This is a genomic window from Diplocloster modestus (assembly GCF_019042245.1).
Taxonomy (GTDB): domain Bacteria; phylum Bacillota; class Clostridia; order Lachnospirales; family Lachnospiraceae; genus Diplocloster; species Diplocloster modestus.
Genome location: NZ_JAHQCX010000011.1, coordinates 115343 through 173013 on the forward strand (window position 1 = coordinate 115343; position 57671 = coordinate 173013).

57 protein-coding genes and 2 pseudogenes (2 of these 59 running past the window's edge) are annotated in these 57671 nt (G+C 48.8%); 38 read left to right on the forward strand and 21 right to left on the reverse strand.

What is annotated here, in order from left to right; all coding sequences use genetic code 11:
• The 6 genes in view from KTH90_RS15885 to KTH90_RS15910 are tightly spaced (at most 33 nt apart) and all read left to right on the forward strand, a layout consistent with a single transcriptional unit that may run on beyond the window.
• Positions 1-736 carry the 3' portion of a phenylacetate--CoA ligase family protein gene (locus KTH90_RS15885; protein ID WP_158352124.1) on the forward strand. Its footprint begins 575 nt before the window's first position, so 736 of the gene's 1311 nt are visible here — the last part of the coding sequence; its start codon lies off the left edge, out of view; its stop codon occupies positions 734-736.
• 3 nt (positions 737-739) lie between these two features.
• Entirely contained in the window at positions 740-2482 is a 1743-nt protein-coding gene (gene iorA, locus KTH90_RS15890; protein ID WP_158352123.1) for an indolepyruvate ferredoxin oxidoreductase subunit alpha, read from the forward strand.
• A complete protein-coding gene (locus KTH90_RS15895) occupies positions 2482-3051 on the forward strand; it encodes an indolepyruvate oxidoreductase subunit beta (RefSeq protein ID WP_158352121.1) in 570 nt (189 codons plus the stop codon). The genes iorA and KTH90_RS15895 overlap by 1 nt, the downstream gene beginning before the upstream one ends.
• Positions 3052-3062: 11 nt before the next feature.
• Positions 3063-3470: an ACT domain-containing protein gene (locus KTH90_RS15900; protein WP_158352119.1), complete on the forward strand. Its 408-nt coding sequence runs from the start codon at positions 3063-3065 to the stop codon at positions 3468-3470.
• Positions 3471-3503: 33 nt separating this feature from the next.
• Entirely contained in the window at positions 3504-4805 is a 1302-nt protein-coding gene (locus KTH90_RS15905; protein WP_158352117.1) for a phenylacetate--CoA ligase family protein, read from the forward strand.
• A gap of 20 nt (positions 4806-4825) precedes the next feature.
• Complete coding sequence (locus KTH90_RS15910) at positions 4826-5266, forward strand: ACT domain-containing protein (RefSeq protein ID WP_158352115.1); 441 nt, start codon at positions 4826-4828, stop codon at positions 5264-5266.
• A gap of 455 nt (positions 5267-5721) precedes the next feature.
• Here the strand turns inward: KTH90_RS15910 and KTH90_RS15915 are convergent, their stop codons facing one another.
• Complete coding sequence (locus KTH90_RS15915; protein ID WP_158352113.1) at positions 5722-6171, reverse strand: MarR family winged helix-turn-helix transcriptional regulator; 450 nt, start codon at positions 6169-6171, stop codon at positions 5722-5724.
• 306 nt (positions 6172-6477) lie between these two features.
• Here KTH90_RS15915 and KTH90_RS15920 point away from each other — a divergent pair, with 306 nt between their 5' ends.
• Genes KTH90_RS15920 through KTH90_RS15935 form a run of 4 tightly spaced genes read left to right on the forward strand, consistent with a single transcriptional unit; the run spans position 6478 to position 11585 of the window.
• Positions 6478-6945, forward strand: coding sequence for a MarR family winged helix-turn-helix transcriptional regulator (locus KTH90_RS15920; protein ID WP_158352111.1), 468 nt, complete (start codon positions 6478-6480; stop codon positions 6943-6945).
• The gene (locus KTH90_RS15925) at positions 6942-9098 is read left to right on the forward strand and encodes an ABC transporter ATP-binding protein (protein WP_158352110.1); all 2157 of its coding nucleotides are present in this window, start codon (positions 6942-6944) and stop codon (positions 9096-9098) included. Before KTH90_RS15920 ends, KTH90_RS15925 begins: the two co-directional genes overlap by 4 nt.
• Positions 9095-10939, forward strand: a complete 1845-nt coding sequence (locus tag KTH90_RS15930; RefSeq protein ID WP_238727042.1) for an ABC transporter ATP-binding protein — start codon at positions 9095-9097, stop codon at positions 10937-10939. The genes KTH90_RS15925 and KTH90_RS15930 overlap by 4 nt, the downstream gene beginning before the upstream one ends.
• A gap of 40 nt (positions 10940-10979) precedes the next feature.
• Positions 10980-11585, forward strand: coding sequence for a cytidylate kinase-like family protein (locus KTH90_RS15935; protein WP_238727043.1), 606 nt, complete (start codon positions 10980-10982; stop codon positions 11583-11585).
• Between the two features lie 22 nt (positions 11586-11607).
• On the opposite strand, the gene KTH90_RS15940 is transcribed toward KTH90_RS15935, so the two are convergent.
• On the reverse strand, positions 11608-11904 hold the full coding sequence (locus KTH90_RS15940; protein WP_238727044.1) for a hypothetical protein: 297 nt from the start codon (positions 11902-11904) through the stop codon (positions 11608-11610).
• Positions 11905-11994: 90 nt separating this feature from the next.
• Positions 11995-12297, reverse strand: a pseudogene (locus KTH90_RS15945) (GntR family transcriptional regulator); the annotation flags it as partial.
• 99 nt (positions 12298-12396) lie between these two features.
• Here KTH90_RS15945 and KTH90_RS15950 point away from each other — a divergent pair.
• From KTH90_RS15950 to KTH90_RS15965, 4 genes are read left to right on the forward strand one after another with little or no spacing between them, the layout of a single operon-like run.
• Entirely contained in the window at positions 12397-12765 is a 369-nt protein-coding gene (locus KTH90_RS15950; protein WP_158352106.1) for a GntR family transcriptional regulator, read from the forward strand.
• Positions 12762-13613, forward strand: a complete 852-nt coding sequence (locus KTH90_RS15955; RefSeq protein WP_158352104.1) for an ATP-binding cassette domain-containing protein — start codon at positions 12762-12764, stop codon at positions 13611-13613. The genes KTH90_RS15950 and KTH90_RS15955 overlap by 4 nt, the downstream gene beginning before the upstream one ends.
• 12 nt (positions 13614-13625) lie before the next feature.
• Complete coding sequence (locus KTH90_RS15960) at positions 13626-14354, forward strand: hypothetical protein (RefSeq protein WP_158352102.1); 729 nt, start codon at positions 13626-13628, stop codon at positions 14352-14354.
• Position 14355: 1 nt separating this feature from the next.
• Entirely contained in the window at positions 14356-14841 is a 486-nt protein-coding gene (locus KTH90_RS15965; protein WP_158352100.1) for a GNAT family N-acetyltransferase, read from the forward strand.
• Positions 14842-14926: 85 nt separating this feature from the next.
• Here the strand turns inward: KTH90_RS15965 and KTH90_RS15970 are convergent, their stop codons facing one another.
• Positions 14927-15175 carry a DUF234 domain-containing protein gene (locus tag KTH90_RS15970; RefSeq protein ID WP_158352099.1) on the reverse strand — a complete coding sequence of 83 codons (249 nt, stop codon included), beginning with the start codon at positions 15173-15175 and terminating at the stop codon, positions 14927-14929.
• Positions 15176-15194: 19 nt separating this feature from the next.
• The gene (locus KTH90_RS15975) at positions 15195-15350 is read right to left on the reverse strand and encodes a hypothetical protein (RefSeq protein WP_238727045.1); all 156 of its coding nucleotides are present in this window, start codon (positions 15348-15350) and stop codon (positions 15195-15197) included.
• Positions 15351-15636: 286 nt separating this feature from the next.
• Between KTH90_RS15975 and KTH90_RS15980 the strand changes: the two genes are divergently transcribed.
• On the forward strand, positions 15637-15840 hold the full coding sequence (locus KTH90_RS15980) for a cold-shock protein (RefSeq protein ID WP_158342780.1): 204 nt from the start codon (positions 15637-15639) through the stop codon (positions 15838-15840).
• A gap of 102 nt (positions 15841-15942) precedes the next feature.
• Here KTH90_RS15980 and KTH90_RS15985 read toward each other — a convergent pair whose 3' ends face one another.
• The gene (locus KTH90_RS15985) at positions 15943-17223 is read right to left on the reverse strand and encodes a Gfo/Idh/MocA family protein (RefSeq protein ID WP_158352097.1); all 1281 of its coding nucleotides are present in this window, start codon (positions 17221-17223) and stop codon (positions 15943-15945) included.
• Between the two features lie 650 nt (positions 17224-17873).
• Between KTH90_RS15985 and KTH90_RS15990 the strand changes: the two genes are divergently transcribed.
• Positions 17874-19589, forward strand: coding sequence for a DUF502 domain-containing protein (locus KTH90_RS15990; RefSeq protein ID WP_158352095.1), 1716 nt, complete (start codon positions 17874-17876; stop codon positions 19587-19589).
• Positions 19590-19594: 5 nt separating this feature from the next.
• On the opposite strand, the gene KTH90_RS15995 is transcribed toward KTH90_RS15990, so the two are convergent.
• Both KTH90_RS15995 and KTH90_RS16000 read right to left on the reverse strand, forming a co-directional pair.
• Entirely contained in the window at positions 19595-20149 is a 555-nt protein-coding gene (locus KTH90_RS15995) for a chromate transporter (protein ID WP_158352093.1), read from the reverse strand.
• On the reverse strand, positions 20146-20721 hold the full coding sequence (locus KTH90_RS16000; RefSeq protein WP_158352092.1) for a chromate transporter: 576 nt from the start codon (positions 20719-20721) through the stop codon (positions 20146-20148). Before KTH90_RS16000 ends, KTH90_RS15995 begins: the two co-directional genes overlap by 4 nt.
• A 368-nt stretch (positions 20722-21089) precedes the next feature.
• On the opposite strand from KTH90_RS16000, the gene KTH90_RS16005 reads away from it, so the two are divergent.
• From KTH90_RS16005 to KTH90_RS16015, 3 genes are all read left to right on the forward strand, one after another.
• The gene (locus KTH90_RS16005) at positions 21090-21986 is read left to right on the forward strand and encodes a LysR family transcriptional regulator (RefSeq protein WP_238727046.1); all 897 of its coding nucleotides are present in this window, start codon (positions 21090-21092) and stop codon (positions 21984-21986) included.
• 180 nt (positions 21987-22166) lie between these two features.
• Positions 22167-23975: a diguanylate cyclase domain-containing protein gene (locus KTH90_RS16010; protein ID WP_158352088.1), complete on the forward strand. Its 1809-nt coding sequence runs from the start codon at positions 22167-22169 to the stop codon at positions 23973-23975.
• 220 nt (positions 23976-24195) lie between these two features.
• A complete protein-coding gene (locus KTH90_RS16015) occupies positions 24196-25530 on the forward strand; it encodes an MATE family efflux transporter (RefSeq protein ID WP_158352086.1) in 1335 nt (444 codons plus the stop codon).
• Position 25531: 1 nt separating this feature from the next.
• Here KTH90_RS16015 and KTH90_RS16020 read toward each other — a convergent pair whose 3' ends face one another.
• Together KTH90_RS16020 and KTH90_RS16025 are read right to left on the reverse strand one after the other, a co-directional pair.
• The gene (locus KTH90_RS16020; protein WP_158352084.1) at positions 25532-26770 is read right to left on the reverse strand and encodes an MFS transporter; all 1239 of its coding nucleotides are present in this window, start codon (positions 26768-26770) and stop codon (positions 25532-25534) included.
• Between the two features lie 124 nt (positions 26771-26894).
• Entirely contained in the window at positions 26895-27533 is a 639-nt protein-coding gene (locus KTH90_RS16025; protein WP_158352082.1) for a TetR/AcrR family transcriptional regulator, read from the reverse strand.
• Between the two features lie 460 nt (positions 27534-27993).
• On the opposite strand from KTH90_RS16025, the gene KTH90_RS16030 reads away from it, so the two are divergent.
• The gene (locus KTH90_RS16030; protein WP_158352080.1) at positions 27994-29124 is read left to right on the forward strand and encodes an aldo/keto reductase; all 1131 of its coding nucleotides are present in this window, start codon (positions 27994-27996) and stop codon (positions 29122-29124) included.
• A 187-nt stretch (positions 29125-29311) separates the two neighbouring features.
• Here KTH90_RS16030 and sdaAA read toward each other — a convergent pair whose 3' ends face one another.
• Positions 29312-30187, reverse strand: coding sequence for an L-serine ammonia-lyase, iron-sulfur-dependent, subunit alpha (sdaAA, locus tag KTH90_RS16035; RefSeq protein ID WP_158352078.1), 876 nt, complete (start codon positions 30185-30187; stop codon positions 29312-29314).
• Entirely contained in the window at positions 30187-30858 is a 672-nt protein-coding gene (gene sdaAB, locus KTH90_RS16040; protein ID WP_158352076.1) for an L-serine ammonia-lyase, iron-sulfur-dependent subunit beta, read from the reverse strand. The genes sdaAA and sdaAB overlap by 1 nt, the downstream gene beginning before the upstream one ends.
• A 195-nt stretch (positions 30859-31053) precedes the next feature.
• On the opposite strand from sdaAB, the gene KTH90_RS16045 reads away from it, so the two are divergent.
• From KTH90_RS16045 to KTH90_RS16055, 3 genes are read left to right on the forward strand one after another with little or no spacing between them, the layout of a single operon-like run.
• A complete protein-coding gene (locus KTH90_RS16045) occupies positions 31054-31311 on the forward strand; it encodes a TfoX/Sxy family protein (protein ID WP_158352313.1) in 258 nt (85 codons plus the stop codon).
• A gap of 10 nt (positions 31312-31321) precedes the next feature.
• The gene (locus KTH90_RS16050; protein ID WP_158352074.1) at positions 31322-32701 is read left to right on the forward strand and encodes an MATE family efflux transporter; all 1380 of its coding nucleotides are present in this window, start codon (positions 31322-31324) and stop codon (positions 32699-32701) included.
• Positions 32702-32718: 17 nt separating this feature from the next.
• On the forward strand, positions 32719-33396 hold the full coding sequence (locus KTH90_RS16055) for a response regulator transcription factor (protein WP_158352073.1): 678 nt from the start codon (positions 32719-32721) through the stop codon (positions 33394-33396).
• 51 nt (positions 33397-33447) lie between these two features.
• Here the strand turns inward: KTH90_RS16055 and KTH90_RS25485 are convergent, their stop codons facing one another.
• On the reverse strand, positions 33448-33609 hold the full coding sequence (locus KTH90_RS25485) for a DUF5780 domain-containing protein (RefSeq protein ID WP_408626293.1): 162 nt from the start codon (positions 33607-33609) through the stop codon (positions 33448-33450).
• Between the two features lie 223 nt (positions 33610-33832).
• On the opposite strand from KTH90_RS25485, the gene KTH90_RS16060 reads away from it, so the two are divergent.
• From KTH90_RS16060 to KTH90_RS16070, 3 genes are all read left to right on the forward strand, one after another.
• Positions 33833-35311, forward strand: coding sequence for a DUF6056 family protein (locus tag KTH90_RS16060; RefSeq protein WP_158352071.1), 1479 nt, complete (start codon positions 33833-33835; stop codon positions 35309-35311).
• 98 nt (positions 35312-35409) lie between these two features.
• Positions 35410-35631 (forward strand): hypothetical protein, encoded by a 222-nt coding sequence (locus tag KTH90_RS16065; RefSeq protein WP_158352069.1) that lies wholly within the window; start codon positions 35410-35412, stop codon positions 35629-35631.
• Positions 35612-35923 carry a heavy metal-binding domain-containing protein gene (locus KTH90_RS16070; protein ID WP_158352067.1) on the forward strand — a complete coding sequence of 104 codons (312 nt, stop codon included), beginning with the start codon at positions 35612-35614 and terminating at the stop codon, positions 35921-35923. Before KTH90_RS16065 ends, KTH90_RS16070 begins: the two co-directional genes overlap by 20 nt.
• 172 nt (positions 35924-36095) lie before the next feature.
• Here KTH90_RS16070 and KTH90_RS16075 read toward each other — a convergent pair whose 3' ends face one another.
• Together KTH90_RS16075 and KTH90_RS16080 are read right to left on the reverse strand one after the other, a co-directional pair.
• Positions 36096-36893, reverse strand: a complete 798-nt coding sequence (locus KTH90_RS16075; RefSeq protein WP_158352065.1) for a helix-turn-helix domain-containing protein — start codon at positions 36891-36893, stop codon at positions 36096-36098.
• 160 nt (positions 36894-37053) lie between these two features.
• Entirely contained in the window at positions 37054-37401 is a 348-nt protein-coding gene (locus tag KTH90_RS16080; RefSeq protein WP_158352063.1) for a GNAT family N-acetyltransferase, read from the reverse strand.
• Between the two features lie 77 nt (positions 37402-37478).
• On the opposite strand from KTH90_RS16080, the gene KTH90_RS16085 reads away from it, so the two are divergent.
• Positions 37479-37814, forward strand: a complete 336-nt coding sequence (locus KTH90_RS16085) for an MmcQ/YjbR family DNA-binding protein (RefSeq protein ID WP_158352061.1) — start codon at positions 37479-37481, stop codon at positions 37812-37814.
• 113 nt (positions 37815-37927) lie between these two features.
• On the opposite strand, the gene KTH90_RS16090 is transcribed toward KTH90_RS16085, so the two are convergent.
• On the reverse strand, positions 37928-38512 hold the full coding sequence (locus KTH90_RS16090) for a manganese efflux pump MntP (protein WP_158352059.1): 585 nt from the start codon (positions 38510-38512) through the stop codon (positions 37928-37930).
• A gap of 276 nt (positions 38513-38788) precedes the next feature.
• Here KTH90_RS16090 and KTH90_RS16095 point away from each other — a divergent pair, with 276 nt between their 5' ends.
• Positions 38789-40240, forward strand: coding sequence for an alpha-amylase (locus KTH90_RS16095; RefSeq protein ID WP_158352057.1), 1452 nt, complete (start codon positions 38789-38791; stop codon positions 40238-40240).
• Complete coding sequence (locus tag KTH90_RS16100) at positions 40173-41318, forward strand: DUF3089 domain-containing protein (RefSeq protein WP_158352055.1); 1146 nt, start codon at positions 40173-40175, stop codon at positions 41316-41318. The genes KTH90_RS16095 and KTH90_RS16100 overlap by 68 nt, the downstream gene beginning before the upstream one ends.
• Before the next feature lie 172 nt (positions 41319-41490).
• Here KTH90_RS16100 and KTH90_RS16105 read toward each other — a convergent pair whose 3' ends face one another.
• On the reverse strand, positions 41491-42300 hold the full coding sequence (locus tag KTH90_RS16105; protein ID WP_158352053.1) for a DUF368 domain-containing protein: 810 nt from the start codon (positions 42298-42300) through the stop codon (positions 41491-41493).
• 1047 nt (positions 42301-43347) lie between these two features.
• On the opposite strand from KTH90_RS16105, the gene KTH90_RS16110 reads away from it, so the two are divergent.
• Positions 43348-44391, forward strand: coding sequence for a sensor histidine kinase (locus KTH90_RS16110; protein WP_158352051.1), 1044 nt, complete (start codon positions 43348-43350; stop codon positions 44389-44391).
• Positions 44388-45101 (forward strand): response regulator, encoded by a 714-nt coding sequence (locus tag KTH90_RS16115; RefSeq protein ID WP_158352049.1) that lies wholly within the window; start codon positions 44388-44390, stop codon positions 45099-45101. Before KTH90_RS16110 ends, KTH90_RS16115 begins: the two co-directional genes overlap by 4 nt.
• Here the strand turns inward: KTH90_RS16115 and KTH90_RS16120 are convergent.
• A complete protein-coding gene (locus KTH90_RS16120; protein WP_238727053.1) occupies positions 45049-47700 on the reverse strand; it encodes a cation-translocating P-type ATPase in 2652 nt (883 codons plus the stop codon). The genes KTH90_RS16115 and KTH90_RS16120 overlap by 53 nt on opposite strands.
• Before the next feature lie 400 nt (positions 47701-48100).
• Between KTH90_RS16120 and pyk the strand changes: the two are divergent.
• The 5 genes and pseudogenes from pyk to KTH90_RS16145 all read left to right on the forward strand — a co-directional run.
• A pseudogene (gene pyk / locus KTH90_RS16125) lies at positions 48101-49507 on the forward strand (pyruvate kinase); the annotation flags it as partial.
• 188 nt (positions 49508-49695) lie between these two features.
• On the forward strand, positions 49696-50193 hold the full coding sequence (locus KTH90_RS16130; RefSeq protein ID WP_158352043.1) for a GNAT family N-acetyltransferase: 498 nt from the start codon (positions 49696-49698) through the stop codon (positions 50191-50193).
• A 343-nt stretch (positions 50194-50536) separates the two neighbouring features.
• Positions 50537-50884: a PadR family transcriptional regulator gene (locus tag KTH90_RS16135; RefSeq protein WP_158352041.1), complete on the forward strand. Its 348-nt coding sequence runs from the start codon at positions 50537-50539 to the stop codon at positions 50882-50884.
• Positions 50850-51449 carry a DUF1700 domain-containing protein gene (locus tag KTH90_RS16140; protein WP_238727048.1) on the forward strand — a complete coding sequence of 200 codons (600 nt, stop codon included), beginning with the start codon at positions 50850-50852 and terminating at the stop codon, positions 51447-51449. The genes KTH90_RS16135 and KTH90_RS16140 overlap by 35 nt, the downstream gene beginning before the upstream one ends.
• Complete coding sequence (locus KTH90_RS16145; RefSeq protein WP_238727049.1) at positions 51433-52488, forward strand: DUF4097 family beta strand repeat-containing protein; 1056 nt, start codon at positions 51433-51435, stop codon at positions 52486-52488. The genes KTH90_RS16140 and KTH90_RS16145 overlap by 17 nt, the downstream gene beginning before the upstream one ends.
• A gap of 20 nt (positions 52489-52508) precedes the next feature.
• On the opposite strand, the gene KTH90_RS16150 is transcribed toward KTH90_RS16145, so the two are convergent.
• The 3 genes from KTH90_RS16150 to KTH90_RS16160 all read right to left on the reverse strand — a co-directional run bounded on the left by KTH90_RS16150 (position 52509) and on the right by KTH90_RS16160 (position 55099).
• Positions 52509-53093, reverse strand: coding sequence for an ATP-binding cassette domain-containing protein (locus tag KTH90_RS16150; protein WP_238727050.1), 585 nt, complete (start codon positions 53091-53093; stop codon positions 52509-52511).
• 112 nt (positions 53094-53205) lie between these two features.
• Entirely contained in the window at positions 53206-54024 is an 819-nt protein-coding gene (locus KTH90_RS16155) for an ABC transporter permease (protein WP_158352034.1), read from the reverse strand.
• Entirely contained in the window at positions 53999-55099 is a 1101-nt protein-coding gene (locus KTH90_RS16160; protein ID WP_158352032.1) for an ABC transporter substrate-binding protein, read from the reverse strand. The genes KTH90_RS16155 and KTH90_RS16160 overlap by 26 nt, the downstream gene beginning before the upstream one ends.
• A gap of 498 nt (positions 55100-55597) precedes the next feature.
• Here KTH90_RS16160 and KTH90_RS16165 point away from each other — a divergent pair, with 498 nt between their 5' ends.
• Positions 55598-56353: an exodeoxyribonuclease III gene (locus KTH90_RS16165; protein ID WP_158352312.1), complete on the forward strand. Its 756-nt coding sequence runs from the start codon at positions 55598-55600 to the stop codon at positions 56351-56353.
• 43 nt (positions 56354-56396) lie between these two features.
• Positions 56397-57671 carry the 5' portion of a phospholipase D-like domain-containing protein gene (locus KTH90_RS16170; RefSeq protein ID WP_158352030.1) on the forward strand. The gene runs 180 nt beyond the window's last position, so only the first 1275 of its 1455 coding nucleotides appear in the window; its start codon is at positions 56397-56399; its stop codon lies off the right edge, out of view.

The following is a 57671-nucleotide window of genomic DNA, read 5'->3' on the forward strand; positions in this document are numbered from 1 at the left end:
ATTAAACGGGATCGATCCGATTGAGGATCTGAACTTAAAGATCGGCCTGTTTGGCGGAGAAGGTATGACAGAGGCCATGCGCGCCGAGATGAAGAAGATGTGGGGAGAAGATTTCCTGTGTACGCAGAACTATGGCATGAGTGAACTTTGCGGGCCGGGGGTTTCCGGAGAGTGTGAATATCTGTGCGGCATGCACATCAATGAAGACTGGTTTATTCCGGAAATCATTGATCCGAATACAGGCGAGGTCCTGCCTGCGGGAGAAAAGGGAGAACTGGTAATCACCTGCCTGGGCCGGGAAGCGCTGCCGCTGGTGCGCTATCGGACGAAAGACATCTCCAGGCTGTTCTATGAGCCGTGTAAATGCGGAAGGACCACCTGCCGGATGGAAAATCTGTCGGGACGTTCGGATGATATGCTGGTAATCAGAGGGGTCAATGTGTTCCCGGGTCAGATCGAGGAAGTGCTGTTAAAGATCGAGGAGATCGGGCCGCACTATGAGATCCTGGTGGAGAGAAAGAACCATCTGGATGTGATGACTATCTCTGTGGAGCTGGTAGATGACCGCCTGTTGGACAAATACTCCATGTTGAGCACGCTGGAGGCCAGAATCCGTCAGGGCCTGCGGGATATTCTGGGGCTGGATGCCACGATCCGGCTTATGGCTCCCCAGAGCCTGCAGCGGTTCGAAGGAAAAGCGAAGCGAGTTACAGATCTAAGAAAGGATGGACTATAAGATATGGCAGAAACAAAAATTATGCTGGGAAACGAGGCAATCGCCCGGGGAGCCTATGAGGCGGGAGTGAAGGTATCCTCCGCTTATCCTGGAACTCCCAGTACAGAAATCAGTGAATACATAGCAAAATATAAAGGGGAAGTTTATTCTGAATGGGCGCCCAATGAGAAGGTGGCGACGGAAGTGGCCATAGGCGCTTCCATCAGCGGTGTGCGCTCCCTTGCCTGTATGAAGCACGTAGGGCTCAATGTGGCCAGTGATCCCCTCTATACGGCCTCCTACTGCGGTGTGAACGGCGGAATGGTTATGGTAGTGGCAGATGATCCGGGACTCTACAGCTCCCAGAATGAACAGGATACCCGGATGGTAGCCAGAGCTGCGCAGGTGCCGGTACTGGAACCCTCCGACAGCCAGGAAGCCAAGGATTTTGTGAAATTCGCGTATGAGCTCAGTGAAAATTATGACACCCCGGTTATTGTAAGAGTCACCACCAGATTATCCCATTCCCAGGGACTGGTGGAGCTGTGCGACCGCCAGGTGCCCGAGGATAAAGGATACGAGAAGAATCCTGCCAAATATGTCATGGTGCCGGGCAACGCGAAATTCCGCCATCCGGTAGTGGAAGCCAGAAATAAAAAGCTGGCGGAAGACGGCTGTTCTTTCCCGGTCAATAGGGTGGAAATGGGTGATACCCGCATCGGCGTTATCACCAGTGGAATCGCTTATCAGTATGTAAAAGAAGTACTTCCGGAAGCTTCGATCTGTAAGCTTGGAATCGTCAATCCGCTTCCCCGAAAACTGCTGGAGGATTTTGCATCCAAAGTGGACACTTTGTATGTGGTGGAAGAGCTGGAACCGGTCATTGAAGAACAGATGCGTTCCTGGGGAATTCCGCTGATCGGAAAAGAGATCTTCACCGTGCAGGGTGAATACAGTGCCAACCTGCTGCGCAAAGCGATCTTAAAACAAGATCTCGGCTTAAAAAATCCCGCGCAGATCCCGGTACGGCCTCCGATCCTCTGTCCAGGATGCCCGCACCGCAGCGTCTATCATGTATTAAAGAAATTGAAAATCCACGGAGCCGGAGATATCGGCTGCTATACATTAGGTTCCGCACCGCCGCTGGGTGTGGTGGAGACCACGGTCTGCATGGGCGCCAGCATTTCCACGCTGCACGGTATGGAAAAAGCCAAGGGAAAAGAGTATGTAAAAGACTGGGTGGCCGTGATCGGCGATTCCACCTTCCTTCATACCGGTGTCAACTCTCTGATGAACATGGTCTATAACCAGGCCAGCGGTACGGTCATGATCCTGGACAATTCCACAACGGGAATGACTGGGCATCAGGATCACGCGGCGACCGGAAAAACACTGATGGGAGATCCCACCTACGCCATTGATATCCCGGGCCTCTGCCGTGCCATCGGCGTACCAAATGTGGTAGTGGTCAATGCTTTTGATATCGACGAGCTTCAGAGAGTCATCAAAGAGGAAATCGCGAAAGATGAAATTTCCGTCATTATCACGAAATCCCCCTGCGTTCTGTTGAGCAAGGAGAAAAAACCGTATTACGCGGTAGACGAAGAGAAATGCAAGAAATGCGGTATGTGTATGAAACCCGGATGTCCTGCGATGACCAGAAGGGAAGACGGGATCATTAAAATTGACGACACCATGTGTACCGGCTGTGGTCTGTGTGAATCCCTGTGTAAATTCGGAGCAATTGAGAAGGCAGGTGAAAGATAATGGAGACAAGAAATATCATGATAGTAGGCGTCGGCGGTCAGGGGACCCTGCTGACCAGCAGAATCCTGGGAGGTCTGGCCATTGATGCCGGATATGATGTAAAATTATCCGAGGTACATGGAATGGCGCAGCGGGGCGGCAGTGTCGTCACCTTTGTCCGCTACGGTGATCAGGTGTCGGAACCCATCGTGGAAGAGGGCTGTGCGGATGTGCTGATCTCCTTTGAAAGGCTGGAAGCTATGCGGTATGCTCATTTCCTCAAAAAAGACGGTGTGCTGATCGTCAATGACCAGCGGATCGATCCGATGCCTGTTGTAATCGGAAACGCGCAATATCCGGAAAATATCCTGGAAAATCTGGAGAAAGAATATAAACTGTATTCGATCGACGCCATGGCGGAAGCCAGGAAACTGGGAAATACCAAGACTTTTAATCTGATCGTACTCGGGGTGGCGGCCCAGCATATGGATTTCAGCAAAGAGCAGTGGTGCCGGGTAATCGAAAAAACGGTTCCCCCGAAAACCGTCCAGGTCAATTTAAAAGCTTTTGAAATAGGTTACACAAAATAGGAGGTTCGAACATGTTAAAACAGTTATCCGTTTTTGTAGAAAACCGTTCCGGGAGCCTGATGAATGTAACAAATGCACTTCTGGATGCGGATATCAATATCCGGGCAATCTCCTCTTTTGACACGCCGGAATTCGGTATCCTGCGGTTGATCGTGGATCAGCCGGCGGAAGCCAAAGCAGCCCTGACGGCCAGGGGCTTCGTGGTACGGGTAGGAGATGTGCTGGCGGTAGAGCTGGAGGATAAAAAAGGCAGTTTAAACGCCATGTTAAAGATCCTCGCCGATGGAAATATCAGTATAAACTATATCTATTCTTTCGTGATCCGTGAAAACCAGGCGCCGGTGATGGTGTTCCACACCGACGATATCGAAGAAGCGACTCAGCTGCTGGAGAATCACGATTTGATTATAGTGGATTAATGGAAAACTTAAGAAAAGAGAGGATACACTTCAATGTCTAATTATTATCAGCCGGAAGTTGAATGCGCATCCCGGGACCAGATCAAAGCCTGGCAGGATGAGCGGCTTGTAAAGCAAGTAAAACATGTATACGACAACGTACCGTACTACCGCAATCTGATGGAGAAGAAAGGAGTGGTGCCGGAGGATATCAGATCCGCAGAGGACCTGAATAAACTGCCTTTCCTTACCAAGGATGATTTGAGGGAGGCTTACCCTTACGGCCTGTTAGCCGTACCGTTGTCCGACTGTGTGAGGATACAGTCTACCAGCGGAACCACAGGACGCCGGGTGGTGGCGTTTTACACCCAGCACGACCTGGATCTGTGGGATGACTGCTGTGCCCGCGCCATCGTCGCGGCCGGCGGGACTAAGGATGATGTTGTTCATGTGTGCTACGGCTATGGATTATTTACCGGAGGTCCCGGCTTAAACGGAGGTTCCCACAAGGTAGGTTCCCTGACCTTGCCCATGTCCTCCGGAAATACGGACCGCCAGATCCAGTTCATGTGTGATCTGGGCTCCACGATTCTGTGCTGTACGCCTTCCTACGCCGCTTATCTGGCGGAGAGTATCTATGAGAGGGGTCTGCAGGATCAGATCAAGTTAAAAGCAGGTATCTTCGGAGCGGAAGCCTGGAGCGAGGAGATGCGCCAGGACATCCAGAATAAATTACATATCAAAGCCTATGACATCTATGGCCTGACCGAGATCTCAGGCCCGGGTGTATCCTTTGAGTGCAGCGCACAGGGCGGTATGCATGTCAATGAAGACCATTTCATCGCGGAGATCATCGATCCGGTGACGGGAGAAGTTCTGCCTGACGGCGAAAAGGGAGAGCTGGTATTCACCAGCATCACCAAGCAGGCATTCCCGCTTCTTCGCTACCGCACCAGAGACATCTGTGTTCTGAACCGGGAGAAATGTTCCTGCGGCAGAACCCACGTGCGTATGTCCAAACCTATGGGCCGAAGCGACGATATGCTGATCGTCAAGGGCGTCAACGTATTCCCGTCCCAGATCGAGACCGTATTGCTGAACAAGGGATATCCGGCCAACTATCAGATTATTGTTACCCGTGAAAACAACAGCGATAAGCTGGAAGTCCTGGTAGAGATGACCCCTGAGATGTTCTCCGACGAACTGTCCAAGATTACGGTAAGAGAGAAAGAATTAAACGGCGCGTTAAAGGCTATGCTGGGCATCTACGCGGTTGTAAAATTGGTCGCGCCAAAGAGTATCACCAGAAGTGAAGGAAAGGCTGTCCGCGTGATCGATAAGCGGAATCTATACTAATCCATTAGGAGGAGAAACTTATGACAGCAAAACAAATATCTGTATTTCTGGAAAATAAGCCCGGACAGCTGACGGAATTCGCCAAACTGCTGGAGCAGCACGGGATCAATATGCATGCGCTGTGCGTGGCGGACGCCAAGGATTTCGGAATCTTAAGAATCATCGTGGATGATTCCTACAAAACCGCCTGTGTCCTGAAAGAAGCGGATTACGTATTCTCCATCACACCGGTACTGGCGGTAGAGATGCCGGATAAACCCGGCAGCCTGGCCAAAATCCTGGATCTGCTGGCAGAAAATGAGATCAATCTGGAATACACCTACGCCTTTACCTCCAGAAAAGAAGGTTATGCCTATATGATCCTCCGGGTAACCGACAATGAAAGAGCCATCGAAGTGCTGGGAGAGAACGGCGTGAAACTGATCTGCCAGCACGACATGGGAGGGATTTTCTGCCACTAGTTTGGATTTTATTTGCTATGGTCCGGAGCGTTCTGCCGCAAAGGCAGGCTGGCCGGGAGGGGCAAAAAAGAAACGGCCCCCAAACCGCTTCGGCCGGACCTAAGAACGGGTAACTCCGAAGAGGACGAAACCCGTTCTAAGGTACGGCCTCAAGCGGTTTGGGGGCCGTACCTTTTTTGCCCCTCCCGGCCAGCCTGCCTTTGCGGCAGAACGCTCCTGCTTTGGCGCTATTAACATAGGACCGCCGATAAATGATATAGTACAAGAGATTTGAATTTGGTGACTGGTATTCTACTGTTTTTAGTATTCTAATATTTAATTAAATTTTAGCAAAAAAAGCTGGGAATGAGCATGGAATTCTAGCTTGAATTAGTGAGAGGGAGGAGAGGGAAGCCGCACCTCCGCCCAAGGCCCCGCGGCTTCCCTCTCCTCCCGATTCTTCTTCACCAGGAATTTTATTTCAGCAGCAGTTTTTCTTCTTCCGTAATGGAATCTACCAGTTTCTTGGACAGATTAAAATATTCGTCTATTTCATTTGGTTCAAAATGGGAAAAGACCCGATTCATAAAGGATGTTATAATTTCGATATTTTCATTCAGGGCGGTACGGCCGTCTTCTGTGATGAGGACATATGTGATCCTGCGGTCCTGGCGGTCTGTCAGACGCTGGATGCAGCCCTTCATTTCTAATTTGCGTAGCGTACGGGAAATCGCGGGTCGTGTTACACCCAGCTGCTTTGCGATGTCGGAGACGGTAATGTATTGTCCCGGATGGGATTCGGAAGCCTTCCATAGGATATCTAGTATAGTTAGTTCGCCGTGGGGCAGGATATTGAGAGAATCGGAAAGGTTTAATAACTTTAATTTTCGGATAATATTATATTGGCGGTTGATTTTTTCCAGCATTGCCGGCTCCTTTTTCTTTTGTAAAAGTCAGAGGCTGCAGACAGATACGCCGCAGCCGGGGGTTTTTAAGTTTTCTGAACGGGAATCTTGTGAAATCTAACTATAAAGTATAATAATATAGATCAAATTTAGTGTCAATAAAGTTTGTGGAATCGATATCATATAAATTGACGAAAGACATTCCTTTTGCAAATAATTCTTTAACTATTTTAGATATTGACAGTAGTTCCTATCGGAGTTAAAATTTTACAATGTAAATAGATTACAATGTTAAATATTTATTAAGATACGGAAAGGAATGAGGAAATGGACCGAGGAGGGGTAACCGAAGAGCTGCTAAAAGCTGCAGGTAGAATGAGACGAGTGAGGCTCAGTGTGCTGTTTCCGGATATTTCTCAGGGAGAATTCCTGGCTTTGGAAGTCATATACCGCTATACGCTTATCCAGGATGGAAGGAAAATCTGCGTATCGGATCTGGCCAAAAATATGAAGATCGCGTCCTCAGCAGTTTCCAGAATGCTGCATACACTGGAAGAGCGGGGGTTGATCAGCAGAGAGGTGGACCGAAAAGACAGGAGAAATACCTATGTATACCTGACGGAGGCCGGACGGCAGAAGCATCAGGATGCAGTGGACACTATGGATGAATTTTTGAAAAGTGTAGTAAACCGTATGAAGGAGGAGGATATCCGCCAGCTGATTGTATTATGGAATGAGTTAGCGGATATTATTGATGATGAGTTAGACAGCAGGACGAAAGGAGAGAGACGATGACAAAATTATTCAAGTACCTGCGCGATGTTAAGGGTATGGTGGTGCTGATTATAGCCTTACTGGTTATTCAGGCGTACTGTGACCTGGCATTGCCCCAATATACGTCCAATATTGTAGATGTCGGAATACAGCAGGGGGGCATCGAATATGTGGCCCCGGAGAAAATGAGACCGGAGACATTTGAGAACCTGAGCTGTTTTCTGAACGATGCGCAGATTAAGATATTGTCGGCCAGTTATGATCAGGATGCGGACGGCAATTATGTATTAAATACCAAAAATAAGGAGGCCCTGGAACAGCTGGATGAGATGCTGGGCACTCCCATGATGCTGATCTCATCTGTGGAGGAATCCGGGAAGATGACCATGGAGTCGCTGAAGGGCATGATCGCTTCCGGACAAATGACGAAAGATCAGGTCATGAAAATGAAGGACCAGGCTTTAAGCCAGATGGGAGACCTGCAGGAGTCCTTGATCACCCAAAAGGCGATCTTGTTTGTGAAAGCAGAGTATGAAGCGCTGGGGATCGATATGGGAGCTTATCAGACCCACTATCTGCTGAAGTCCGGCGGAATTATGCTTTTATATACGCTGGTGATGGTGATTGCAGCTATACTGGCCGGTATGCTGGGCTCTTATTCCGCGGCCAAGATCGGACGGAACCTGCGCAGCCGGATGTTTCAGAAAGTGGTTGATTTCTCCGGGAATGAGCTGGATCATTTTTCCACGGCTTCCCTGATCACCAGAAGTACTAATGATATCCAGCAGGTGCAGATGACAACGGTAATGATGCTGCGTTTCGTCATATATGCCCCTATTCTGGGAATCGGCGGTATTATCAAAGTGGCCGGTACCAGGACGGGGATGGGATGGATCATCGGTGTCTCGGTGGGAGCCAGTATCCTTCTGGTTGCGGTCCTGATGTCCGCCGCAATGCCGAAGTTCAAAAAGATGCAGCTTCTTGTGGATAAACTGAACCTGGTGTCCCGGGAGATTCTGACCGGCCTTCCGGTGATCCGGGCATTCAGCCGGGAACGCTTTGAAGAAAAGCGGTTTGAGAAGGCCAACAAAGACCTGATGTCAACCCAGCTGTTTACCAACCGGATTATGACTTTTATGATGCCCGCGATGATGCTGGTGATGAACTGCACCACGGTTCTGATCGTCTGGGTGGGAGCGCAGGGAATCAATCTGGGGAATCTGCAGGTCGGTGATATGATGGCATTTATTACTTATACGATGCAGATTATCATGTCCTTCCTGATGATTACTATGATGTCCGTCATGCTGCCCCGGGCAGGGGTCGCGGCCGTCCGGATCGACGAGGTTATGCAGACCTCATGTTCGATACAGGATAAAGAGAAGAACCAGGATGAAAAGCTGGCTGGATGCCGGGGCGTATTGACTTTTGAGGACGTATCGTTCCACTATCCCGGAGCGCAGGAGAACACCCTCCACCACTTAAGCTTCACGGCAAAACCGGGTAAAACGACAGCAATCATAGGCAGTACCGGCTGCGGGAAGTCTACGCTGATCCACCTGATCCCGAGATTTTATGATGTAACGGGAGGACGTATCACGCTGGACGGCGTGGATATCCGGGATCTGTCCCAGCATAAGTTAAGGGAGCTGCTGGGTTTTGTACCCCAGAAGGGAATGCTGTTTTCAGGAAATATTGAATCCAATATCAAATTCGCCGGAGAGGACACGATAACGGACGAGGCTATGATACAGGCGGCCGGGATCGCTCAGGCGGTGGAATTCATAGACTCCAAGCCTGAGCAATACAAGAGCCGCATTTCCGAAGGCGGAACGAATGTGTCCGGCGGCCAGAAGCAGAGGCTGTCCATCGCCAGGGCGATCGCGAAGAATCCGAAGGTATTTCTGTTTGACGACAGTTTTTCGGCGCTGGACTATAAGACCGATGTGGTTTTGCGTAAAGCCCTGAATGAGAAGGTTCAGGATGCGACCGTAATCATCGTGGCCCAGCGGATCAGTACCATCCTCCACGCAGATCAGATCATCGTGCTGGATGAAGGCAGGATCGTGGGGATGGGAAATCATGAGGATTTGCTGGAAAACTGTGAAACCTATCAGGAAATCGCGAAATCGCAGCTCTCGGAGAAAGAACTGAAAGGAGGCCGCGCATCATGAGTAAAAAAGATGACAGCAGCAGCGCAAGGCCCATGGGGCCCAGACATGGAATGGTGCCGGGCGAAAAGGCAAAAGATTTTAAAGGAACCATTGTAAAATTATTAAAATATATGAGTAAATATAAAGTAGGCATTGTCTTTGTGCTGATTTTTGCCATTGGCAGCACTGCTTTTAACATCGCCGGCCCGAAGGTGCTGAGTAAGGCAATCACCGAGATTTTTAACGGGCTGGTGGGTAAGATATCCGGGTCGGGAGGCATCGATTTTACAAAGATAGGACGGATTCTGCTGATCATGCTGTGCCTGTATCTGATCAGTTCCCTGTTCTCCTTTGTACAGGGCTGGATCATGACCGGTATTTCCCAGAAACTGTGCTTCCGGTTCCGAAAAGAGATTTCGGAAAAGATCAACCGGATGCCCATGAAATATTTTGAGTCCAAGACGGTGGGCGAAGTCCTCTCCAGAATCACCAACGATGTGGATACCCTGGGTATGAGCTTAAATCAGAGTGTTACCCAGCTGATCACCTCCGTCACCATGATCATCGGCGTGTTGATCATGATGTTAAGCATAAGCCCGCTGATGACACTGATTGCGCTGGTCATTCTGCCGATCTCCGTTTTGCTGATCGGTGTCGTTGTAAAAATGTCCCAAAAATATTTCATCACCCAGCAAAAATATCTGGGCAAGGTAAACGGACAGGTGGAAGAAGTGTTCAGCGGCCATAATATCGTCAAAGCCTTCAACCGGGAGAAAGCCGCCATCCAGGAGTTCGATGAAACCAACGACGTGCTGTTCCAGTCAGCCTGGAAGTCCCAGTTCCTGTCCGGAATGATGCAGCCGATTATGATGTTCGTCGGAAACCTGGGCTATGTGGCAGTGGCGGTCAGCGGAAGTATTCTGGCGGTCAAACGGGTGATCGAAGTCGGCGACATCCAGGCATTTATCCAGTATGTCCGTAACTTTACACAGCCGATCTCGCAGCTGGCGCAGGTTTCCAATATGCTTCAGTCCACAGCGGCCGCGTCAGAGCGTGTTTTCGAGTTCCTGAACGAGGAAGAAGAAATTGACAATGTAGAGAACCCGGTATCCGTAGAAGAAATTCAGGGCAGGGTTACTTTTGAACACGTCCATTTCGGATACAATCCGGATAAAATCATCATCAATGATTTCAGCTGCGAGGTAGAGCCTGGCCAGACCGTGGCCATCGTCGGCCCCACAGGGGCCGGCAAGACCACCATGGTGAAGCTGCTGATGCGTTTCTATGACGTAAACGGCGGCAGTATCAAAGTTGACGGCCATGACATCCGGGATTTCAACCGCAGTGAATTAAGGGAGAGTTTCGGAATGGTACTCCAGGATACCTGGCTGTTCAAGGGGACGATCATGGAAAATATCCGGTACGGCAGGCTGGACGCCACGGACGAGGAAGTCATCGCTGCAGCCAAAGCAGCTCATGCCCATCATTTCATCCAGACATTGCCCGGAGGCTATCAGATGGAGCTGAATGAAGAGGCCGATAACGTCTCGCAGGGACAAAAACAGCTCTTAACCATTGCCCGTGCCATACTGGCGGACAATAAGATACTGATCCTGGATGAGGCGACCAGTTCTGTTGATACCAGAACCGAGGCCCGGATACAGAAAGCCATGAATAATCTGATGAGAGGCAGAACCAGTTTTGTCATTGCCCACAGGCTTTCCACAATCAAGGACGCGGATCTGATCCTGGTCATGAAGGACGGTGATATCATCGAGCAGGGCAGCCACGATGAACTTCTTTCTAAGAACGGTTTCTACGCAGAACTCTACAACTCCCAGTTTGAGGAAGCGATCGCATAAAGCCCGCTGCATGCAGACATGAAGGAAAGGAAGGAGAAACATGATAAACAGAAGTGTCACCATAGGCAGACAATACGCAAGCGGCGGCAGAGAGATCGGAAAGCTGCTGTCTAAAAAACTGGATATGCCATATTATGACTACGAACTGGTACTTCTGGCCGCTGAAAAATACGGCCTGAACCCTGGCGTTCTAAAGGAAAAGGACGAGATCCGGACAGACAGCCTGCTCTACAATCTGGCCGTATTGACTTCCGGAAATGCCCGGAATTTTGGAAAAGTAATGGAACCCTATGAGATCTTCCAGGCGGAATGTGAAACCATCCGCAGACTATCGGAGAAACACCCGGCCATCTTCATCGGCCGGTGTGCCGATCTGGCGCTGATGGAGGCCGGAAGGCCGCTCCGTGTATTCATCTACGCATCGGACATGGAGGACCGGATCAAAAGGGCCCACGAAGTCGATCACATCGACATGAAAAATATAGAATTTTACATCAAACGAAAAGACATGAAACGTAAGAGCTACTACAACTCCTTCTCCCAAACGGAGTGGGGAAGGCTGGAATCTTACGACCTGTGCCTGAATAGCTCGGCCCTGGGATACGAAAAATGTGCGGAGATTATTGCGGAAGCGCTTGAAGGTTGAGCCTGTTCTGATGAGGTTTATATTAAGACGGCAGGGACCGCACTGCGGCGGAAAGGAAGATGCCGCTTACGCGGCCCGCCGCAGGCGGAGAGTTTCGCTTGCGAAACTCTTTTTTGGTTTGATATTCTTTTCGCTTGAAGATGGCAACTGTCACGGGGTAGGATAAAGGGAACGCCAGAAGCGAACAGGCAAGCATAATTGCGGCGTTCAATACTATCTGCCAAGTGGTCATTCCGCCAGGATCTATTTCAAGAAATTGGCTTTCTTTACAACGCATGACCGCAAAATTATATACCAGATCATTTTTTGATACGGTCATAATGAGCTTCCCATCATGGATAAAAGTGATGCAATCAGCGACGTTTTCTAAATCAGTTATCACGCATGATAGGATCTAACCCGCCTGTTGCTATTCGTCCTCCTGATAAAACAAGGTCAACAACTCTGTCAGCTTAGCGAGTGGGATATTGCTTACCCGTCCAATCTCAGCGGCTATTTGCAAATGTTCCTCCGCAAGACGTTGTTGCTCCTCCTGATAAAATTCTTTGGTCTGCGCTGATACAAAACTACCCCTTCCAACGGTAGTTTCCATAAAACCATCCCTTTGCAAATCTTCATAAGCCTTTTGAACCGTGATGACACTTACATGAATTGATCTTGCCAATGCGCGCATGGAGGGGATCGCATCCCCCGCCTGCAGTTCACCGCTCATGAAATAAGAAAAAGAGTATTGACAAATAATCAGTAATCGTATATTATTACATTAGTTAATCACTCAACTAACTAACCAAAAGGCCAAAGGGGGTATCTTATGAAGTTAGAATTTGAAGAAGAGAGGCCGATCTTTATTCAGATAGCGGAAGGAATAGAGGATGCCATTCTTTCACAGGCATTCCCCGAAGAGGGTCAGATACCATCGATAACGGAATTTTCTGTTACCTATCAGATCAACCCTGCTACCGCGTTAAAGGGGATTAATTTGCTGGTGGACGAAGGAATCGTGTATAAGAAAAGAGGAGTCGGTATGTTTGTATCCAAAGGGGCAGTGCAGGTATTGAGAGAGAAGAGGAAAGGGCAGTTTTATGACCGATATATCCGGACTATGGTTGATGAGGCGAAAAGATTGCAGTTGTCACCACAGGATATCGTAAATTTGATAGAAAGAGGGTTTGAAGGATGAGCGGAATTGAAATAAAACAGGTGAGCAAACGCTTCGGCGATGTTACCGCACTGGATCATGTGAATATCTGCTTCCGGGAGAATAAGATTTATGGACTGCTGGGACGCAACGGAGCGGGTAAGTCCACGTTATTGAATGTGATAACCAACCGGATTTTCGCAGATGAGGGGGAAGTCCTGGTAGACGGGGAACCGGCCGTGGAGAACGACCGGGTCTTGAGGAAAATCTATCTGATGAGTGAACAGAGCTATTATCCGTCCGGAATGAAAGTGAAGGAAGCCTTTCAATGGAGCGCGGAGTTTTATCCTGATTTTGATATGGGTTATGCGGAAAAAATAGCAGGGCTCTTCCAGCTCCCGATGAAAAAGAAAATCCATGATTTATCTACGGGATATCAGTCTATCTTTAAGATATGTATTGCAATGGCAGTGAATACGCCGTTTGTGCTGTTTGATGAACCTGTCCTGGGACTGGATGCCAATCACCGTCAGCTGTTTTATAAGCTTTTGATTGAGAAGTACAGCGATTCCCCCAGCACGATAGTGATCTCCACACACTTGATCGAAGAGGTGGCAAATGTCATCGAACAGATCATTATCATAAAGAATGGAAGAATTATACGGGATGAGACGACGGAGGAACTGCTGGCGAAGGGCTATACGGTATCCGGTAACGCGGCGCTGGTGGACCAGTATACTGCGGGGCGTAAGCTTCTGGGCGAGGACACTTTAGGCGGTCTTAAGTCCGCTTATCTGCTGGGCAGTGCCAGAAGAGAGGAAGTGCCGGCGGGACTGGAAGTGTCGAAGCTGGATCTTCAGAAATTATTTATTCAGATGACGAATGATTAGGAGGGGAAGAATATGAATATCAAAGTTTCTGTCAAATACCAGTTTCAGGATATAACGAGGGCGCTGATTATATTTTCCGGAGTTCTTTTGATTCTGATTCTGACGTTGTTTATACCTGGTTTGCAGGGAACTACCAATGGTCTGGAAGTTTCCGCATTTATTTTTCTTTTTGTGATCGGACTGAATACGTTCAAGGAGAATTTCGGGATGTTTCTGCAAAACGGTGTTTCCCGGAAAACCATATTCGCAGGGAAGTTGCTTTCTACCTGTGCGGTATGCGCGATTATGGCAGTAGTCCTGGAAGTCCTGGCCAGTCTGGCGAAGCTAGGGAGCGGCTACCGTGATATCCAGCTGGGGACTCTGTATGAGATGCTGTATTCGGACCGCATGGCTTCCATATCGCCGGTCCTCGTTGCTGTGGAGAACCTGCTGCTGCTTTTTAGCTGCTGTTTTGCCTTTATGATGGTGGGATATTTTATAACGATCGCTTATTATCGGATGGGAAAACAGTGGAAGCTTCTGATTTCTGTAGGATTACCAGTACTTTGCTTTGTACTGCTGCCTATCGTGGATGTGATGCTGGATGGTGTGATCTTTAATTTTCTATTCAGGGCATTTATAATCATGACAGGGCTGCAGTTTGGGAATCCCTATATCGGGATGCTGTCGGCGCTGGTGGCTTCGGCTGTCTTCAGCGGACTTAGCTGGCTGTTGATGCGAAAAGCAGTGGTAAAGGATTAATATGAGGATCAGACCGATAAAAAAGGAAGAAATCTTGCTTTTGACAGATTTCGTATATGAAGCGATCTATCAGAGGGATGCAAAGAATCCGCTGCCGAGAACTGTGATACAGGACGCATCCATATGGATCTATATTGACCGGTTTGGCTCAAAAAAAGATGACCATTGCCTGGTTGCTGAGGTTGACAGCTATGTGGTGGGCGCTTGCTGGGTCCGCCGTATTAAGGCATTTGGACATGTGGAGGAATCCGTTCCTGAATTTGCGATATCCGTCTATCCGCAGTACAGAGGGATGGGCGTTGGAACGGAATTAATGAAGGAGATGCTTCTGCTTTTGAGGAGGAAGGTATATGCAAAAGCCTCCCTTGCAGTCCAGAAAGACAATTATGCCGTCTCGATGTATAAAAAGGCTGGCTTTGAGATCATGGATGAAAACGAACAGGAATATATTATGGTTTGTAACCTGAATGGACCGGAAATCCTTTGACATAGCTTCCGCCCCGGCGCGATAATCGTAGGTGAAGGAAAGGAGGCATCGGTCATCTCTTTCGATGGCCGATGCCCTTTTCCAACTAATGGGTCAAGATCTTTTGACTTGGCTTAAAATACAATGAACGATCGATCATTTCGTCATAACTCACAAACTCAACATTACCCATATCTGTCGCCTTATCAATACAGCCTTTTGTAAATCCTGTTTTGGTAACCTTTTCATTTGTCCACTTGCACTCAGCAAACAGGGCGATATCCCTATCCGTTCCCATAATGTCAATTTCTTCTTGGGATTTGGTTTTGGGATTAGCTCCCCACCAACGACCAATATCACTGAATGTTTATGATTTACTGAGGAACCTTTGAGCTGGACAGATTCGTATTATCACGTATAAGCAGGTTGTCGAACACAGCTTTTTCGTCTGTGGAAGAAGCCTGGTCAGCAGACATACGGAAGCCCACATTTCCGATCTCAGGTAAGCGGTTATCCTTGCGCTCGTCCACATTGATTGTCCACGTCGATCCGCTCCTGGATTCCAGATGTGAGGGGGTATACCGATTCCGGGTAATATCTTTCGAACTTTTGGAAAGGAAAAGGGTAGGAAAAAGATGGGAAAAAGTGATTTTTTATTTGACTTTTTTTGGCAGATATGCTATTCTAATTTTGGTATTGATAGGTTGATTAGATTCACATATTTTTGTAAGTCATCGATTTATTGGATGCTTTACAAAAATATGTGATTTTTTTTCACCCGGAATACAAATAATTTTATTTTAGGAGGTATCTTTCATGAACAAAGGTACAGTAAAATGGTTTAATGCACAGAAGGGTTATGGATTCATTACCAACGATAACGGCGGGGAAGATGTATTCGTACATTTTTCCGGTATTGCTGGAGATGGATACAAGAGCCTGGAAGAAGGACAGAGCGTAACGTTTGATATTACGAACGGTAACCGCGGACCTCAGGCAGTCAACGTTTGCGTTGCTTAATTAAACCGACAATGAAAATGACTTCGGAAGAATCTTCTGAAGTCATTTTTTTCTTTTCTTTCAGCCTTTGCTGCCGGGTAAAAGAAATTCTCAAGTGCGTATCTAATATCTTCGCGTTTCACCGCTATTTTCCCTGGACGCTTCTGCCAGAAAAACCAATTTGTGCCCGACCATGGAATCCGCCAGAGTGGTGCAGCAGGGAGAGCAGGGTTCTCCTCTCAATATAGAGAGGAAGTCCTGCACGATAGCCTGATCTCCGTTACCGTGCGGATTGCCATGTTGATCTTTGGATACATCAATGATTCGGCTGGTTCTTCCACCCGGGCTGCCGGGGGCAATCTTGTGTACGGTAAAATATTCGCTTTCAAAATTTCCAATAATCTCGCCTTTGGTCCCGGTAATATGAATATTTCTTCCGGAAGCAGAGGCCCCGCCGTTCATGGAGAAGGTTCCAGTGGCCCCGTCGGCAAATTGTATCAGTATCGACTGATGATCTACAATCTTTAGCCCGCAGCGGTATACACAGCGGCTGTAGGGGTTGTCCTTGTTATGGAGAAGCCTTATTTTTTCCTCTATTGCAGGGGTTTCTGTCCCAATGTCATGCCAGATATTATTTGCCCATCGCTGGGGATTTTCTATATACAGCCTTTTTGCGGAGTATATGCAGTCACGTTCAGCAGGACAGTTGAGCAGACAGTGGGTACCGGCATGTTCCGGTGCCATTTCCGGTATGAACTGTATGACGGAACCGACACTGGAAACTGTTTTCGGCAAATTTTCCTTCATGAGCCATGCCATAATATCGAGGTCATGACTGCATTTCGATAGGAGCATACCAGAACCGCATAGTTCAGGGGAAGCATATTTTCCCCTCACATAGGACACGGATTCATGAAAATAGCTGACCTGTTCATTCATGTGAATATGTATGACTTTGCCGATTTCCCCGCTATTGAGCAGTTTCTGAATTTCCCTGTAAAAAGGAGCATAGCGCAGCACATGGCAGACCATAACGATACGGCCTGTTTCCTCTGCGCAGTGAAGCAGAAGATCCGCCTCCTTTTGATTAACGGCAAATGGTTTTTCCAAAAGGACATCATATCCATGGCGCAGCAGTGGAATAGTCGTGGATACATGCTGGGGGTCCATCGTACCATTGATGACAGCATCTGCGAATCTGGGAACGGCGGTCAGTTCATCGACAGATGTGAAACAATGATCGTCTGGAATCCGGAATAATCGCTGCGCGGTGCGTATCCGGTTCAAACTGACATCCACAACACCGGTGATGAGAAACAGTTCGGGATGAAGCAAAGCTTCCCTGGCATATATCATTGCTCTGGCACCCATGCCAACAACAATGATACGCAACGGTTGATTCATAAAATTTCTCACTTTCTTCCTATTGTGTAGTTTCTATTCATATATTTAAAGCCTTCCTTAGATTCTAGTATTTAAGAGGTTGTATGTCAATATATAGCGTTAAGGGAGGGGACTGGCATCTTTCGGTAGGAAAGCCAGGTTTTCAAGCAGCTGCGTGGAGAAAGGGGCCTGTCCCCGGATGCCGGTCAGTTCGAGGAAAAAAACGCCTGCTTCCCCGAATATGGGACGATTCCAGTCAACATCCGGGGACAGGCCCCTTTCTCCACGCACTTGCTTGAAAACCTGGCTTTCCTACCGAAAGATGCCAGTCCCCTCCGCTTAGGAATATTTATAAAAAAACTGTAACATGTTTAAAATAATGTGGTAAAATATAAAAAGGTAAAATATTACATATGTAATTATTACTAAAATAATAAAAAATAGTAGCGCTCGACAATACCTCGCTGACTATTTTTTATGCATCGCACATAAGTGCCCACAATACAGGCACTAAGTGCTCATAGCTATAAAAAATAGTAGCGCTCGAAAGTACCTCGCTGACTATTTTTCATGCATCGCACGTAAGCGGCTAAAGAACAGCCGCTAAGTGCTCATAGCTATAAAAAATCATGATCAAAAAGTTTAAAATCAAATCAGGAAGAAGGAAAACGATGACAGAGAATCATAAAACAAGGGAACATTCCTATGCACATGTAGTATTCGGCATATTATGCATGATGGTAACACTGGCCACGGCCGCACTGACAGGGGTATTCCTGCTATTGGTCCGGCCACTGGGCTATGAATTTACAACAGACTGGATTCTGGTTTGGGTCGTAACGCTTGGGACCGGGTTCTGCCTGTTGGGGCTCGCCTGTTTTTTGTGGTGGAAAAAATGGGCGAGGATCGGTCTGCTGGCAGCAGTACTAGCTACATTTATAATCGGACTGCTGGTACTGCCGGCCTTTGTTACGCAGGAGTCTCTTGTGAAGGTCAGTTTTTCCCCGGATTATAAGCATCTGCTGGTACTTAAGGGAGAAGAAAAAACCGGCCAGATATTCGAATACCGGACCCGTTTTTATCTGTTTGCGAGAAAACAGCAGCAATTTTCCTATACCGTGAAAGACGAGCTGAAACTTCAGTGGCTGGCGGATGACGTGTGCGCCGTCACCTACGAATCTACGGACCAGCAGGTCCATCAGTATCTTGCCACCTACGGGGACCGCGGGAATGGTATCAGCTATTATTATGTAGCGGCAGCGATACATGGAAACTGGACCCTGGCGGATAAGAACACAGCCGGATGGTTTATAGAGTCGGATCAGAACGGGATCACCGTGGGAAATGCAAGCTTTCAGGAGACCTATGCTTATGAGGACTGCGTGCAGTTCGGGACTCTTGCGCTGGCGCTTTGCAGCAATGGTCTGCCCCGCTGGAATATCGTTTTAAACGAAAACTGTGTGCTTTCAGACAGCGGCCTGATAAAAAATGGAGGGACCATCACACTCTGTCAGGTATCTATGGAGCGGACAGCTCCCATCGAGATGTTCTGTACCACGCCGGAAAAAGAGCAGGCGGTTCAGCCTGCGGAAGAGCTGCCCACGCAAGAGGAGATCGAAGAGAGCTCGATCGCTCAGATGAAAAATTTCCTCAGTGAGGATCCGACCCTTTCCAATATGGAATCCCAGGATGGAATCATCAAGATATCCAGTGATTCGGATAATCCCTACTGGATTGCCCTCCTGGCCCTCAAAGCAGAGCGAATGGAATACGCCGTTAACGGTGTGGACGTACGGGTACAGCTCAATCAGTGTGCGATGACGGCCGGTGATAAAAAGGACTGCCTGCTTTCCCTGGAGACGACTGAGCTGGCAGTATCGCCCGGCAATCAGGGAAGCCCGCCTGAGGGAGAGAACATAACGATGCGATACCGGATCCGGATCATGAGGGGAGAAGGGACCTATCTGGCCCTGATCCTTCCCTATGACGCTGATGGTACGCAGGGTCTGGAAAAGCGGAAGGTGCAGCCGGTAGACCTGGCAGCTGATCCCGCGTACCATTTTTTTATACCAGGAAAATATGATACGACCTATATGTATGTCAGCAGGCTGAGCCCGGCTGATGCGGCAGAAAAACTTTATCAGAGCGCGCTTCAGCCGGATTACCCGAAAGCGGTAAAAAGCAGGGAGGAAGGTGCCCCGGGATATCTGCTGGACGCAGAAACCAATACCTTTCTCTATTACGACGGAATCGCACAGGATCTGGAAAACTATCGGTTCTGGCTGGTTCAGATCCCTTCCGGTGATCTGGACAGCTCACAAGGGCAGATTAAGACCATCGTAACTTACCAGGTCAATATCCTAAGCGGGGAATTCCGCAGTTTGTGATGAAATTAATACAGGAATATCCCCGCCAGCCCACAGAGGGTCATTAACAGAATCGGATGGATTTTCCATTTCCGCAGGGCAAAGAAGGAGAGGGCGAACAGCACTACCGCGGTCAGATTCAGAGGAAGACCCAAAATTTTGGTATCGCTTTGGAAGGCTAATGCCACGATGGTCAGCGCGCAGGAGGCGATCAGCCCCACGGAGGCTGATTTGAGACCGCTCAGAACCGGCTGGATCCAGCTGGTCTGCTGATGTTTTTTGAAAAAACGGTATAAAAAAAGGGAGATGAGATATCCGGATATGATACAGCCGAATGTGGCGGCCGCCGCGCCCCCCAGGCCTGCGATGCGCATTCCTACAAAAGTGGAGGTGTTCACGGCCAGCGGACCGGGAGTCATCTGGGAAATGGTAATGATATCTGTGAATTCCTGCATCGTGAGCCAGGCGTGCAGGTCGATGACCTGCTGGCGGATCAGCGGGATCGTGGCATAACCGCCTCCGATACTGAAAAAACCGATTTGCAGGAAGGAATAGAGCAGAGAAAAGAGCTGTTCTGTCATGAAACCCGCCCCCTTAATTGTTTCCGGATTTTGCACTCTGCCAGGCACAGCAGGGCGCTGCCAAGGATCAGGAGACAGACATTGATATGAAGAATACTGCTGGCCAGAAAAGTGGCGGGAACCAGCAGGGTGAGTATAAGCCTGCGTTCCTGGAAGATGGTCCTGCACATATCGATGGTCATATCTACGATCAGAGCGGCGACGCCGGCCTCCATACCCTTAAGAACAGCGGAGACCACGTGGCTGCTGCGGAAAGCGTCGTAGCCGAACGATATCAGGGATATCAGCAGCAGGGGAGGCAGAACGGCTGCGATACAGCTGACGGCTGCCCCCAGTCTGCCAAGCGTCCGGTAGCCGGCCAGGACTGAGAGATTTACCGCTATGGCTCCGGGTGAAGACTGGGCGATCGCAGCCATTTCCAGCAGTTCTTCTTCAGAGAAGAGCTGCTTTTTTTCTACAAAATATCTGCGGATCATGGGGATGACCACATATCCGCCGCCAAACGTAAAAGCGCTGATAAAAAAATTAATGCCGAAAAGCCAGGGCAGGTTTTTGGGGATACAGGATTTCATAAGTGAATGTTCCTTTCTGAATTTTCAGCGGAGTGGGAGGGGACTGGCATCTTTCGGCAGGAAAGCGAAATCTTCAAGTAACCACGTGGAGAAAGGAGCCTGTCCCCGGATGTTGACTCGTATAGTCCCACATCCAGGCGCTTTTTTTGCACATTGACCGGCATCCGGGGACTGGCCCCTTTCTCCACGCAGCTGCTTGAAGATTTCACTTTTTTGCCGAAAGGTGCCAGTCCCCTCCCATAATGACCATGAATCGTAACGGTGATCCGATAAAAGGTTCTGCTCTTTTAGTATAAGGGTTGATTACCTATAAGTAAAATGGTATTATTTTATATAATTCATAACTAATTAGTAATACAAATAGGGGAGTGAAAGAAGAGATGACGATCAGGCATCTGCGAATATTTCAGACCGTGTGCACACAGGGGAGCATTACCAGGGCGGCTCAGGCTCTTTATATGACCCAGCCTGCGGTTTCCCATGCAATCAGTGAGTTAGAGCGGGAGGCGGGCTGTGAATTATTTGACCGGATCTCCAGAAAAATCTATCTGAATGAAACGGGTAAGCTGTTTTTGGAGAAAGTATCCCGCGTTCTGGAAATGTATGATGAATTGGAAAATGGAGCCCGTATGTTAGAAGAACAGGCGATCCTTCGGATTGGTTCCAATATTACCATTGGATACCATTGGCTTCCGCTTATAATGGAAGAATTCCGGACCGTCTGCCCTGATGTTCCAGTCCAGGTATCGGTAGCACAGGCGAGAGAGATAACCGAACAGCTGTTAAATCATGAGATAGATCTGGCACTGATCGAGGGACCGATTGAGCAGGAGGCGCTGGTACGGATACCTTTCTCTTCTTACCGCCTGATTCCCGTATGCGCACCTGTATGCGCGCTGGCGAAAAGAAAAGCGGGGCTGGCAGAATTCCTGGAATATCCTTTGCTATTAAGAGAACAGGGCAGTGCCATAAGGGATACCTTTGACAGCATGCTCAGAATTCATAACCTGACGGCAAAGCCTGCCTGGACCAGTGTGAACTCCCAGGTGCTGATCCAGGCGGTGGAACATAACCTGGGAGTCAGCGTTCTGCCGGATGTATTGGCGGAGTCCAAGATCCGCGAGGGGACCATGGTCCAGGCAAATGTTAACAAATGGAGTCTTGCAAATACGAATCATCTCGTATATCATAAAGATAAGTTCCTGACTGCGCCCATGCAGTCATGGATACGAGTCGTTAAAAATATGAGTGAGCGTGCGGATTAAAATGTTACTATTATCATTAAAATATCAATTTTATACATTCTGATAAATCCCGTTTCTAATGCTGAGAATATTGTATATAATATTAGAAAATAGTAGCGCTTAAAGAAACCCTCGCTGACTATTTTTTATGCATTGCTGACTATATTCCATACATCGCACGCGGCACACAGGAGGTAAGAAATGTCTCTGGAGCAGAACGCGCTTGACTTTATTAAACGAATGCAAACTTTATATTTTGAACGCAGAGATCACGAAAACGTCCTGACCATGATGACCGAAGAGACCAGCTGGATCGGTACCGGTGAAAATGAGGTGTGCAGGGGGCTTCAGGAAGCCAGACAGGCTTTCATAAGGGAAAAACAGGAGTATTCCGGTACTTTTCACATATTGAGATCAAACTATACGGCGGTGCCGTTAAACGAGAGCGACTGTCTGGTATACGGAGAATTAAGCGCCCGGGCCAAAAGCCAGAATGTGGCGGATCTGCATCACCGGGTAAGTGCCGTCTGCAGGCTCACCCCCGAAGGAATGAAGCTGATACATCTTCATATTTCCGATCCGAATCTGGATCAGGAGCCCGACCGTTTTTTCGTTTCGAAAAACAATCTGACTGACCGGCAGCATATGAAGGAACGGATGGAAAAAACGGCACACGAGTTAAAAGTACGCAATGAGGAGCTGGAAGCGCTTACGGAGAATATACCCGGCGGTGTTCACAGATGCCGCAATGATGAATATCTTACCCTGTTATCTATGAGTAAGAGCTTTCTTTCGATGCTGGGCTATACGAGGCAGGAGATCAAAGAGATTTACCAGGACCGGTTTCTGAATCTGATCCATCCTGCTGATCAGGAAGAGACAAAAAAAAGCCTGCAACGTCAGTTGAGTATAGGAAATACCGTAGAAATAGAATACCGGATTACCTGTAAAAATGGGAAGATCCGCTGGATCCTGGACAGAGGAAGGCTGGCAAAAGCGTATGACGGCACGCAGACATTTTTTTGTATGATGATAGATATCACTCAGAGGAAGCAGGAGCAGGAGACGCTGCGCCTGAGCCTGGAGCGGCATCAGGTGATTATGAACCAGGCGACCGACATTATATTTGAATGGGATATCCTTAAGGATACTCTGGATTTTTCTTCCAACTGGCAGAAAAAGTTCGGTTATCAGCCGATTAAAAACCGGATCAGCCGGAAAATTCCATTTTCTGTCAACATCCATAGCGCAGATATGCCGGCTTTTATAAAAATCATGAAAGATACAGCTGCAGGTGTCCCTTATTCCGAGACAGAGTTCAGAATCAAAAATGTGAACGGAGTATACCGCTGGTGCCGGATCCGTGCTACGACCCAGTATGATGAGGAAGGCAAACCATTGAAAGCCGTGGGCGTGATCGCTGATATTGATCAGGAAAAGAAAAATACGATGAAGCTGCTGGAACGGTCGCTTAAGGACAGCCTGACCGGGCTGCTGAATAAGAAGGCGGTCGAGGAGTGGATTCTTCGGTGTATCAGGGAGCACAGGGTGGGAACCCGGCACGCTTTTATGATCCTGGATCTGGATAATTTTAAACAGATTAATGATCAATATGGACATTATTTTGGAGACCGTGTGCTTTGTGAAGTTTCAGACCAGCTCAGAAAACTATTCCGTTCCAGTGATATTTTGGGAAGGATCGGCGGAGATGAATTTCTGGTATTTATGGCGGATATCGACGACCGAAGAAGCGCGGCGGACAAGGCCGAGGCCATTCTGCTCAATATCAGGCAGATACATAGGCAGGAGAGAATCCCCACACCGGTTACCTGCAGCATCGGAATCGCGGTGTATCCGGAGGATGCGCAGGATTACGACGGCTTGTATCAATGCGCGGATCACGCGCTGTATGAGGCGAAGAACCAGGGAAAGAGCAAGTTTTCTTTCTGCGCTGGTGATCAAGACGGGCACCGGATAAAGGATATCGGAAAAAATATAGATACGATATAATATGATAGATAATAAATAATGATATAGAGAAAGCTTAACTCTGTGCCGCCGGGTCCAGAGGATTAAAGTAAGCGTCGGATTTCCTGCCGTTAGGCCTTTGAAGGCAGGAAAGATCGGGCGCTTTTTTATTTCCCAGGCAAGCGGCTCCTATGAAAGAAAAAAACACTCCGCAGGGGATCGCGCTGCGGCAGTCATAGCAGAAGGTTAACAGGAGGAATATATGAAAATCAAAGAGAAAACAGATTCCCTTATCCGGGAATTCGGTAAATATGTAAGCCTGAATGTGTTAGGAATGCTGGGACTATCCTGCTATATCCTGGCAGATACCTTTTTTATTTCCAGAGGATTGGGAGCGGACGGGCTGACGGCACTGAATCTGGCGATTCCGATCTACAGCTTTTTAAACGGGGCAGGCTTGATGACCGGGGTGGGCGCAGCTACAAAATATTCGATACAAAAAGCCCAGATGAAAGGCGGGGCGGCCAATGCAACCTTTACCCACGCATGTCTTCTATGGCTGGTTCTGGGAACCCTGTTTACGGTGGCAGGAGCAGGGTTTTGCGGACCGATTGCCGCTTTGATGGGAGGAGATGTAAAAACCTATGAAATGACCAGAATATACCTGAAGACGATTTTAAGTTTTGCCCCCTTCTTTCTCATGAATAATATTCTCATTGCCTTTATCCGAAATGACGGTGCCCCGCGGCTGGCCATGAGTGCGATGCTGGCAGGCAGTTTATCAAATATCCTGTTAGATTATATATTTATATTTCCACTCCATATGGGGATGTTCGGCGCCGCATTTGCAACCGGACTGGCTCCTGTTATCAGTATAGGCATTCTATCCGTACATCTGATCCGGCGCAGGAACGGATTCCATATCTGCCGCTGCCGTATTCGGGGCAGGAATCTGCGGAATATCTGCGCATTGGGTATGTCCGCTCTGATTACAGAGATTTCTTCCGGCATCGTGATCATTGTGTTTAACATAGTAATTCTGCAGCTGGAGGGAAATACCGGAGTGGCCGCATTTGGAGTCATCGCTAATCTGGCTTTGGTGGTCATAGCGATATTCACCGGGATTGCCCAGGGAATACAGCCGATCGTCAGCACAAACTACGGAATGGGGAATACCGGTGCTGCCAGGAAAATCCTGAGATTTGGGATAATGACGGCGCTGGGTTTCGCGGTCCTGATTTATCTGCTGACATTTGGGTTCGCGGACGGATTGGTTATGGTCTTTAACCGGGACAATGATGTGTGCCTTGAGCAATTGGCTGTGGCGGGATTAAAACTCTATTTCACCGCATTTTTGTTTGCGGGATTGAATATATTAGCGGCGTCATACTTCAGCGCCACAGAGATGCCGAAACAGTCCTTCGCCATCTCGATCATCCGGGGATGCGTCGGCATCATTCCGCTGGTCTGCCTGCTGGCTCATTTCTTTGGCATGACCGGTGTCTGGATTTCTTACCCGGTCACAGAAGCATTGACCGCGTTGCTTGCGGCCGGATTCCTGTGGTACGGGAGCCGCAGGCTGACACCAGGAAATTAAATTAAGCGTTTCTCAGAGTTCGGAATACTCTGGCGGATAAGATGGTGACAATGGCGGAGATCAGGACGGTACCCAGAATGATCACCCAGGTCTGGTTTTTAAGCAGATCAAAGAGGAACCCATACATTCCCTGGCCGATCGGCTGAGCACACATGGAAAGTGTCATGGCAAAAGAAATTACTTTGCCGATCAGGTGGGGAGGGGTTACGCTCTGCAGATAAGACAGCGTCTGTACGGTGAACATGGTGGCGCTGGCCATCAGCAAAAAGCTGCATACTGTGATGATCAGATAAGTAACCATGGCAGGAGCGCCTAAAAGTAAGGCAATTCCGACCGGCAATGTGAAGACGGTGGCGGCCAGCAGGAGCAGATGAGAGTTGGACACCTGAAGTTTTTTGGAGAGTATGCCGGTCAGGACCCCTCCGCACAGACCTCCAAAGGCCAGGGCACCTTCTGCGTAACCGCACAGCTTTAAAGATAATCCCAGAGTCTGCGTAATCAGTACAGGAAATCCGACAATCAGCATGGAGGTCAGAAACAGATTGAAGACAGCGACGATCAACATGACTTTTAATATGGTCGGGTTATCCTTTCGGATGTAGGTAACACTCTCCCGGAAATCAGCGGTAACCATGGTCAGCATACGCGTTTTGACAGGCTGCCGCTCAAAAGGAATATGGATAAAGATTTCCATAATCGCGGAACAGGTAAAGCAGACGATTCCCAGCAGAAGGATCGGTGCAAGCCCGAAGGAACCCAGCAGGATCCCCCCGATGATCGGACCTAACAGCCCGGCCAGGGAGCTGACCTGATTGATGACCGCATTGGCGGGAAGCAGATGCCCGGGACTTGTAAGCGCTGGCAAACTGGCCTGGACCGCAGGCTGGTAGGCGGCCTGGATCCCGCACAGCAGCATCATGGTGATTGTCATCAATACGACCAGATTCATCTGTGACATGGTCAGTGTGAAAATAAGGACCAGGGCAGCAGTAGTAAAATCCAAAATCACCATGATATTTCGTTTATTTACCCGGTCGGCGATGATGCCGCCGATCGGGGAGAGCAGAATCATCGGGATCATGGATAAAGCCAGCACCGTGCCGTAGACGGAAGAGGAACCCGTGATATTCAAAAGATAGAGTGGAAGTGCGAAACGCAGGATTGCGTTTCCAAATAAAGAGATAATCTGTCCAATTACCACCAGCGTAAAATCGCGGTGGAAAAGTCTGTTCTTGTTCAAGCGTAAATCCTCCTTTAAAATAGTTCAGATATAATTTTGCCATTAAAAATACCGACGTTTGGTATGTAAAAGGATAAAAGAATTTGCCCCGAAGGGCAATCCGATTGTTCTATGATAAAACTCGCTATACAATATAATCGGTATAGACTAAAAGCAGTTCCAGCATAGGATCATCCAGAAGAGGGATCCCCATAGTCTCCATCATTTCTTTCAGAAACTGAAATTTATGGCGGACGTTCTCTTTGGAATCACTGAAAACCATGGGATTCAACCATAGATTTAGCAGAATCATCAGTGCCTGTGCCAGTTCATGGGGATATTTTGACCGAATGGAACCGTCCGCTATTCCTTCCAGAATAAAAGGTTCCAGTGCAGGCGCGATAATCTCAACCGAGTCATGAAGCTGCTCCGCCAGGAATTTTGGATTTTTTAATAAATTAGGGACGGCCTGAGCGAAAGCGGTCTGTTCTTTGGAATCCAGAGATTTCAATAACATGAGTTTTAATTTCTCAAGACCGTTTAAATCCTCACGGGATATGATCTTCGTAATTAATATCTCATGAGAAGTGCTTCTGGCGATGACGGCATTGATGATATCCTCTTTTGATTTAAAATGATGGTAAATAGCACCTTTACTTAAATCACCCAGTTCATCCACGATATCCTGAATGGTCGTCTGTTCGTAACCTTTTTCCATAAATAGTTTGAAAGACACGTCCAGAATCCGTTCAACGGTTTCCTCCGGGTGCTTGTTTCTTGCCATGGGCCCACTTCCTTTACATACATTCGTTTGGTATGTTTAGAATAACACATGAAAGGAACGATGTCAAGCGGGAGAAGAAACTGAATGAGAGGGGACTGGCATCTTTCGGTAGTAACGCCCAAATCTTCAAGCAACTATGTGGAGAAAGGGGCCTGTCCCCGGATGTTGACTGGAAGGAGAAAGGGGCCTGTCCCCGGATGTTGACTGGAATGGTCCCACTTACGGAGAAGAAGGCGCTTTATTTCTTCGACTAGGACGGCATCCGGGGACAGGCCCCTTTCTCTACGCAGCTGCCGGAAGTTTAACTTTGCTGCCGAAAGGTGCCAGTCCCCTCCTATTTGCTATACTAAATACAAATTACATCAAAAATATGCTTGACTTAGAGCGAAGTTTAAGTGCTATGATAATAAAAAGTTTTGGTATTTGAGAAGTTAATAAGGGAAGAAGAGGAGCGGGATATATGGAAAACAGATACTTTGAAAGCGTGAAAGAGGAGATTTCATTACTGGGGTTTGGTTGTATGAGACTTCCTAGGATCTGTGAGGAGAAGCAGGAGATTGATGAGGAAAAGGCATTGGAGATGTTTGACTATGCGCATAAGAACGGGGTGAATTATTTTGATACGGCTTATCCTTATCATGAGGGAATGTCGGAACCATTTGTGGGGAAAGCGTTGAAGAGGTATCCCAGGGAGAGTTTCCACCTGGCCAGCAAGATGCCGCCGTGGATGCTCAAGTCTGAGTCAGATGTGGAACGGATTTTTGAGGATCAGTTAAAACGCTGCCAGGTGGACTTTTTTGATTTTTATCTGGTACATAATATTTGCGGGGAACATCTGGAAATCGTGGAGAAGTTTCATGTCTATGAGTTCCTGAAAAAGAAAAAAGAAGAGGGTAAGATCCGCCGCCTGGGATTTTCTTTTCATGATAAGCCTGCCTTGCTGAGACAAGTGACGGATACATATGAATGGGATTTTGCTCAGATCCAGCTGAACTATCTGGACTGGGAACTGCAGGATGCGAAAACCCAGTATGAGATCCTCTATGCCCATAAGATACCGGTGGTAGTGATGGAGCCGGTGCGGGGGGGAAGTCTGGCCCGTCTATCTGAGCCGGCTGTAGAGATCCTGAAAAAGGAAAATCCAAAAGTGAGTACAGCGTCCTGGGCGATCCGGTTTGCGGCATCGCTGCCAGGGGTTATGACGGTGTTAAGCGGTATGTCAGACTTTGCGCAGGTACAGGACAATGTGAATACGATGACGAATTTTAAACCGCTTACACAGAAGGAGCGGGATGTACTTATGGAGGCGCTGAATATTTACCGGTCATCCGGCACGATTCCCTGTACCGGCTGCAGATACTGTATGGAATGTCCGGCCGGAGTGGATATTCCGAAGGTCTTTGCTATTTATAATCAGTACCGGATCGATCATAATGAAATGTCCTTCCGCTCCACATATGGATATCTGGAGGAGGAAAAACAGGCGCAGCACTGCGTGAGATGCGGGAAGTGTATGGAGCACTGTCCCCAGCATATTCAGATTCCGGACAGAATGGAAGAGATTCGGGATTTTGCGGCCAGAGGCGATTGATGTAATTTTATAAACTTTTTATAAAATTTCGAATTCTTTTATAATATAGACACATTTTAAACATATTTCACCCTTATAATAAGAATCAGATAGTTGATCACACACTCACTATCTCCCCCCTCATAAAAGTGTACAAAGGGATGTGTCCTAGACACATCCCTTTGTTGTAGTGATTATTTGAATCAGGCTAATCTGGGTTTGAGTGAAGTTCTCTGGCTATGTCACAGCCGGTTTTGGTGGCAGCCAATCCGCCCTGCCCGGTTTCTCTGAGACAGGAGGGCAGAAGGGTACCGATATCGGCCATGGCGTCGATCACTTCATCTGCCGGAATGCGGCTTTCGATACCGGCCAAAGCCATCTGGGCAGCGGAAAAGGCATTTACAGCCCCTATGACATTTCGCTTAACACAGGGGACTTCCACGAGTCCGGCCACCGGGTCACAGACCAGGCCCAGCAGGTTTTTCAGTGCCATCGCCAGCGCATGGGCCGCCATTTCCGGGGTTCCTCCCTGTTGGATGACGAAAGCGGCAGCCGCCATAGCCGACGCGGTTCCCACCTCGGCCTGGCATCCGCCTTCCGCTCCGGCGATCGTGGCTCGGGTGGCTACGACCTGTCCGAACCCGGCGGCTACGTACAGAGCCTCGGTGACTTGCTGGTCATCCGCCAGCTTCCGGCGGTACAGAGGAAGTAAAAGAGCAGGCAGCACGCCGCAGGAACCGGCTGTGGGTGCGGCTACGATCCGGCGCATACAGGCGTTGGATTCCCCCATTTGAAGGGCCTGGGCGATGATCTCCCCGATCAGGCCGTTACTTAAGGAATCCTCATTTTGAATATAAGCGGACATCTTCGCGCCATCTCCGCCGCTTAAACCACTTTTGGAGCGAAGCGCTCCGTCATAGGAATCTCCGGATTCCTTCATGCGGGTCCAGAGCGTCTGCATCTGCTTTAAGGAAGCTTCGATGGAGACACCCCGGTCCCGGCAGTCATCTTCCAGGAAAAGTTTCCACAGAGGAAGCTCTTTCTCCCGGCATGCGGCCACTGCCGATTCTATGGTTTCAAACATTACATGTCCTCCTCACTGGTATTCAGATAGGTTACTTTTAATACACCCTCCAGATGTTCCGCCCAGCGGATCGCAGTCTGGGGAATGGGCTGGTCGGTTTCCACCACCATGACCGCCCGGCCGCCTCTGCTGTCCCGGTACAGATGCAGGGTGGCGATATTGACGGATTTGTGAGCCAGCATGGAGGTGATCTCTGCCACATGCCCGGGCTGGTCGATATGCTGTACGATCAGTGTGGGAGAATCCCCCGTAAAGTCTGTTTTGATTCCGTCCAGCTTCCGGATACTGATGCGGCCGCCTCCCAGGGAACAGCCCTCCACCTGGAGAAATTTGCCTGAGACACCGGATACCTTTAGCACCACCGTATTCGGATGGGCTTCTTTTAAGCGGATTTCCCGGATCGACACAGCGATCCCGCGCTCCCTTGCGAGCTCCATACTGGTGGGAATCCGCATATCATCTGACTGCATTCCGAGAAGTCCGGCCACCAGCGCACAGTCTGTTCCATGGCCTTTCCCGGTGGCAGCAAAGGAGCCGTGAAGAAGCATTTCGATCACCGCCGGCTCTTCTCCTAACAATTTTCGGGTAACGTAACCGATACGCACGGCACCTGCCGTGTGGGAACTGGACGGTCCCACCATAACGGGGCCAAGAATTTCGAACAGGTTCATATTTACCTCCGGTACCGCATCCATGACGGCCATTCTCTAAATTACATGTTTTCCATTCGGATCTTAAGTTATTCTACCATATGCGAAAGTCACCGTAAAGACTGGAAACCCGGGAAAAGGGCATTGGACTTGTTATTTAAAGAAAGATCAGGTATGATAAAATACAGATATTTTGGTGATAAGGAGGTAATGGATGTGGGAGAGTTAGGAAAATTGCCGAATATAGGAAAAGTTGTGGAAGAACAGCTGGCTGAGGTGGGCATTACGACGCAGGAACAGTTGAGGGAAGCGGGCAGCAAGCAGGCATGGCTGAAAATATTGGGGATCGATGATTCCGCTTGTTATAACAGGCTGTGTGGCCTGGAAGGGGCCATCGAGGGGATCCGCTGGCATCAGCTAACGCAGGAAAAAAAGGACGAGCTGCGGGAATTTTATAAATCAGTTAAGAAGTAATGGTGGGAGTATGAAGAGGACAAATGATCTTGGCAACGACCCGATTATAAGGTTGGTGCTTCGGCTTGCTGTGCCTACGATGCTGGCGCAGCTGGTGAGTGTGTTGTACAGTATTGTGGACAGAATATACATAGGCGCGGGCGTAGGGGACCTGGGACTGGCCGGCGTGGGCGTATGCGGGCCCATCGTGACCTTCTTATCTTCTTTTGGTTCGCTGGTGGGGCTTGGAGGCTCCCCCAATATGGCCATGCGGATGGGAGCGGGGAAGAAAAAAGAGGCGGAACAGTTCATGTCCAGCGGTTTTTTGATGCTGGTCGTGATCTCGCTGGTGCTTACCGTGGCGCTATTGCTGACAAAGGATTATCTTCTCATGTGGTTTGGAGCCAGTGAAGCGACCTTTTCCTATGCCGATACTTACCTGACCATCTATGCGGCAGGGACCTTTTTCGCGCTGATGGCCGTTGGGATGAATAGTTTTCTGATCTGCCAGGGGTTTTCGGGGCTGGGTATGGTGACCGTTGTATTAGGTGCAGTGTTAAATATTGCGCTGGACCCACTGTTTATCTTTGTATTTCATATGGGAGTGGCCGGTGCGGCCATAGCGACGGTAATCTCTCAGTTTGCGTCCTGCGCTTTTGTCTTGATTGCGCTGATGCGCAGAACGATGCCGGTGCGCCTGAACCTGAAGGGATTTTCCATGCGGTTTGTGAAGCGGATTATCCGTTTCGGCCTGTCCCCGTTTTTGATTATCGCTTCCGACAGTATTCTGCTGATCCTGCTCAATACCATGATCCAAAAATATGCGGGGCCTGGAAAAGGGGATCTTTTAATTACCTGTGCCACAATTGTACAGAGTTATTTCCTGCTGATATCCATGCCTATGGGCGGGATAACGCTTGGAAGCCAGCCGGTGGTGAGTTTTAATTACGGTTCCGGCGATATGAGCCGGATCAGGCGGGCGATCCGTGCAGTGACCGGGCTGTGCCTGATTTTCTGCCTGGTTATGACGGTCGTGACTTATATGCTGTCGCCCCTGTTTGTTAAGCTTTTTACTTCCAATGGGGAAGTGGCGTCCATGACGGTGCATTATATTAAGATCTTTACATTTATGATTCTGCCGCTGGCAGTCCAGTACGCATTGGTGGATGAGACCACTGCGCTGGGATACGTACAGCTGGCATTATTTTGTTCCATGTTCCGAAAATGTTCCTTTTTACTTTTGGTGGTATTTCTTCCAAGGTTCTTCGGCGCGGAGGCAGTCTTTTTTTCGGAACCGATCGTGGATCTGGCGGCTGCTATGATGACGGGATGCCTGTTTGCCCATTTTGTTCCGCCGATGCTGCGCAAAAGGGAACAGGAAAAAGAGTTTGAAAATGTAAAGCAGGGTTAAAGTAAGGTGGGAATTATATGGCGTCTATTTTGTTGGTAGAAGGTGACCGGACTTTGAGCGATGGGATCGTGCTGGCGCTGGAACGGGACGGACATTTTTTTACGCAGTGTTATGAACGAAAAAGCGCGGTGGGGCAGATCTGGAAGCGTTCTTTCGACCTGGTGATTTTGGATATCAATCTGCCGGACGGCAGCGGGTATTCACTGCTTTCGAAACTGCGGGAATTCTCGGATGTTCCGGTTCTGATGCTGACAGCCAATGATCTGGAGCGTGAGGAAGTACTGGGATTGTCCATGGGAGCGGACGACTATGTGACGAAGCCCTTCAGCCTGCTGATCTTGAGAACCCGGGTCAATGTCCTGCTGCGCAGAAAGCCTGTGCCAAAACAGGATGTGTTTGAGACAGGAGAGTATCTGTTTGATTTTCATAGAATGTATTATCTGATTCACGGGAAGGAGATCATGCTGAACCGGACGGAGCAGAGGCTGTTACATCTTCTGGTCAAGAATAAAGGACAGATTCTGACCAGACAGCAGCTGCTGGAAAGTGTGTGGGAGGACGCGGCTGATTCAGTGGAGGAGAACGCGCTGTCCGTGGCCATGAACCGGTTACGGCATAAGGTCGAGGAGGACGCGTGCCGCCCCTCCTTTATACAGACGGTCTACGGGATCGGCTATGTCTGGAGGGAGGAGTAAGCAGATACGGAAACCGCATTGCTGCCCCCGCCTTTGATATCTGAAGTGGATTTAACGGGAGACCGGATGGACATAGGGATAATAATTCTGCAGAGTTGAGATATCTGCCGCCTTCCCCTTATAAGTCTCGATCCATTCGTTATAACCCGGGTTATCCCAGACGGTTCCGTCCTGGAATGTAACCTGTTTGACACAGAACAGGGCATAGGCCACCTGATTATAATACCTTAAATTATCTCAGTGATCACCAACGCAGGAGAGGAATCCACACTCCATCCCAATAAAAAATGCCCCCGGTGTAACCCGTTAAGATATCTTAACGCTCCTTAAATATAAGGTTTCGCCTTGCATATTTTCCGCAAAGGAGGTAATATGAGTAAGATATTATGAAACGGCGCAGAATAAAAGCGCAGTGAACGAACAACTGGAGGTAAAGATGAACGAAAAAGTAAAAAAATTTGCCAGAAGCGAATATCTTCCTTTGCTGATTCTGGGTGTGGCTTATTTTGCCATCCATTTGGTGGTACCCAAGATCGCAGATGATATTTCGACTTATGATGCCTATAAGAACGTGGATTTTTTTTCACCCTCTTTTCTGTGGTTTATGGTGAAGGACTGGTACTTTAACTGGTCATCCAGAATATTTTTGGATTTCTCCATGGATTTCTTCAATATGGCTCCTCAGTTTATCTGGGTGATCCTGGATGTCCCTTCGATCATTTTATTGATCTATTCCATTTCCCGTATATTTCCCGCGAAACACAGGACTGACTGCATGTGGGTGCTGGTGGGCTTTTTCTTTCTGTATGAATTCATCAATCTGGGGGGGACAGGCTTTATCACGGTAACGGTGACCTATCTGTGGCCTCCGGCACTGGGAATGTATTCGATTCTGCTGACCAAGCGGCTCCTGACCGGAGAGAAAGTGCGCATGTGGCAATATATCCTGGCTGCGCTGGGACTTGTGTATGCGACGAACCAGGAGCAGATGTGCGGGATCGGTCTGGTGCTCTTTACCTTCTGCTTTATCTATCAGTGGGTAAAAAAACAGCCCAAGCTCTATATCGGTATACAATGGTTGATTACCGCGGCGAATTTTATCAACTTCGCCACCTGTCCCGGAAACGCACAGCGGGCGATATCGGAAGAGGCGAATTATTATGTGGGCTACAGTACGATTTCCTTTTTCAATAAGATCCGTATGGGGATCTATGCCACCGGTATGAAGCTTTTGATCGGAAACTGGCTGTTTTTCATGTTTGCTATTCTGCTGGCGGTGCTGGTGATCCGCAAACAAAAGCAGCTGTGGAAGAGGATCGTCGGGCTGATCCCGCTGGGGATAGCTATCGTTTTCGGCCCACTGGCGCCCTATGCCTCCAGGGTATTCTGGGTGATCGACCGGATTCCCGACGGAGGTACCCTTTATGGCGATCCGTCAGCGATCGGTACGGTGATGGTCGGCAGGGAGATCTTGATGTTTGTGCTGATCCTGATAGCGGCAGTCACGGTTCTGTTAGCCCTGTACTGGATTTTCGGAAAATCCACGCTGACCTGGTGTCTGATGTTCGCTGTGATCATGGGTTATGCCACCCGCGCGGTTATGGGATTCTCACCGACGATCTGGGTATCCGGCGAGCGGACCTATTTCTGGATGCATGTGGCCTTGATGTTCTGCAGTTATGTGATGTTTGACGAGGTTTTAAGCACCGCGGAGGGGAAATATGAATCGCTGGCGCTTATGGCCGTCGGTACTCTTCCAGTTTCAGGGGTTCCTCAGACTGTTTATTACTGGGTAATGATCGCAGGACTGTATCTGAAAAAGTCCCTTTCCTTTGCCGCAACTTATATGATCGTGCTTTGGATACCGGCTGTGGTGCAATATTTCGAAAGCTTTCAATTTATCTCTCATCTATGATAGGATACTTGTCCCCTAAAATTGTAGTGGATAACAGCAGAGCGGCGTGGTATAATGTGAGTGTTGCAAAATACCAGAAATAGAAGGGGGATACACGGATGCATATAAAGAAACTGATTGCCCCTATCATCATTGCGGTGCTCTTTGTACTCTATTTGACCGGACTTTTGGTTTTGTGGACGAACTTTTATCTGCCTTTGCCTGCGAAAGTTATTGGAATGGTGATTTTGTTGGCACTGGCGGCAGTGATGGTCTTTGTGCTGGTAGAAAGAATTCAAGAGATAAGGAGTGGAGAAGAGGATGATCTTAGTAAATACTGATTACATTTCTGGAAAAAATTTGTCCATGCTGAGTTTAGTAAAGGGAAGTACCATTCAGTCCAAGAATATTGGACGGGATATTACCCAGAGCTTTAAGACGATCGTGGGCGGCGAACTGAAGGCCTATAACGATATGATGAATGAGGCCAGGGCGCTCGCTACCAAGAGAATGGTGGAGGAAGCGGAACAAATGGGTGCGGATGCCGTAGTCAATGTCCGTTATGCCTCTTCCGCGATCATGCAGGGAGCAGCCGAGGTAATCGCTTATGGGACGGCTGTAAAATTTGTATAGGATATTTCCGTATAAACGAAATTATCGTATGAATAGAATAGGATCAAAGAAATGATAGGAATAAGAAGGGCCGATGTAAAGGCTGCTGCGGTCAATGTGGCCGCCGGCTATATTTACATCGGTCCTTCTGCGAATTTTTCAAAATCGGGATCAGGTTTATAGGAAATGAGTTTTATTGCTGAAAGAACAGGGTCAAAATCTTCATAATGAAAGAGGGCGTCCCGGGATATTCACCGAGAATTATTTCCCGGAACTGGGCGGCGCTAAGCAATTGCATTTGCTGGTGTCCGGCTATTTTTATGATGCCGGACGCCTGATCGCCTACAGCGATATGCGCGTTGGCATAGCCGCCGATCGCTACACGGGAGGCTATAGCGCAGCCTCCGATGGAATAGATACCGACAGATAGACCGCCTGCGGCGAAGAGGCCTGCGGCAACTCCGCCTACCGCCAGAATGCCTACGGCGACGGCTCCGAAGACGACGGCTCCGATACCGAGAGCGGATAGCACGAGAATCCCGGCGCTGATGCAGCCCAGGGATAGGATGCCGGCGCTGACGATTCCCAGGGAAATCAATCCAACAGCGATATTTCCGATGGCGATAATCCCTTTGGCACGGTAAAATCCCCTTCCCAGATTGATATGAACCAGAGGAAGGCCGAACAGGGTCCGGGTACTCTTATATTCATAATGAGGCTGATAAATCCGATAAGGAATACCAATTGTTGTCTGCGGTTCTGATTCTTCGCGATCCGTAGAAGCGCTGACGCCCTCAGTATCCTTCAGCAGGTGATCCAGGGAAACCTGGAAGTATTCGCTTATAGCGACCAGATTGCTGACATCGGGGGTCGAGGACCCGGTTTCCCATTTCTGGACGGCCTGCCGGGACACACCCAGATGGCCGGCCAGGTTTTCCTGAGACAGGCCGCGTGCTTTGCGCAGCTGATATAGTTTTTCTGAAAATGTCATTTTTTCCTCCATGTGTGTGTATTGTAATAAATTTATCACGTCATGAGAATGGTAACAGAAAGAACCGTAAGCGGCTACCATCCCGGATAAATAATTTGACAACCAGTGGTTGCAATCCGCTTTACAGCTGCGTTTTTTACTTAAAGAATGACTAGGCCCATCAATGGTCTTTGCACAGAATGTCCTGGAACTCGGGATGTTTCCCGAACCAGTGAGCGGCGTAAGAGCAGGTGCAGACACATTTTAGATTCGATGAGCGGATCTGTTCAGCCGCTGCCTGCACTAACTGGCCGGCGATCCCCCTGCCTCCAAGACTTTCATCTACAAACGTATGATTGATATTGACAATGTGATCCGTCACTTCCGGGAATGTGATTTCAGCCAGAAGTTTTCCGGATTCCTCATTCAGGTAAATGCGGTTTGTTTCACGGATAAAATCCATTTGTAATACCTCCTTAGCATCGTGCCTGACACAGCGAAATTTGCTGAATGCTTTTGTGCAGGACATGCATTCAGTTTACAACAGTTTCAACGAACACACAATATAGTATAGTATGCAGAGATAAACTTTTGTAGGGAGAACTTATGAAAACGAGAGAAGAGGCAATTGCCTTCTGTAAAAGATTTCCGGAGGTCTATGAAGACTATCCCTTCCATGATCAGAATTGGACCGTGATGCGTTATGAGAAAAACCGGAAAAGCTTTGCATTTATCTATGAGCGGCAGGGAGCGGTCTGGATCAATGTAAAATGCCCGCCTGACTGGATCGAATTCTGGCGGAATGCGTTTACGGGAGTCGTACCTGCTTATCATATGAATAAGAAATACTGGAATTCTATAATCCTGGATGGCAGTATACCGGATTCAGAAGAGAAACGTATGATTTCAGAAAGCTATGACCTGGTAACCGGTGGGAGATAGCGGTTTTATTTCAGCTTTTTTCCCTCTTTTAACCGTTTCACGGCCTGAGTGGTCCTGCGGCTGCCTGCGCATCGTTTCTAAGAACGTTTCGAAAGGCTTCCGGTAAATCCTTTTTATAGCCTAAGGAGACCCAAATGTTCCAATAATATTTTCGTGCCCAGACAGATCAGAATCATTCCGCCCAGCAATTCCGCTTTTGCCTTATACCGGGAGCCGAAGGCATTTCCAATCCTGACACCCAGCATAGACAATAAAAATGTGATGATGCCGATGAAGGAGATAGCAGGAACGATGCGTACCTGCAGAAAAGCAAACGTGATGCCTACCGCCAGCGCATCGATACTGGTAGCCAGGGCCAGAATCAACATGGTTCTAAAGCTTAAGTCCGCATCTGCGGCGGCGCAGCCACACTCTTCACAGCCGCCTCCCTTGCGCGCTTCCAGTATCATATTGACACCGATGGCTCCCAGCAGGAAGAAAGCGATCCAGTGATCGATACTGGTGATCTGCTTTTGAAAGTTAACACCCAGAAGATAACCGGCGGCCGGCATAACAGCCTGAAAAAAACCAAAATATAAGCCAACCAGCGCGGCCTTTCGAAGCGTAATCTTTTTCATGGACAATCCCTTACAGACAGCCACTGCGAACGCATCCATGGAAAGCCCTATGGCCAGTATAAAGAGTTCGGAAAAATTCATATCAGTCCCCCCAGGCTCACGCCACTATTGGCAGTGAAATACACAAACAAAACAACTATATCACATAGTTTACCGGTATTGCAACAAGATATGCGGGACAGGGCTTGCGCTTTTTATAGGGGGATTACATAAAATACATTTAAAACACTTCGTATAAAACCTTTTGCTGAACCCCCTGAAATATGTTATAATTTTACAAATTGCGACAGAGGATCAGACCTAACATCTGAAAGAACAGGGGATGTATGTGTGAAAACCCACGCATGGAGGAAAAAAATGAGTCAAAACGGAACGATGTTACAGCTATTTGAGTGGTATCTGCCCGCCGATGCTTCGCATTACCGCAGGATCGCTGCAAAAGCCGATGCTCTTTGGAATGCGGGAATTACGGCCGTATGGCTGCCGCCGGCGTACAAAGGAGCGGCCGGTATATCGGATGTCGGGTACGCGGTATACGATCTCTATGATCTGGGAGAGTTTGATCAAAAGGGCGGCATCCCCACCAAATACGGAACCAGACAGGAATATCTGGAAGCCATTAAAAGTCTTAAGGCGCAGGGGATACAGGTATATGCGGATATCGTGCTGAATCACCATATCGGCGCGGACGCGCCTGAGGACGTCAGAGTTCGGGAAGTGAATGAAAAAAACAGAAATGAAGTCACCTCACAGGAGGAAACGATCCGGGCATGGACGATCTTCAATTATCCCGGCCGGGCCGGTAAATATTCGGATTTCACCTGGAATCATAACCATTTTGACGGCATAGACTGGGATGAACAGTCCCGCAGGAACAGAATTTTCCAATTTGCCGGTAAACATTGGGAGGGTGAGGTGGATGCGGAAAATGGCAACTATGACTACCTGATGGGAGCGGATGTGGATTTTGAAAATCCGGAGGTTCTGCAGGAATTGGACAATTGGGGAAAGTGGTACCTGGATACCACGGGAGTGGACGGCCTGCGGCTGGATGCGGTGAAGCACATCAATGCGGACTTCTATCAGCATTGGCTTCCCATGCTCCGGGAACATACCGGAAAGGAACTGTTTGCGGCAGGAGAGTACTGGAGTCCGGAGGTGGCGCGTCTGGAGCAGTATCTGGGCAGGGTAGACGGGAATATGTCCCTTTTTGATGTCCCGTTACACTTTCATCTGTACCAGGCAAGTATAATGGGAGAGCAGTATGATCTGAGAGGCCTGTTTCCCGGAACGCTGGCAGGGGAAAATCCCTGTCGGGCAGTTACCTTTGTGGATAATCATGACACGCAGCCCGGGCAGGCACTGCAGTCCTTTGTCCAGGCCTGGTTCAAGCCCATTGCATACGCGCTGATTCTTTTAAGGGAGGCGGGGTATCCATGTGTGTTCTATGGTGATTATTATGGGATACCTCATGATGGCATAGCTGCGGCGGAAGGTCTGTCACGGCTGTTGGAAGCCCGGGCAAAGCTGGCATATGGTCCACAGCATGATTATATCGATGATCCCCGTGTGATAGGCTGGACCAGAGAAGGGGACCAGGAGCATGAGGGATCCGGAATCGCGGTACTGCTGTCCAATGGAGCGGGAGGCAGTAAGCGCATGTATGTGGGTAACGGATTCAAAGGAAAGATTTTCCGGGATTATATGGGAAAATGTGAGGATAAAGTAATGATTCAGGAGGATGGAACCGGGGTTTTCCATACAGCGGATCGGTCGGTTTCGGTATGGTATGAGTGTGCAGCAGAATAGATGGAGCAATAACATTTACAGAGCTATCGGAGTATTGTTGGCAGTCTTATATCTGGGAGGAAGCGCCGGGTGCGGGCAGAGCGACCGCGGCAGCCAGTTCCAAAAAAAGGAGACCGCCACGAAGAGTCTGGCGTCCAATGGGGATCTGATGGTGCGGACCGACTATTCAGATAAGAATAACTGGCTCTCCCTGCCACAGTACCAGGATAAACAGGTGGATATCTTCTATGTGTATCCTACTGCCTGGGGAATGCCGGAGGGAAGCACATCGGTAGTGAGCACCATTGACAATGAAAAAATGCGCCATACCGCGGCGGGAAATTTTGAGACACAGGCCACCGCATTTCAGCCTGTGGGTAATATATTTGCCCCCTTTTACCGGCAGCTGGACGCGGGTTTCATCCTCAGTAAGTCGCCGTTGATCGAGAGGGCCTATATTGGCGTAACGCCATATGCGGATATTGCGGATTCCTTTGATTATTATATCAAACATTATAATCATGGCAGGCCATTTATACTGGCGGGCCATTCTCAGGGAAGCATGGTATTAAAAGAATTGCTCATGGTATATATGAAGGATCATCCGGAGGTACAGGAGCGGATGGTCGCGGCATACCTGCTGGGCTTTTCCGTTACGGAGGAGGATATGCAGAGAAATCCCCATCTGAAATATGCAGAAGGACCTGACGATACAGGTGTGATTATTTCCTTTAACACAGAAGCGCCGGGCCTGACGGTGGAAAATAAAACAGTACTGGAAGGTGCTCTGACGATTAATCCCATTACCTGGACCAGATCAGAAACCACAGCGTCTGCGTATTTAAGCAAAGGCTCCAGAATTCGGGACGGCGAGGACTATATGGATATCTTCCATTTCGCGGACGCTGCCGTGAATCAGGAGCGGGGAACGGTAATGTGTTCCACGGTCAATCCCCAGGATTTCAGAAGCGGAAGCTCGGATCTGTTTCCGCTGGGTGTTTACCACGCATATGATTACCAGTTTTACTATTATGACATAAGGGAAAATGCCCGGAACCGGGTGGAGCATTATTTCCAGAATGCGGAGACGGAACAATAGCCTGGCTCTGTGCGAAAATGAAAATATAATCAAACTGTGGCACCGAGATCGGTAGAACCGGATCGGCTGCCACTTTTTTCATAGGAATCTATGAGTTAAAAACGCTCCGCAGGGATCGCACTGCGGCGGAAAGAAAGATGCCGTTTACACGGTCCGCCGCAGGCGGAAAGGATCAGCTTTCCAAAGCAGATAATTTTCGGATTATGAAGAATCCTATGAAAAAGAGCAGCGGACAGAACATCCATTCCAGACCCGAAGGCAATCCCGGAAAGACCAGAATAACAGCGCCGATGACAAACCCGAGAATCACCAGATAAGAGACCTTCGTATAATGATCCAGCACATATTCCAAAAGCCTGGTAGTCAAAATGATACCGACAACTCCGCCGATCCCCAGTGGAAGCAGATAGGGCAGGTGCAGTGTCGTGATCGCATACATCGTGTCCTCATACATGCCCAGCATAAGCAGCATATAAGAGACGCTGATACCCGGCAGAACCAGGGCGACAGCGGTGATGATCCCGGCCAGTCCCAGCATGAAAAAATGAGTAAATCCACTGCCAACCCGGCTGCCAAACATACCGGCCGGTAAAAGATTCATCAGATAGACCAGCAGGATACCGATAAGCGGATAAAAAATGACGCCGGGCGAAAACTTTTTCACATCGGCTTTACGAAATATCATCGGAATACTGCCGGCTACAGCCCCCATAAAAAAATACATGGACGGCAGGTGGAATGTGTCTACCAGGAAGAGAAGAGGTTTCGCAAAAAGTAACATACCCAGTAGAGCGCCGGCAGTAAAAGTAAAAAGAAATATCAGATTTTGGCGGATATCTTTCAAAAACGAACTTACACTTCTGATCAGGGCGTCATAGATTCCAAGAATCATGGCCATAGAACCGCCGCTTACTCCGGGAACCAGCAGGGAACCTCCAACAATGATGCCTTTCCCAAATACAACTAAATGAGGTTTTTTCATAAAATACTCCTTCATTTAGGATATCGCCTGGCCATAGGTGAACACATTGAAAGCTTTACTATTTTACCATGCTACCACGCTAAAATACAAGGGAATATCCTAATTCTTTATAAAAATTTTATATTTACAGGTACTATTTGCAGATAAGGGAGGGCCGGGAGGAACGGGAAGGGACGTGGACGTTCAGAACCGGGCGGATCATCTCGTGGGGGCAAATCGCTTCGGCCGGACCTAAGATCGGCTGACTCCGAAGGCGGGAGAACCTCTTATTCGCAGGGCCCGGAACAAACTCGCCAAAAGACGGCTCGGACAGCGTTCCGGGCCCTGCGAGGTTCTCCCGTCTTCTGCGTAAGCCGCTCTAAGGCCCGGCCTCAAGCGATTTGCCCCCACGAGATGATCCGCCCGGTTCTGAACGTCCACGCCCCTTCCCGTTCCTCCCTGCTTTATAAAAGGCCTTTTTCCATGTTCTGATAGGTTGCAAAGAATCAATTTGTTATATTGGGTCCTTCTGTATTTTAATTGCAGTACTACTTCGTACAATAGTTCTATAATGGGTTAATATAAGTACTATAATATAATAACATTAGTACGATAGTAGTAAGATATTAATGAACCAATAAAACGCCGATAGAACCAGCCTCAAACAGTATAAAAGTATTTCTAAAGAGAACTTTCATAGAGTCTATTCTCCTGTTCGTATAATTTCCAATAATCTAATAACGTATCAATTTTAAAACTTAATATTATCTTTATTAACATTATGTTATAACGCTTTCATTCAGACCGTACTTATCATGCATCCAGTTAAATAAATTTAAGAACAAATCTCCTAATAATATCCCAAACTCAGCATTAAAGCACTACAGCCTGGACCAGTGCCAATGCCTGCGGGAAACGGGGCCGGCTCCTCCCGTTCCGTCCCCGTTTCCCGCAGGCCCACCCATGAAAGCGGTTTCTTAACAACATTTTAGCGAAGAAACCTTGGTATCCATCTCACATCTATAGTATAATGCTATGAAGATTAAAGTATGAAAGGGGGGCTTCCCGGTGGAGATCTGGAAAGACGGACTGAAAACATTATTGCTCCTGGCAGCAGCCACAGTGCTGAATTATGCGGTAATGCAGCTGACGGACAGTCCATATAATGTAGCAATTATTTATCTGCTTGGGATTATGCTGACAGCCAGGTTCACCAAGGGATATTTTTGGGGGATCGCAGCGGCTATCATCAGTATTGGGTGTATTAATTTCTTTTTTACCTATCCGTTTATGGCCTTGAATTTTTTCCTTCAGGGGTATCCCATTGCATTTATAGTAATGTTGTCTGTGGCGTTGCTTACCAGTACCATGATGACCAATATCCGCAAACACCAGGATCTGGTGATCGAGACGGAGAAGGAAAAGACCAGGGCGAATCTGCTGCGTGCGGTTTCCCATGACCTGCGCACACCTCTGACCAGTATCATTGGTTTCAGTGCCACTCTCCTCGAAAACCGGATGATGCTGGATGAGGAGGAGCAGAATGAAATGCTGGGGCAGATCCATGAGGATGCCAACTGGCTGCTGCATATGGTGGAAAATCTGCTGTCTGTAACCCGGATCCATGATGACCAGGTAAAGGTGACGAAGGTATCAGAACCGGCGGAAGAGGTGGTGTCGGAGGCTGTGGCACGATTGAAAAAGCGGTATCCGCAGGCACAGATCGACGTAACCGTCCCGGTGGAGTTCCTGATGGTACCGATGGATGCCACCCTGATCGAGCAGGTCATTATTAATCTGCTGGAAAATGCGGTGAAATATTCCGGTTCTAAGAAGCCGGTCGGACTGGCGGTGGAGAAGAACGGGAATACGGCTGTATTTCATGTGCGGGATTATGGTGTCGGTTTGAGCACCACCCAAATGGAAACACTGTTTGACGGGCTTTCGAATCCCCGGGGAGATTCCGTGGATAAGACAAAGGGGATGGGGATCGGACTGTCGATCTGTCAAACGATCATACATGCCCATGGAGGCGAAATAAATGCTGTCAATCATTCGGAAGGGGTGGAATTTATCTTTACCCTTCCGCTGGAAGGAGGAACTACTATATGAACAGGAAAATATCGGCCCTGATCGTAGAGGATGAACAGAATATCTGTAATTTTATCACCACTACGCTGTTGGCAAATGAGTATAAGGTGCTGAAGTGTGCCTCAGGGGAGGAGGCCCTGTCCATGATTCCTTCCTATTGTCCGGAGATCGTTCTGCTGGATCTGGGGCTGCCGGATATGGATGGAATGGAAATTATCCGGCAGGTGCGGGAGTGGTCGGCGGTGCCGATTATCGTTATCTCAGCCAGGACCCAGGAAAAAGAAAAGGTGCGGGCGCTGGATCTGGGAGCGGATGACTATATCACCAAACCTTTTGGGACATCGGAACTGCTGGCCAGGATTCGTACGGCCATGCGCCACAGCAGCAGGACGGGAAGCGGTTTGAGCGGCCAGAACCAGAAGTTTAAGGCGAAAGATTTTTGTATCGATTTTGATAAGCGGATGGTCAGCGTGGGAGGACAGGAGGTGCACCTGACCCAGATCGAATTTAAACTGGTATCCCTGCTGGCGCAGAACGCCGGACGCGTTCTGACCTATGACTCCATCATATCGAAAATCTGGGGGCCTTACGCGGGGAGCAATAATCAGATCCTCCGGGTAAATATGGCGAATATACGCCGCAAGATCGAAAAAAACCCGGGAGACCCCCAGTATATCTTTACCGAGGTCGGTGTTGGATATCGTATGATAGAAGAGGACGGGGAGTCCTGATGGCCTGCCGGATCACTTTTATGAGTTGTATCAGCAGGGTCGGAAGGAATGCCAGCACATAGATCAGGCACAGTTCGGTGATATCAGGCTTACTTACGGAGAATAACCGCTGCAGGCCCGGTATCATCAGAACGGCGTTCAGAAGCAGAAAGCCTGCGCCGAACGCGGCGATGCTGTATTTGTTGGAGCCAAGGCCGATATCAAAGATGGATCTTTGATTCCGGCAGTTAAAACCGTGGAACAGCCTGGCCAGGGTCAGCGTGGCAAAGGCCATCGTGCTTGCCATGGCGGCGCCGCCGCGGTTCATGCCGATAAAATAGGCGATTATCGTGAAGATACTGAGCAGCATTCCCTGCCAGAGTACGGCAGTTAAAAAATCTCCGGTTAAAATGCCCTGCTTTGGATTGCGGGGCTTTTGTTTTAACAGCCCACGCTCTGCGGGTTCCATACCTATGGCCAGGGCTGGCAGACTGTCGGTCAGCAGGTTGATGAACAACAGATGGACCGGGGCGAACGGTACCGGAAGTGCCATAAGGAAAGTGAACAGTACACATAAAATGCCGGCTGTGTTCCCGGATAACAGGAACTGGATGGCATTTTTTATATTCTGATACACGTTGCGGCCGTTGGCCACCGCCTTGATGATAGTGGCGAAGCAGTCGTCGGTCAGGATCATAGAGGCGGCGTCTTTGGAGACCTCCGTGCCGGTGATTCCCATAGCGACTCCGATGTCCGCTTTTTTTAAGGCCGGCGCGTCATTGACACCGTCTCCGGTCATGGCGGTGATATGTCCCCGGCGCTGCCAGGAATCCACAATACGGATTTTGTGCTCGGGGGAAACCCGGGCGTATACGCTGATGCGTGGCAGCTTTTCATCCAGCTCTTTTTCCGTCAAACGATCCAGCTCGGTGCCGGTCAGTGCCAGATCCCCGGCCGTGTAGATGCCCAGCTGCTGTGCGATCGCGGTGGCCGTAACTTTGTGATCCCCGGTGATCATGATAGTGCGGATACCGGCCTCCCTGGCCTGCGCCACCGCGTCTATGGATTCCGGTCTGGGTGGATCGATCATGGAGACCAGCCCCAGAAAGATGAAATCCGCCTCCTGGTCCAGGGTGAGCCCGCCGGTGTCAGGAAGGAAACGTAAGGCCAGGGCCAGTACCCGGAGCCCCTGCTCGGAAAAGTTCTGATTCTGATATAGAATTTCCGCTTTGTCTACGGCCGTTAACGGCCGCGGGCCATCCTCCGTCAGGATGCTGACGGCTTTTTCCAACAGGATATCGGGGGCGCCTTTGGTCAGCAGCACAGGCTGGCCGTCAATGATGTGGGCGGTACTCATGAGTTTGCGGTCGGAGTCAAAGGGCAGTTCGCCAAACCTGGGATAGGACTTCTGCAATTCTGCCGGGTCAGTCCGCAGTTTCATACCCATATGCAGAAGCGCGATTTCCGTAGGATCACCGATCTGCTTTCCGTCGACAATGGCACTGTCATTGGTCAGCAGCGCCGTATATAAGAAATATTTGTGAACCAGGGTAGTGGGATTTAGTTTATGATAATCCAAAACCTGCCCGCCCAGGTAACAGGACTGCACAGTCATTTTATTCTGCGTCAGGGTACCGGTTTTGTCGGAACAGACAATGGAGACACAGCCCAGGCTTTCCACGGCTTTGAGATCTTTGATGATCGCATGTTCCCGGACCATTTTCTGGGTACCCATAGCCTGTACTATGGTGACAATGGAACTTAAGGCTTCCGGAATGGCAGCTACGGCCAGTGCGACGGCAAACATCAGGGAGTCCAGTATGGGCATATCCCGGTACAGACTCAAGAGAAAGATGATTCCGCACAGAGCCAGAATGGCGAAGGCAAGGCGGCTGCCGAACTGATCCAGGCTTACCTGGAGAGGAGTTTTCTTTTCTTTGGTCTGATTCATTAGAGACGCGATTTTGCCCAGCTCCGTATCCATACCGGTAGCGGTAACCACAGCCGATCCTCTGCCGTAAGTGACCAGCGAACCGGAGAATACCATATTTTTCTGATCGCCCAGAGCGACATCCTGTTGGGAAAGCACCACATCCAGCTTTTCCACCGGTACGGATTCACCGGTCAGGGAACTTTCATTGACCTGCAGGGAATGACTGTCTATGATTCTGGCATCCGCGCTGATCAGGTCACCGGCTTCCAGCATCAGGATATCACCAGGCACGATCTGGCTGGCTGGAATCTCGATTTTAGTGCCGTTCCTCAGAACTTTGGCCGCGGGTGCGGATAAGGCTTTCAGACTGTCCAGAGACTTTTCTGCTTTCATATGCTGTACCGTACCGAGAATGGCGTTCAGAATGATGACGGCAAAGATCACCAGGGTACTCTCCAGATTTCCGGAGATCATGGAGATCACCGCGGCACAGATGAGGATGAGGACCAGAAGATCCTGAAACTGCTTCAGGAAAATGATAAAGGGACTGGCTTTTTTGGATTCCGTCAGGGTATTGTGTCCATATTCCTCCAGCCTTTTAAGCGCCTGCTGGCTGCTCAGTCCTTCGGGAACTGTGTGAAGGGATTCTAATACCTCATGCTGTGACTGATTGAAATATTTCATAATAAAACTCCTCCTTTCGAAATGTGAACCGTGGAACACATTTCTATAGAATAAAAAAAGACCTCCAACGTACCCAATCTTTGATCGGATACGTTAAAAGTCTTGTTACCGGATACGGTATGACCTGCCAGGCCTTACAGGGCCGGGATTGTTGACAGGGCATTTGTAACTACTCCCTTTTAACTTAGCTGCATTATATCGGACATTGTCCGCCGGGTCAACCACTTTTTATTTTTCTTTACATTTTTTTAACGACGGGATGAGGGATTTCATGTTACAATTGGTTTGGGTAAATCCGGGTATGATTAAAATCGGAATTTCCACCCAAACTTATAATTAAGAAGGTTCCATGAATTTTTTTCGTAGAATTTATGGTACAGTAAATGCGTAATTGGAGGTAAACATGAGAAAAACCAAAATAGTATGTACCCTGGGTCCGGCCACGGATGATGATCAGATTTTAAGGCAGCTGATGCTGGAAGGCATGGATGTTGCCAGATTTAATTTTTCGCACGGCGATCACGGGCAGCACGAGCGGAACCTGACGCGGATCCGCAGGCTCCGGGAGGAGCTGAATCTTCCCATAGCCGCCCTGCTGGACACCAAGGGTCCGGAAATACGGATCGGAACTTTTCCCAATGGTCCGGTAGTCTTGGAAAGAGGTCAGCAGTTTACGCTGACGGTCAGCGAAGTCGATGGGGATGCGCACAGAGTTTCTATCACCTATAAAGAACTGGTGAAGGATATCGAAGTGGGGACGAGAATTCTGATCGATGACGGGCTCATCGAGATGAAGGTATTAAGCTTCGATGATACGGATATCCAGTGCGAAGTGATCAACGGCGGAACGATATCTGACCGTAAGGGCGTTAACGTGCCCGGAGCAAATTTGAGTATGCCGTATATCAGCGATAAAGATTATGAGGATATCGTTTTTGGAATTGAAAAAGGTTTTGATTTTATTGCCGCCTCTTTTGTCCGGACGGCGGATGATGTGCTGCAGATCCGCAAGATTCTGGAGGATCATCATTGTGACAGCATTAATATCATATCTAAAATTGAAAATTTGCAGGGTGTTAAAAATATAGATGAGATCATCGAAGTATCCGACGGCATTATGGTAGCCAGGGGAGATATGGGAGTGGAGATCCCGCTGGAAGATGTCCCCATTGTCCAGAAGATGATCATACGGAAAGTATACAATGCGGGAAAACAGGTTATCACCGCTACCCAGATGCTGGACTCTATGATCAAGAACCCCCGTCCTACCCGGGCGGAGGCAACGGACGTGGCCAATGCAATCTATGACGGTACCAGCGCGATCATGCTGTCTGGAGAGACGGCAGCGGGCCTGTATCCGGTCGAAGCCGTAAAAACCATGGTAAAAATCGCGATTAAGGCGGAAGAGAGTATCGACTACCGGGCCCTGTTCAAAAGCAGGGAGTCGGTGAATAATCCAGATATTACCAATGCCATCTCACATGCCACCTGTATGACAGCGGTGGATCTGAATGCCTCGGTAATCATCACCGTGACCAAATCCGGAAAGACGGCGCGGATGATATCAAAGTACCGTCCGCCCTGCCCGATTATCGGAGGAAGCACCTATGGTTATGTCTGCAGGCAGTTAAACCTGTCCTGGGGTGTGATTCCCATCATGATGCGGGAGGAGCGCAACACGGACGAACTGTTCCACCATGCGGTGGAAGCCACCAGAAGGGCGGGATACCTGAAGGAAGGGGACCTGACCGTCATTACGGCGGGGGTACCGCTTGGAATGTCGGGTACCACGAATTTGATTAAGGTACAGAATGTTTGAGAGAACGGGAGAGTATAGGCAGGGCTTTGAGGGGACAGCTCTGCGTTACGGCTTATAAATGAATATTTATGAAAGAAAGGGGTGGACAAAACGTCCGCCTCTATTTATTATGGATAAGGATAAGAGATACTGTACTCTAAAATTAAGGATGCAGTAAAAATACACCTGTGGAGGATAAAATGGAATATTATGAGACACAGATAGAAGGATTTCGGATTCGCAAAGCCGGACGTGAGGATATCCCGGTCGTTCTGGAACTGATCAAAGAGCTGGCGGAATATGAAAAGATGTCGGACGATGTGGTGGCGACTCCAAAACTTCTGGAGGAATGGATCTTTGACAAAGAAAAAGCACATGTACTGTTAGGAGAGGCAGAGGGAGAAATCGTCGGTATGGCGCTCTATTTTTATAATTTTTCTACTTTCCTGGGCAGAGCGGGAATCTATCTGGAGGATCTGTATGTGAAACCTTCGATGCGTGGCAGCGGAATGGGTAAAGCGCTGCTGACCCGGCTGGCCCGTATCGCGGTGGAAGAGGGATGCGGCCGTATGGAGTGGTCATGTCTGAACTGGAATACGCCCAGTATCGGGTTTTATAAATCGCTGGGGGCGGTGCCTATGGATGAATGGACCGTGTATCGGTTGGCGAAAGATGTGCTCGACGAACTGGGACGTTGAGGGGACTGGTACTGGCGGATTGGAGGGAATGGAATATTTTGCAGAGATTTGGGAGTGGGAAGGTATTCGGTGAAGCCGCAGCTTATGAATCACGGATGTGTGATTTGTAGGCAGCGGCTTTCTTTCACTAGAACTTTTTAAACGGACACTTGTTTTTCTCATATTGGGTTTAACCAGGCGCAAGGGAAACGGGGATTTGAGGAGTTGAGCGTGAATGGGAGTGGTGAAAGAAAAAATATGTAAAATTTAGATATATGTATTGACTGTATATATTATATGATATATAATATAGAAAAATTAAACATATATATAAAATTTTATATATTAGAAAGGAGGAGCTGATATGGTGTATCAGTTGGGATCGGCGTTGCTGGACGCTTTTGTGCTGGCGATCGTGTCGAAAGGGGATGCTTATGGTTATCAGATCTCACAGGAGATCAAGACTGTGGTGAATCTGAAGGAATCGACGCTTTATCCGGTGCTGAAGAGGATGCAGGAGGCGGGATATCTGGAAGTATATGATCAGCCATTCCAGGGAAGGAACAGGAGATATTACCGTATTACGGATAGCGGACAGGACAAGAAACGGTATTATGTGAAGGAATGGATCGACTTCCGTATGGATGTGGAAAGAATATTGCGAGGAGGGGAAAGCGATGAACAAACAGGAATATCTGCGGATTTTGAATAAGGAACTCAGAAGATTGCCCCGCACGGACCGAGAGCAGGCACTTCGGTATTATGAGGAGTATTTTGAGGATGCCGGCCCTGAGAATGAGCAGGCGGTGATGGAAGAATTGGGAAACCCGATAGACATTGCCAGCCAGATTATACGGGATCTGGCGATTAAGAAGATGGAAGAGCCGGAGAAGTCGGTTAAGCATGGTTTTTCCGCTATCTGGATTGTAATACTGGCTGTGTTTGCAGCACCGATCGGTCTGCCCCTCGCGTTTGCTTTCGCGTTGGTTATTCTGTGTGTAGTTTTGGTGGTGTTTATATTTGTGGCCTGCTTTGTTTTTACGGGAATATGCCTGGGAGCCGGAGGTCTGCTGTCATTTGCGGCGGGCGGTTACCTGTTGTTCCATACGTTCGCCGACGGCCTGGCGGTGATTGGAAGCGGACTTTTGGCGGCAGGCGTTGGAATCTTTATCCTTTATGGAAGTTATTATCTTGGAAGATTACTGTTTGCCGGAATTGCGCGTCTGTTCCGCAGAATGCTTACAAGGGGGAAGAAAAAACATGAAAAAGTTCAGTAAAATTATAGTAACCGTTGCCACATGCCTGGTGGCGGCAGGGGCCGTATTTTTAGGAGTTGGATACGCGCTGGGCGGCAGCCCCTCGTTTGCGATTGGCCCCAAAGGAATTATTAACGGAACAACATCGGTTAATCATACTTTAGAAAAAACAAGAATTGACGCTTTTGAAAATGTGAAGATGACCGTTAATTACGGTGATATCACGATCGTGCCTTCGGACGGATATTATCTGGAGTATTCATTGACGGGCGACGAGAAAGGACCGGCTTACAGAGTGGATAATAAGACGCTCACCTTTCAGGAGATCCAGGAAAAAGCAGGTCCTGTATACAGCTTTTTCTATTCCGGCCCCATAGGGAATGTATATGATCCGAAGGGGAATGATTATCTGAAATTATATGTGCCAAAGGATGTCTATCTGAAAAATGTGGAGATCATCGGCAGCGACGGAGAATTTGTCTGGGACGGTTCGGTGAAAACGGACTGGCTGAGCGTGGATATCTCATACGGCGATATGAAAGTAAGCGATGTACAGGGAAAACAGGTGGAATTAAATTCCAGTGACGGGAAGATAGAAGTGAACAATTGTACCGCGGAAACACTGAACATTTATAACGCCTATGGAAATACCAGCATCAGTCAGGCGGATGTTCAGAATCTGACCGCTGAGATAAGTGACGGCAAGCTGACTATGGAGCAGATAAAAGCGGACAATACGGATATCCGCAATTCCTATGGCGCGATCAAAGGTAATAATCTCAGCGGGAACATATGGACGGTATATCAGTCCGACGGCGACTGCAGATTTGACGAGGCAGATATACAGGATCTGAAAGTTGAGAGTTCTTACGGAGATGTGGAACTGAATATGTTAGGGACGGAAGACGATTACGATTATGATCTGCACTCGGAGTACGGTTCCGTTAACCTAAACGGATACCACAGAGATGAGGATTTAAGACTACGGAATAAAGCGGACCGCGTGATCAGAGTGGACTCCTCCGACGGAAGAATCGTCATCAATACGCAGGAAGACTGAATACAGTCCAATTACTGAAGTCAAATGTCCTGGTCAAGACGGAAGATGGAGGCGTCCATTCGAAGAGCATCCTCCTCATCGTGGCTGACCATCAGAACCGTCTTGCCGGACAGTTGATGATATAACCAGGAACCAACAGCAGACCGGGTGGCTTCGTCCAAACCTTCAAAGGGCTCGTCCAGAAAGCAGATCTCAGGATCAGAAAGGACGGCGCGGACGATCGCTACCCGGCGTTTCATCCCCCCGCTGTAATCACGCACCGGTTTGTACAGGCTGTCGGTAATCCCTACTTCGGTGAGCGCGTGGATAATCCGTTCTTTTGGAAAGGCATGGCTGCAAACCATTCGGACATTGGACACGGCATTCAGATTTTCACAGAGACGGTATTCCTGGAAAACAGCGCCCAACCGCAGACCCGACAGGCCGAGAATCTCACCCTCATCCGGTTTCTCAAGCCCCATTAAAAGGCGAAGCAGAGTCGTCTTCCCGCAGCCGGAAGGCCCCATGATGCAGGTAGTCTCCCCCTTCCGGAATGTATGGTTAAAATGGCGTAGCACCGTCAAATCTCCATATACTTTTGTGATATTTTTCATCGTGATCTCCATGGTTTCCTCCGTTTGTGCGTTTTTTTGCACATCATGGTATGGGTGAACATTTTCGTGTTCAACCGTTCCTCCGTTTGTGCGTTTCTTTGCACATGTAAGCATATATTCCGCGTTATCTGGTCTCAACCGCATGGATCGTCATGTCCAGCAGTTTCATGAATACTTTTCCAAACAACACGCTGACCAGAATAATAACAAACGTCCAGGCAAAGAGATCCGGGGTATCAAGATAGATCTTAGCCTGATACAGCATGTCCCCGATCGACCCGTCCGGCATGCCGATCACCTCCGCCGCGATCCCGGACTTCCAGCAAAGTCCCAGAGAGACTCCGCACGCAGAGCGAAAATGTGGCATGACCTGGGAAAAATATATGTATCGCATTCTGCGTATGCCCCGCACCCGGAAGATCTCGGCCATCTCCAGCAGCTGCCGGTCTGTATGATGAATTCCTTCCAGCACATTCGTATAGATGATGGGCAGCACCATCAAAAAAGAGATAAATACCGACAATCCCCTGGAAGGAATCCAAACCAGGCAGAGAATAATAAAGGAAGCTACGGGGGTGGCTTTTACCACAGCCATCACCGGATGAAGAAGCTCCCGAAACCAGGAAAAGCAAAAAGAAAGCGCGGCAAAAAGCACTCCGGCCAGTATCGCCAGCAGAAAACCCCCGACAATCCGCACAAAGGAAAAAAATACCGCATGCCAGAACGGCAGAGTCCGGACAAGCGCTCCAAGACGCAAAAGAACCGAGACAGGAGAAACCAAAAGAATCTCCTGTCCCAGTGCCATACTTGTCAGCTGCCAGACAATAAGCCAAAACGCGATTGCCCAGATCCGAAAACCGGCATCTGACTTTCCGGTCTTTGCTTTCCGGTTCGTGAATCCTTTACCAGCTTTTCGTTTATCTGTTATAGTAGAACGTTTCATCCGGTAACGCCCCTCCGACTGCCTTCGGATTCTGCTCCATGAGTACGGACAGATATCCGCTTAAGGCATCTTTCATTTCAGAACCTTCCATAAATACGATATTACAAGCAGGAAGAGCTTTCACGGCCACTTCCTCAGGAACAATATCATAAGAACCTACCAGCTTGGCAGCGTCCTCCACATTACCATTCACATATTCTATAGAAGCCCGATACTCATCCATAAAGGTATGGACCAGATCCGGATGCGCCTCGATAAAATCGTTTCGGGCTACAACAACTCCGGTGACCAGAGAACTCTTGACTTCCTGTCCCTCCTGGGCATTGTCCCATTCCCTGGACAGATCCAGTGCCACACGGATATCCGGATTCTTTACCTGCGCAGTCGTCACAAACGGCTGGGGAAGCATGGCAACACCGGCAGGATCGGCAGCCAGTGCTGCCACACATTCCGTATGTTCCGATTTATATTCGATCGTCAGATCCTTTGCGGGATCCAGTCCATTCGACTTCAGGATATAATTAAGGGCATATTCCGGAGTGGCGCCCTTCCCGCTGGCATACAGGGTCTTTCCCTTCAGATCCGCCACAGACTGAACGGTCTCACCATTTTCCACGATATAAAGGACACCCAGCGTATTAACTGCCAGTACGCTGATCTGTCCTTTGGTATTATTATACAGCACACTGGCCAGATTCGCGGGTACAGCAGCGATATCGAAATCTCCCTGTACAATCTTCGGAGTCATCTCATCCACAGCGCCATGAATCGAAAATTCATACCTGGCAGCGGTAGTTCCCGCATCTGAATCCGCCATCAGTTTTACCATACCCATCGAAGTAGGGCCCTTTAACGCGCCAACATGAATCACTGTCTCATCGTCCGTTCCTGACGGGGTCTGTGAACTTTCCAACGGTCCCGGAGTCTCAGCCGCCGGAGCAGCGCTTTCTTCCGGCTTCGCCGCAGGTGTGGCCGAAGCGGCCGGATTACTGCTGCCGTTACCTTCCGACCCGCACCCTGCGAGCAATCCGGCAGCCATACAAAGAGTAACCATAACCACGAATAATTTTTTCATAATTTTATCCCTTCTTTCCCACCTAATTTAACAGCATGCTTAAAAAAAGTCAAGCAGACGTAGCGATTTCTGGTTATTGGTTGGGATGGGGAGTTAGGGACCGGGCTGAGATGGAAAGGGCGTGCCCGGGCGGTACCAGGCGGCAAATCTCGCGGGGCCAAATCACTTGAGGCCGGGCCTTAGAACGGCTTACGCAGAAGGCGGGAGAACCTCGCAGGGCCCGGAACACTGTCCGAGCCGTCCTTTGGCGAGTTTGTTCCAGGCCCTGCCAATAAGAGGTTCTCCCGTCTTCGGAGTTAGCCATTCTTAGGTCCGGCCGAAGTGATTTGGCCCCGCGAGATTTGCTGCCCAGATGCCAGGCCCCCACCCCTTCCCGATCAGCCCGGACCTTATCCTCAAAATCGGCCATAGCATCACAGGAACGGATTCCGTAATTTACATTTTACGAAGATTGTATTATGATAGTTACATCTTAAATGACGAGAGGTGCTGATGGAAATGAAACTGATTTCCTGGAATGTGAATGGGATTCGGGCTTGTGTGCAGAAGGGGTTTCTGGATTTTTTCGGGGAAACGGATGCGGATATTTTTTGTATTCAGGAGAGTAAGGTACAGGAGGGGCAGATCGATCTGGAACTGCCCGGGTATTACCAATATTGGAATTATGCTGTGAAAAAGGGGTATTCCGGAACTGCCATATTTACAAAGAAGGAACCTTTGACTGTGAGCTATGGAATAGGGATGGAGGAGCATGATCAGGAAGGGCGGGTCATAACCCTGGAATTTGATGAATTTTATATGGTGACTGTCTATACGCCGAATTCCCAGGACGGTCTGGCAAGGCTTCCCTACCGGATGCGGTGGGAGGAGGATTTCCTTGGTTATCTGGAAAGGCTTAAGGAGTCAAAGCCGGTGGTGGTGTGCGGTGATATGAATGTGGCCCATCAGGAGATTGACCTGAAGAATCCAAAGACGAATCATAAGAATGCCGGTTTTACCGATGAAGAGAGGGAGAAATTCACCAGGCTTTTGCAGGCGGGATTTATCGATACCTGGAGGTATTTCCACCCGGACACGCAGGGGGTTTATTCCTGGTGGTCCTATCGCTTTAAGGCGAGGGAGAAGAATGCAGGATGGCGGATCGACTATTTTTGTGTATCTCAGGGTCTTGAGGATCGGCTGCGGGGGGCGGATATCCATACGGATATATTCGGATCGGACCATTGCCCGATCGAATTAGACCTGGATATGTGAGGGCGCCGGAGGGCGGTACTGACAGATTATGAAGAGGAATGTTATGGAAACAAGTAAGAAAAAGCGGGCGGGAAAAGTGGTTAAGTGGATTATTGTACTTGCAGTTTTATATGTGGCAGCAGGAGCTTTGGTACCATTTATGTTTCATCCGAAAGTGAAGGAGGATGTGCAAAAGGATCTGGATGTCTCACGATTTCATGGGCAGGATGTACCGGGGACGGACCGTGCTGTAGTCGTGGAGACCAGCGAAGAGGCACTGGATGCCAGATTACTGATGATAAATGAGGCAAAGGAGTCGGTTTCTCTATCGACATTTGATATTCGTCCGGGCGGCAGCTGTGATGATATCTTTTCCGCACTTCTTGACGCGGCAGACCGCGGGGTTAAAGTAAAGGTGCTGGTAGACGGTCTGTACGGCATGATTCATATGAAAAAGCTGCCGTTGTTCTACGCAGCCGGCAGCCATCCGAATCTGGAGATCCGGTTTTATAATAAGCCGAATCTTCTGATGCCCTGGACAATTAACGGCAGACTCCACGATAAATTGATCATTGTGGACGATAAGCTGCTGTTAGCAGGCGGCAGAAATACGTTTGATTATTTCCTGGGCAATTATACGGATAAAAATTTAAGCTATGACAGAGATGTACTGGTTTATAATACAAAAAACGGCAGGGAAGAGGGGACGGACAGTGTTATTTCCCAGACCAGGGAGTATTTTGATGGGGTCTGGAATCTGGGCGTGTGCAAGACAGAGTATGACCGTGTGCCAGGCCGAAGCGCGGAGGAGGTAAAAGCGGAGGAAGAACGTCTGCGCACCCATTATCAGGAGCTTCAGCAGAAACGGCCCGAGCTGTTTGCAGGTGATCCGGATTATGTAAGCTTTACCCTGCCGACCAACAAGATCACGCTGATTCATAATCCGACCCATATCTATTCCAAACAGCCCTGCGTCTGGTATCAGCTGCAGCAGCTGATGCTGCAGGCAAAGGAGAGAGCCTATGTGCAGACCCCCTATGTAGCATTCAGCAAGGACATGTACGCAGGTATGACAGAGGTGGGAGAGCGGCTTAAGAGGTTTGACATGCAGATCAATAACCCGGCAGTGGGGGATAATCTGATGGCGGGTTCTGATTATCTCTTCCAGAAGAAGAAAGTGATAAAAACAGGCGTGCAGATCTATGAATTCCAGGGCGATCATTCCTCACACGGAAAATCTATGCTGATCGATGAGGATATTTCCCTGATCGGGTCCTATAATCTGGATATGCGCAGCACCTATATCGATACGGAAACCATGCTGGTGATCGACGGGGAG

Bases quoted from the DNA above. Each gene is read 5' to 3' on its own strand.
- KTH90_RS16030 (WP_158352080.1), top strand. From the start codon at position 27,994: ATGGAAAACAGATACTTTGAAAGCGTGAAAGAGGAGATTTCATTACTG.
- KTH90_RS16010 (WP_158352088.1), top strand. From the start codon at position 22,167: ATGTCTCTGGAGCAGAACGCGCTTGACTTTATTAAACGAATGCAAACT.
- KTH90_RS15965 (WP_158352100.1), top strand. From the start codon at position 14,356: ATGAGGATCAGACCGATAAAAAAGGAAGAAATCTTGCTTTTGACAGAT.
- KTH90_RS15990 (WP_158352095.1), top strand. From the start codon at position 17,874: ATGACAGAGAATCATAAAACAAGGGAACATTCCTATGCACATGTAGTA.
- KTH90_RS15980 (WP_158342780.1), top strand. From the start codon at position 15,637: ATGAACAAAGGTACAGTAAAATGGTTTAATGCACAGAAGGGTTATGGA.
- KTH90_RS15940 (WP_238727044.1), bottom strand. From the start codon at position 11,904: ATGACCGTATCAAAAAATGATCTGGTATATAATTTTGCGGTCATGCGT.
- KTH90_RS15910 (WP_158352115.1), top strand. From the start codon at position 4,826: ATGACAGCAAAACAAATATCTGTATTTCTGGAAAATAAGCCCGGACAG.
- KTH90_RS16100 (WP_158352055.1), top strand. From the start codon at position 40,173: ATGGAACCGGGGTTTTCCATACAGCGGATCGGTCGGTTTCGGTATGGT.
- iorA (WP_158352123.1), top strand. From the start codon at position 740: ATGGCAGAAACAAAAATTATGCTGGGAAACGAGGCAATCGCCCGGGGA.
- KTH90_RS15985 (WP_158352097.1), bottom strand. From the start codon at position 17,223: ATGAATCAACCGTTGCGTATCATTGTTGTTGGCATGGGTGCCAGAGCA.
- KTH90_RS16145 (WP_238727049.1), top strand. From the start codon at position 51,433: ATGAAAAAGTTCAGTAAAATTATAGTAACCGTTGCCACATGCCTGGTG.
- KTH90_RS15930 (WP_238727042.1), top strand. From the start codon at position 9,095: ATGAGTAAAAAAGATGACAGCAGCAGCGCAAGGCCCATGGGGCCCAGA.
- KTH90_RS16150 (WP_238727050.1), bottom strand. From the start codon at position 53,093: ATGGAGATCACGATGAAAAATATCACAAAAGTATATGGAGATTTGACG.
- sdaAA (WP_158352078.1), bottom strand. From the start codon at position 30,187: ATGTTTGAAACCATAGAATCGGCAGTGGCCGCATGCCGGGAGAAAGAG.
- KTH90_RS15950 (WP_158352106.1), top strand. From the start codon at position 12,397: ATGAAGTTAGAATTTGAAGAAGAGAGGCCGATCTTTATTCAGATAGCG.
- KTH90_RS16140 (WP_238727048.1), top strand. From the start codon at position 50,850: ATGAACAAACAGGAATATCTGCGGATTTTGAATAAGGAACTCAGAAGA.
- sdaAB (WP_158352076.1), bottom strand. From the start codon at position 30,858: ATGAACCTGTTCGAAATTCTTGGCCCCGTTATGGTGGGACCGTCCAGT.
- KTH90_RS16070 (WP_158352067.1), top strand. From the start codon at position 35,612: ATGATCTTAGTAAATACTGATTACATTTCTGGAAAAAATTTGTCCATG.
- KTH90_RS16105 (WP_158352053.1), bottom strand. From the start codon at position 42,300: ATGAAAAAACCTCATTTAGTTGTATTTGGGAAAGGCATCATTGTTGGA.
- KTH90_RS15905 (WP_158352117.1), top strand. From the start codon at position 3,504: ATGTCTAATTATTATCAGCCGGAAGTTGAATGCGCATCCCGGGACCAG.
- KTH90_RS16095 (WP_158352057.1), top strand. From the start codon at position 38,789: ATGAGTCAAAACGGAACGATGTTACAGCTATTTGAGTGGTATCTGCCC.
- KTH90_RS15900 (WP_158352119.1), top strand. From the start codon at position 3,063: ATGTTAAAACAGTTATCCGTTTTTGTAGAAAACCGTTCCGGGAGCCTG.
- KTH90_RS16080 (WP_158352063.1), bottom strand. From the start codon at position 37,401: ATGTCCTGCACAAAAGCATTCAGCAAATTTCGCTGTGTCAGGCACGAT.
- KTH90_RS15955 (WP_158352104.1), top strand. From the start codon at position 12,762: ATGAGCGGAATTGAAATAAAACAGGTGAGCAAACGCTTCGGCGATGTT.
- KTH90_RS15995 (WP_158352093.1), bottom strand. From the start codon at position 20,149: ATGACAGAACAGCTCTTTTCTCTGCTCTATTCCTTCCTGCAAATCGGT.
- KTH90_RS15935 (WP_238727043.1), top strand. From the start codon at position 10,980: ATGATAAACAGAAGTGTCACCATAGGCAGACAATACGCAAGCGGCGGC.
- KTH90_RS16135 (WP_158352041.1), top strand. From the start codon at position 50,537: ATGGTGTATCAGTTGGGATCGGCGTTGCTGGACGCTTTTGTGCTGGCG.
- KTH90_RS16090 (WP_158352059.1), bottom strand. From the start codon at position 38,512: ATGAATTTTTCCGAACTCTTTATACTGGCCATAGGGCTTTCCATGGAT.
- KTH90_RS15915 (WP_158352113.1), bottom strand. From the start codon at position 6,171: ATGCTGGAAAAAATCAACCGCCAATATAATATTATCCGAAAATTAAAG.
- KTH90_RS16165 (WP_158352312.1), top strand. From the start codon at position 55,598: ATGAAACTGATTTCCTGGAATGTGAATGGGATTCGGGCTTGTGTGCAG.
- KTH90_RS16025 (WP_158352082.1), bottom strand. From the start codon at position 27,533: ATGGCAAGAAACAAGCACCCGGAGGAAACCGTTGAACGGATTCTGGAC.
- KTH90_RS16075 (WP_158352065.1), bottom strand. From the start codon at position 36,893: ATGACATTTTCAGAAAAACTATATCAGCTGCGCAAAGCACGCGGCCTG.
- KTH90_RS16130 (WP_158352043.1), top strand. From the start codon at position 49,696: ATGGAATATTATGAGACACAGATAGAAGGATTTCGGATTCGCAAAGCC.
- KTH90_RS15925 (WP_158352110.1), top strand. From the start codon at position 6,942: ATGACAAAATTATTCAAGTACCTGCGCGATGTTAAGGGTATGGTGGTG.
- KTH90_RS16085 (WP_158352061.1), top strand. From the start codon at position 37,479: ATGAAAACGAGAGAAGAGGCAATTGCCTTCTGTAAAAGATTTCCGGAG.
- KTH90_RS16155 (WP_158352034.1), bottom strand. From the start codon at position 54,024: ATGAAACGTTCTACTATAACAGATAAACGAAAAGCTGGTAAAGGATTC.
- KTH90_RS16060 (WP_158352071.1), top strand. From the start codon at position 33,833: ATGAACGAAAAAGTAAAAAAATTTGCCAGAAGCGAATATCTTCCTTTG.
- KTH90_RS16000 (WP_158352092.1), bottom strand. From the start codon at position 20,721: ATGAAATCCTGTATCCCCAAAAACCTGCCCTGGCTTTTCGGCATTAAT.
- KTH90_RS16050 (WP_158352074.1), top strand. From the start codon at position 31,322: ATGAAGAGGACAAATGATCTTGGCAACGACCCGATTATAAGGTTGGTG.
- KTH90_RS15920 (WP_158352111.1), top strand. From the start codon at position 6,478: ATGGACCGAGGAGGGGTAACCGAAGAGCTGCTAAAAGCTGCAGGTAGA.
- KTH90_RS16065 (WP_158352069.1), top strand. From the start codon at position 35,410: ATGCATATAAAGAAACTGATTGCCCCTATCATCATTGCGGTGCTCTTT.
- KTH90_RS16160 (WP_158352032.1), bottom strand. From the start codon at position 55,099: ATGAAAAAATTATTCGTGGTTATGGTTACTCTTTGTATGGCTGCCGGA.
- KTH90_RS15895 (WP_158352121.1), top strand. From the start codon at position 2,482: ATGGAGACAAGAAATATCATGATAGTAGGCGTCGGCGGTCAGGGGACC.
- KTH90_RS16015 (WP_158352086.1), top strand. From the start codon at position 24,196: ATGAAAATCAAAGAGAAAACAGATTCCCTTATCCGGGAATTCGGTAAA.
- KTH90_RS16055 (WP_158352073.1), top strand. From the start codon at position 32,719: ATGGCGTCTATTTTGTTGGTAGAAGGTGACCGGACTTTGAGCGATGGG.
- KTH90_RS15960 (WP_158352102.1), top strand. From the start codon at position 13,626: ATGAATATCAAAGTTTCTGTCAAATACCAGTTTCAGGATATAACGAGG.
- KTH90_RS16115 (WP_158352049.1), top strand. From the start codon at position 44,388: ATGAACAGGAAAATATCGGCCCTGATCGTAGAGGATGAACAGAATATC.